The 57,534-nt window shown below is 69.9% G+C and carries 51 protein-coding genes (1 of these 51 only partly in view); 18 read left to right on the top strand and 33 right to left on the bottom strand.

Going from position 1 to position 57,534, the window contains the following annotated elements:
* The 4 genes from Amac_RS53970 to fxlM form a co-directional block, all read right to left on the bottom strand.
* The coding region (locus Amac_RS53970; protein ID WP_307729801.1) for a lanthionine synthetase LanC family protein at window positions 1–1,168 on the bottom strand (1,168 nt) is incomplete at its 3' end.
* Entirely contained in the window at window positions 1,063–3,936 is a 2,874-nt protein-coding gene (locus tag Amac_RS36880; RefSeq protein ID WP_170322840.1) for a lantibiotic dehydratase, read from the bottom strand. The genes Amac_RS53970 and Amac_RS36880, both read right to left, overlap by 106 nt.
* A gap of 99 nt (window positions 3,937–4,035) precedes the next feature.
* Window positions 4,036–4,170, bottom strand: a complete 135-nt coding sequence (gene fxlA, locus Amac_RS36885) for an FxLD family lanthipeptide (RefSeq protein ID WP_155359054.1) — start codon at window positions 4,168–4,170, stop codon at window positions 4,036–4,038.
* Between the two features lie 31 nt (window positions 4,171–4,201).
* Window positions 4,202–5,416 carry a methyltransferase, FxLD system gene (gene fxlM / locus Amac_RS36890; RefSeq protein ID WP_155359055.1) on the bottom strand — a complete coding sequence of 405 codons (1,215 nt, stop codon included), beginning with the start codon at window positions 5,414–5,416 and terminating at the stop codon, window positions 4,202–4,204.
* A 263-nt stretch (window positions 5,417–5,679) separates the two neighbouring features.
* On the opposite strand from fxlM, the gene Amac_RS36895 reads away from it, so the two are divergent.
* Complete coding sequence (locus tag Amac_RS36895; protein ID WP_218041512.1) at window positions 5,680–7,062, top strand: NsdA family TPR-like regulatory protein; 1,383 nt, start codon at window positions 5,680–5,682, stop codon at window positions 7,060–7,062.
* Here Amac_RS36895 and Amac_RS36900 read toward each other — a convergent pair whose 3' ends face one another.
* Complete coding sequence (locus tag Amac_RS36900) at window positions 7,063–7,467, bottom strand: nitroreductase/quinone reductase family protein (protein ID WP_155359056.1); 405 nt, start codon at window positions 7,465–7,467, stop codon at window positions 7,063–7,065.
* Window positions 7,464–8,207, bottom strand: a complete 744-nt coding sequence (locus Amac_RS36905; protein ID WP_155359057.1) for an SDR family oxidoreductase — start codon at window positions 8,205–8,207, stop codon at window positions 7,464–7,466. The genes Amac_RS36900 and Amac_RS36905 overlap by 4 nt, the downstream gene beginning before the upstream one ends.
* A 70-nt stretch (window positions 8,208–8,277) precedes the next feature.
* On the opposite strand from Amac_RS36905, the gene Amac_RS36910 reads away from it, so the two are divergent.
* Window positions 8,278–9,132: a LysR family transcriptional regulator gene (locus Amac_RS36910; RefSeq protein ID WP_155359058.1), complete on the top strand. Its 855-nt coding sequence runs from the start codon at window positions 8,278–8,280 to the stop codon at window positions 9,130–9,132.
* On the opposite strand, the gene Amac_RS36915 is transcribed toward Amac_RS36910, so the two are convergent.
* Window positions 9,114–13,268 carry an nSTAND1 domain-containing NTPase gene (locus tag Amac_RS36915; RefSeq protein ID WP_155359059.1) on the bottom strand — a complete coding sequence of 1,385 codons (4,155 nt, stop codon included), beginning with the start codon at window positions 13,266–13,268 and terminating at the stop codon, window positions 9,114–9,116. The genes Amac_RS36910 and Amac_RS36915 overlap by 19 nt on opposite strands.
* A 231-nt stretch (window positions 13,269–13,499) precedes the next feature.
* On the opposite strand from Amac_RS36915, the gene Amac_RS36920 reads away from it, so the two are divergent.
* Complete coding sequence (locus Amac_RS36920; protein WP_155359060.1) at window positions 13,500–15,095, top strand: arylsulfatase; 1,596 nt, start codon at window positions 13,500–13,502, stop codon at window positions 15,093–15,095.
* 202 nt (window positions 15,096–15,297) lie between these two features.
* On the top strand, window positions 15,298–17,484 hold the full coding sequence (locus Amac_RS56680) for a fibronectin type III domain-containing protein (RefSeq protein WP_246268962.1): 2,187 nt from the start codon (window positions 15,298–15,300) through the stop codon (window positions 17,482–17,484).
* A gap of 35 nt (window positions 17,485–17,519) precedes the next feature.
* On the opposite strand, the gene Amac_RS36935 is transcribed toward Amac_RS56680, so the two are convergent.
* From Amac_RS36935 to Amac_RS37035, 21 genes are all read right to left on the bottom strand, one after another.
* A complete protein-coding gene (locus Amac_RS36935) occupies window positions 17,520–18,401 on the bottom strand; it encodes an HpcH/HpaI aldolase/citrate lyase family protein (RefSeq protein WP_155359061.1) in 882 nt (293 codons plus the stop codon).
* Window positions 18,388–19,857 (bottom strand): dihydroorotase, encoded by a 1,470-nt coding sequence (locus tag Amac_RS36940; RefSeq protein ID WP_155359062.1) that lies wholly within the window; start codon window positions 19,855–19,857, stop codon window positions 18,388–18,390. Before Amac_RS36940 ends, Amac_RS36935 begins: the two co-directional genes overlap by 14 nt.
* Window positions 19,850–21,289, bottom strand: a complete 1,440-nt coding sequence (locus tag Amac_RS36945; protein WP_155359063.1) for an MmgE/PrpD family protein — start codon at window positions 21,287–21,289, stop codon at window positions 19,850–19,852. Before Amac_RS36945 ends, Amac_RS36940 begins: the two co-directional genes overlap by 8 nt.
* Window positions 21,289–22,116, bottom strand: a complete 828-nt coding sequence (locus Amac_RS36950) for a cyclase family protein (RefSeq protein WP_155359064.1) — start codon at window positions 22,114–22,116, stop codon at window positions 21,289–21,291. The genes Amac_RS36945 and Amac_RS36950 overlap by 1 nt, the downstream gene beginning before the upstream one ends.
* 47 nt (window positions 22,117–22,163) lie before the next feature.
* Window positions 22,164–23,366 (bottom strand): CaiB/BaiF CoA transferase family protein, encoded by a 1,203-nt coding sequence (locus Amac_RS36955; protein WP_155359065.1) that lies wholly within the window; start codon window positions 23,364–23,366, stop codon window positions 22,164–22,166.
* A gap of 31 nt (window positions 23,367–23,397) precedes the next feature.
* A complete protein-coding gene (locus Amac_RS36960) occupies window positions 23,398–24,240 on the bottom strand; it encodes an IclR family transcriptional regulator (RefSeq protein ID WP_218041513.1) in 843 nt (280 codons plus the stop codon).
* A gap of 26 nt (window positions 24,241–24,266) precedes the next feature.
* On the bottom strand, window positions 24,267–25,517 hold the full coding sequence (locus Amac_RS36965; protein WP_218041514.1) for an Ohr family peroxiredoxin: 1,251 nt from the start codon (window positions 25,515–25,517) through the stop codon (window positions 24,267–24,269).
* Window positions 25,514–26,875 (bottom strand): M20/M25/M40 family metallo-hydrolase, encoded by a 1,362-nt coding sequence (locus tag Amac_RS36970; protein WP_155359066.1) that lies wholly within the window; start codon window positions 26,873–26,875, stop codon window positions 25,514–25,516. The genes Amac_RS36965 and Amac_RS36970 overlap by 4 nt, the downstream gene beginning before the upstream one ends.
* Before the next feature lie 12 nt (window positions 26,876–26,887).
* Window positions 26,888–27,637: an SDR family NAD(P)-dependent oxidoreductase gene (locus Amac_RS36975; protein WP_155359067.1), complete on the bottom strand. Its 750-nt coding sequence runs from the start codon at window positions 27,635–27,637 to the stop codon at window positions 26,888–26,890.
* Window positions 27,634–28,458 (bottom strand): ABC transporter permease, encoded by an 825-nt coding sequence (locus tag Amac_RS36980; protein WP_155359068.1) that lies wholly within the window; start codon window positions 28,456–28,458, stop codon window positions 27,634–27,636. The genes Amac_RS36975 and Amac_RS36980 overlap by 4 nt, the downstream gene beginning before the upstream one ends.
* A gap of 13 nt (window positions 28,459–28,471) precedes the next feature.
* Window positions 28,472–29,296 carry an ABC transporter ATP-binding protein gene (locus Amac_RS36985; RefSeq protein ID WP_155359069.1) on the bottom strand — a complete coding sequence of 275 codons (825 nt, stop codon included), beginning with the start codon at window positions 29,294–29,296 and terminating at the stop codon, window positions 28,472–28,474.
* Between the two features lie 43 nt (window positions 29,297–29,339).
* Window positions 29,340–30,461, bottom strand: coding sequence for an ABC transporter substrate-binding protein (locus Amac_RS36990; RefSeq protein WP_155359070.1), 1,122 nt, complete (start codon window positions 30,459–30,461; stop codon window positions 29,340–29,342).
* A gap of 25 nt (window positions 30,462–30,486) precedes the next feature.
* Window positions 30,487–30,885, bottom strand: coding sequence for a nuclear transport factor 2 family protein (locus Amac_RS36995; protein WP_155359071.1), 399 nt, complete (start codon window positions 30,883–30,885; stop codon window positions 30,487–30,489).
* Window positions 30,885–31,196, bottom strand: a complete 312-nt coding sequence (locus Amac_RS37000) for a hypothetical protein (protein ID WP_155346338.1) — start codon at window positions 31,194–31,196, stop codon at window positions 30,885–30,887. Before Amac_RS37000 ends, Amac_RS36995 begins: the two co-directional genes overlap by 1 nt.
* A 7-nt stretch (window positions 31,197–31,203) precedes the next feature.
* Window positions 31,204–32,274 carry a class I SAM-dependent methyltransferase gene (locus tag Amac_RS37005; protein WP_155359072.1) on the bottom strand — a complete coding sequence of 357 codons (1,071 nt, stop codon included), beginning with the start codon at window positions 32,272–32,274 and terminating at the stop codon, window positions 31,204–31,206.
* Between the two features lie 17 nt (window positions 32,275–32,291).
* Window positions 32,292–34,304, bottom strand: a complete 2,013-nt coding sequence (locus Amac_RS37010; protein WP_155359073.1) for an oxidoreductase — start codon at window positions 34,302–34,304, stop codon at window positions 32,292–32,294.
* Window positions 34,305–34,706: 402 nt separating this feature from the next.
* On the bottom strand, window positions 34,707–35,444 hold the full coding sequence (locus Amac_RS37015) for an IclR family transcriptional regulator (RefSeq protein WP_170322842.1): 738 nt from the start codon (window positions 35,442–35,444) through the stop codon (window positions 34,707–34,709).
* Between the two features lie 87 nt (window positions 35,445–35,531).
* Window positions 35,532–36,584 (bottom strand): NADP-dependent oxidoreductase, encoded by a 1,053-nt coding sequence (locus Amac_RS37020; protein ID WP_155359075.1) that lies wholly within the window; start codon window positions 36,582–36,584, stop codon window positions 35,532–35,534.
* Window positions 36,581–38,110, bottom strand: coding sequence for a class I adenylate-forming enzyme family protein (locus tag Amac_RS37025; RefSeq protein ID WP_155359076.1), 1,530 nt, complete (start codon window positions 38,108–38,110; stop codon window positions 36,581–36,583). The genes Amac_RS37020 and Amac_RS37025 overlap by 4 nt, the downstream gene beginning before the upstream one ends.
* Before the next feature lie 2 nt (window positions 38,111–38,112).
* A complete protein-coding gene (locus Amac_RS37030; protein ID WP_155359077.1) occupies window positions 38,113–38,712 on the bottom strand; it encodes a nuclear transport factor 2 family protein in 600 nt (199 codons plus the stop codon).
* 15 nt (window positions 38,713–38,727) lie between these two features.
* Window positions 38,728–39,870, bottom strand: coding sequence for an alpha/beta hydrolase (locus Amac_RS37035; protein ID WP_218041515.1), 1,143 nt, complete (start codon window positions 39,868–39,870; stop codon window positions 38,728–38,730).
* A gap of 225 nt (window positions 39,871–40,095) precedes the next feature.
* On the opposite strand from Amac_RS37035, the gene Amac_RS37040 reads away from it, so the two are divergent.
* From Amac_RS37040 to Amac_RS37070, 7 genes are read left to right on the top strand one after another with little or no spacing between them, the layout of a single operon-like run.
* The gene (locus tag Amac_RS37040; protein WP_170322843.1) at window positions 40,096–40,953 is read left to right on the top strand and encodes an SDR family oxidoreductase; all 858 of its coding nucleotides are present in this window, start codon (window positions 40,096–40,098) and stop codon (window positions 40,951–40,953) included.
* Window positions 40,950–42,155 carry a homogentisate 1,2-dioxygenase gene (locus Amac_RS37045; protein WP_155359079.1) on the top strand — a complete coding sequence of 402 codons (1,206 nt, stop codon included), beginning with the start codon at window positions 40,950–40,952 and terminating at the stop codon, window positions 42,153–42,155. Before Amac_RS37040 ends, Amac_RS37045 begins: the two co-directional genes overlap by 4 nt.
* A gap of 34 nt (window positions 42,156–42,189) precedes the next feature.
* Window positions 42,190–43,098: an SDR family NAD(P)-dependent oxidoreductase gene (locus tag Amac_RS37050; protein WP_155359080.1), complete on the top strand. Its 909-nt coding sequence runs from the start codon at window positions 42,190–42,192 to the stop codon at window positions 43,096–43,098.
* Window positions 43,091–44,143 (top strand): FAS1-like dehydratase domain-containing protein, encoded by a 1,053-nt coding sequence (locus tag Amac_RS37055; RefSeq protein ID WP_155359081.1) that lies wholly within the window; start codon window positions 43,091–43,093, stop codon window positions 44,141–44,143. Before Amac_RS37050 ends, Amac_RS37055 begins: the two co-directional genes overlap by 8 nt.
* On the top strand, window positions 44,136–45,266 hold the full coding sequence (locus tag Amac_RS37060) for a thiolase family protein (RefSeq protein ID WP_155359082.1): 1,131 nt from the start codon (window positions 44,136–44,138) through the stop codon (window positions 45,264–45,266). Before Amac_RS37055 ends, Amac_RS37060 begins: the two co-directional genes overlap by 8 nt.
* A complete protein-coding gene (locus Amac_RS37065; RefSeq protein ID WP_155359083.1) occupies window positions 45,263–46,402 on the top strand; it encodes an acyl-CoA dehydrogenase family protein in 1,140 nt (379 codons plus the stop codon). The genes Amac_RS37060 and Amac_RS37065 overlap by 4 nt, the downstream gene beginning before the upstream one ends.
* 3 nt (window positions 46,403–46,405) lie before the next feature.
* Window positions 46,406–47,446, top strand: a complete 1,041-nt coding sequence (locus Amac_RS37070) for an acyl-CoA dehydrogenase family protein (RefSeq protein WP_155359084.1) — start codon at window positions 46,406–46,408, stop codon at window positions 47,444–47,446.
* Between the two features lie 19 nt (window positions 47,447–47,465).
* Here Amac_RS37070 and Amac_RS37075 read toward each other — a convergent pair whose 3' ends face one another.
* Complete coding sequence (locus tag Amac_RS37075) at window positions 47,466–48,068, bottom strand: nuclear transport factor 2 family protein (RefSeq protein WP_155359085.1); 603 nt, start codon at window positions 48,066–48,068, stop codon at window positions 47,466–47,468.
* Window positions 48,069–48,106: 38 nt separating this feature from the next.
* Here Amac_RS37075 and Amac_RS37080 point away from each other — a divergent pair, with 38 nt between their 5' ends.
* The gene (locus Amac_RS37080; protein WP_155359086.1) at window positions 48,107–48,562 is read left to right on the top strand and encodes a nuclear transport factor 2 family protein; all 456 of its coding nucleotides are present in this window, start codon (window positions 48,107–48,109) and stop codon (window positions 48,560–48,562) included.
* Here Amac_RS37080 and Amac_RS37085 read toward each other — a convergent pair.
* Window positions 48,530–49,315: an SDR family NAD(P)-dependent oxidoreductase gene (locus Amac_RS37085; protein ID WP_155359087.1), complete on the bottom strand. Its 786-nt coding sequence runs from the start codon at window positions 49,313–49,315 to the stop codon at window positions 48,530–48,532. The genes Amac_RS37080 and Amac_RS37085 overlap by 33 nt on opposite strands.
* A gap of 324 nt (window positions 49,316–49,639) precedes the next feature.
* On the opposite strand from Amac_RS37085, the gene Amac_RS37090 reads away from it, so the two are divergent.
* From Amac_RS37090 to Amac_RS37115, 6 genes are read left to right on the top strand one after another with little or no spacing between them, the layout of a single operon-like run.
* Window positions 49,640–50,854, top strand: coding sequence for an ABC transporter substrate-binding protein (locus Amac_RS37090; protein ID WP_155359088.1), 1,215 nt, complete (start codon window positions 49,640–49,642; stop codon window positions 50,852–50,854).
* The gene (locus Amac_RS37095) at window positions 50,851–51,636 is read left to right on the top strand and encodes an ABC transporter ATP-binding protein (RefSeq protein WP_155359089.1); all 786 of its coding nucleotides are present in this window, start codon (window positions 50,851–50,853) and stop codon (window positions 51,634–51,636) included. Before Amac_RS37090 ends, Amac_RS37095 begins: the two co-directional genes overlap by 4 nt.
* Window positions 51,633–52,388 (top strand): ABC transporter ATP-binding protein, encoded by a 756-nt coding sequence (locus Amac_RS37100; protein ID WP_246268963.1) that lies wholly within the window; start codon window positions 51,633–51,635, stop codon window positions 52,386–52,388. Before Amac_RS37095 ends, Amac_RS37100 begins: the two co-directional genes overlap by 4 nt.
* Window position 52,389: 1 nt before the next feature.
* On the top strand, window positions 52,390–53,277 hold the full coding sequence (locus Amac_RS37105; protein WP_155359090.1) for a branched-chain amino acid ABC transporter permease: 888 nt from the start codon (window positions 52,390–52,392) through the stop codon (window positions 53,275–53,277).
* A complete protein-coding gene (locus Amac_RS37110) occupies window positions 53,274–54,377 on the top strand; it encodes a branched-chain amino acid ABC transporter permease (protein WP_155359091.1) in 1,104 nt (367 codons plus the stop codon). Before Amac_RS37105 ends, Amac_RS37110 begins: the two co-directional genes overlap by 4 nt.
* A 15-nt stretch (window positions 54,378–54,392) precedes the next feature.
* Window positions 54,393–54,986: a VOC family protein gene (locus Amac_RS37115; protein WP_155359092.1), complete on the top strand. Its 594-nt coding sequence runs from the start codon at window positions 54,393–54,395 to the stop codon at window positions 54,984–54,986.
* A gap of 102 nt (window positions 54,987–55,088) precedes the next feature.
* Here Amac_RS37115 and Amac_RS37120 read toward each other — a convergent pair whose 3' ends face one another.
* The 3 genes from Amac_RS37120 to Amac_RS37130 all read right to left on the bottom strand — a co-directional run.
* A complete protein-coding gene (locus Amac_RS37120; RefSeq protein ID WP_155359093.1) occupies window positions 55,089–56,237 on the bottom strand; it encodes a 5'-methylthioadenosine/S-adenosylhomocysteine nucleosidase family protein in 1,149 nt (382 codons plus the stop codon).
* A gap of 4 nt (window positions 56,238–56,241) precedes the next feature.
* Window positions 56,242–56,967: an NUDIX hydrolase gene (locus tag Amac_RS37125; protein ID WP_155359094.1), complete on the bottom strand. Its 726-nt coding sequence runs from the start codon at window positions 56,965–56,967 to the stop codon at window positions 56,242–56,244.
* Between the two features lie 86 nt (window positions 56,968–57,053).
* Window positions 57,054–57,534 carry the 3' portion of a sugar kinase gene (locus Amac_RS37130; protein ID WP_218041516.1) on the bottom strand. Its footprint extends 464 nt past the window's final position, so the window shows 481 of its 945 coding nt (coding positions 465–945); the start codon falls outside the window, past its right edge; the stop codon is at window positions 57,054–57,056.

Here is a 57,534-nt window from a genome sequence, read left to right on the forward strand (position 1 = left end):
GCCACCACAGCAACAAGTCGTTGCCGTAGGCTCTCAGCGTCGAAACCGACTTTTCCTCCGCCTGGAGCCCGGCGAAGAAAACAGCCACCGGCTCCACCAGTACACCGTCAGCATCCAGCAGCTGGAACGGCTCCCATGCATTCCCGGTCTCGGCCAGCCGTCCCAAATCGAGTACGACCACCCTCGCCAGATCCAGCTGATCATTCCCACCGACCATGAGGCGGGACGCTAACAGAGACACCGCCAACATGCCCCTGAACTGCGAAAACTCATGATTTAGTTCAGTTAACTCGTAACACCAGGAGGGTCGTAGCGGCCCGGGTTGGGTGGTTCGCCCTTGCTGAACTTCGGTGAAGGAGACCATTTCTGGCCACCAAGGGGCGCCCCGGTGATCCTGCCGCCAGTCGTCCAGCCAAGCACAGATCCGGCCGATAGCCTCGACCTGACCTCGCACGACCAGGCCGCCACGGGCGGTGAGAGCCAGCAGAGCCAGCGGCCCGCAGATGCCGTGGGCCATCCCATTGTTGCCGTGCCCGCCAGGCGGGTCTTCAGCGGTACGGCTGGCCGACGACATCGTCCACCAGCCCGGGAGTCCGCCCACCGGTTCGGTGAGAGCGACGAGGTAGGCCAGCACCTCTTTGACCAGATCGCCGCCGGGGTCACGTCTCCACAGGTGAGCGCCGAGACCGGTGAGGCCGCTGATCAAGTCGAACTCGGCGAGGGCGGGCCGTTCGCCTTGCACGAGACGCCGGTGGGCGGAATTGAGCCGGTCCCGGGTGATGGCTGCGACGCCCTCATCCAGGACCGCCTGCGCGGGTTCGTACCCGGGCCGGCCAGCCAGGTGGAGCGCGAACGCGAGCGCGGGCGCCCCGTGGTAAAGGCAGGCGTCCGCACCGACAGTGAGTTCGTCGCGTGCCGCCGCGGCCAGCCAGGCATGCGCGTCCTGCCAGTCGGCGATGCCGGTGGCGGCCCGCTCGATATGCAGGAGCGCGATCCCGACGGCGCCACCGCTGAGTGACTGGACTGCTGACCCGACTGGGTGAGGTGTCCTGAGCTGCTGGGCTATACCGTCGGCCCGGCGGCGAGCCCGGTCGCGAAGGTCGATATGCCGCTCCCTCCTCCTCGTGCGATCAGGCCCTGGGCGACAGAACGGGCCATCCGCATGCAGATCCGCTCAGACTCCGCGTCGATTCCGATCATGCGGGCATGGTGCAGATGCAGCAGGTCGGCCATGACGACGTCGATGTGGTTGACGTCGAGCAGCTTCCGGTAGGTGGTGAGGGCCGTCCGCCGCCGCTCCAGCAAATTTGACGGAACGTTCACTGGCCGCCGGGCCTGCCGCAGCACGTGCCGATCGAGCGCCGGGTCCCCGCCGTGGGTGACGTGCTCCACGAGCCAACGCGGCCCGTCGGCGCCGAGGAAACCCGTCGCGAGGTCGACCAGGCTCGCCGCAGTCGCGGCTTGGGCATTCGCCGCAGTGCGCAACTGCGCGACCGCGACCGCGGAGTCCCTTGCGAACACGCCCTCCGCAGCGGCCAGGGCCGGGCCGGTGCCGAACCGGCCAGTCTCGGGCCGGTAGGTGTCCAGGACGACATCGCGGAGCAACCCGGCATGATGAACGGTGCGCGCCCATTGCCCCAACGAGCGCGCGGCGGCCCCATAGAGGTCCTGTTCGTACAGGTGCAGCCGGATCCGCAGGTGCGGTGCCGGGGTGTCATAGCGGATGAACCACCAGTCGTCGGGAACACCGTGGACCCAGTCGGCGAGCAGGTCTGGTAGGAAGACCGTGAGCAGCTCGGCCTGGCGTCCCGGGTGCCCGAACAGTTTCGCGTACAGCCACGATGAGGCTCCCGGCAGATGGCCCGGGTCGCGGTGAGTCCGTTCGGGCCGTAGAGGTCGGGTCAGCGGGCGAGGTGTCGCGGTGGAGGCGAGTGGAACGACGATTTCGTGGGGACGGCCATCGATCCAGCCGTAGTCGGTTCCGTACTCGGTTAGCGTCGCTTTGCCTGCCAGGTTCAGGTGGCGGCGCAGGAGCGCCAGGTGCGCATGCTCGGTCAGGTCCAGGCGGATCAGGACGTCATCCTCGCCGAGCCGTACAACGTCCGGAATGCGGTGTGAGTGCCGTTGCTCATGGAACTCCCGCACCCATTCCGCTGCGGTGGCGGTCGAGGCGGGCAAGGCTGCGGCGGTGAGGCTCCACCGGGCTGGGCTGAGTATCGTACGGCCGTAACGGACGCGCGGAAGGAACGCGAACCGGTTGGCGACTCGACCCCAGAAGAACGGAGTGCAGGGCGCGGTCGTCCCGGTGCTGACCTCGCACAGGAACCGGGCGAGGGGGTGGGTGCCGTGGCGCAAGTCGATCGCGTTCAACATCAACGGTTCGACCGCTCGCCCGCGTGAGATCGACATCAAGATCAGGCGATGGGCGTCGGCGGTGACCGCTAGGTCGTCGAGATCGACCGCCGAGTCCAGCGGCGGGCGATGCTCCCCGAGCGACAGCACTGGCAGGACGGCCGGGGTTCGGGCGAGGGCGTCGGTACGGGCCGACAGCGGAGGGCTGGACAGCTGCACGGCCATCGCACCGGCCGTGCTTGTCGGCAGGCCGCGGTAAGCCTCGGCGATGCGGTCCTGTTCGTCGGCGGTGAAAAGGTGCAGGAACCTGCCCACTGAGGTTCCGGCGTGCCGCGACGCGCAGGCCACCGTGAGGGTGAAGTCCCCGCCGTTCAACGCGGCCGGGGTGGAGGCGTTCAGGGTGACCCGTAACTCCGTGTGCGGGATCACCCCGGCGGTGCAGGCGGTCTCCAGCTCGGCCACCGTCTCCTCGTTGAGGACCAGTTCGGCGCAACCGTTCAGGGCGGCCGCCTGGGCGAGGGCCGCCAACATGATGTCCCTGCGCGCCAGCGGCGGTTCGTCGTCGAAGAGCGAGCCCCGGAACCCGGCGGGGTAGCCGAGTCCCCGGTCGGGATCCACGAGCTCCTTGACGCCGACCTGAGCGCCGGGACCATAACGGTCAACGAACGCGGCGTGGTAGGACCGCCAGGCGGGCCGTCCCGGTGCCAGCCGGACCAGGATCGCGGCAGCCGCCTCGACTTCATCGATCACAGCGGCGGGAAGGCCAATCGCGCAGTCCAGCCGCAGGTCCACCGACAGCCGCTGACCCGGGTCGAGGGTGGCCGGGGCACCCTCCAGCCCGTCGAGCTGGGCGGTGACATGGGCGAGCGGATCGGTGACGGTCATCGGCGGCCGCGCACTCGTGAGCAGGATCCGCTGGCGCACCAACTCAGTGAGCATCTCCTCGATGACCGCGACCGGTGACCGGGGAGACTCGGCGGCCAGTTTCGCGAGGAGATCATCGAAGACGATCGGGGTTCTGGCCTCGCGGAGGACCAGGCGGACCGCCCTGGTGTAGCGCACGGAGACGTCCGACAACGGTCCCCCCACGCAAGGCTGACAGGGCAGCACCCAATCTCCTCCGCGCGCGAACCCCACGTTGTTCGCCATGACCGGCAGTTGCCGGAGCAGCTCCGGCTGCTTCTCCAGAGCGTCGACCATCTCCGTGAGCCAACTGGAGTCAGGGCGACGCAGGGCGGTATGCCGTTCACCGAACACGACCGAAGCGGTGGGGGCTAAGTCGACGGGAGCGACTCCTGCGAAGAGGCCGAACGGTGTCGCCCGGCTGGTCCACCGCAGTAGATAGCGCATCAGCGCCTCGGCCGCGCGGCGGATCTGGCGGGGCCGGAACCGGTCCGGGTTCTCGCACAACGCCGTGAGCACGCGCGCCAGGTCGGGACTCGCCACACCGACGGCTTCGGCCACGCCCGCCAATGCCCAAACCTGACAGACCCAGTCCACCCATCCGGAAACATGGGCGTCCGGCCAGGGCGGGAGAACCAGGTCGTCAGGGTAGGCGGCGACGCGAATGACGACGGCGTCCATGGCTCGAAAACCTGGTCGATGCGCCATTGCTGATCCTCCGTTCAGGCGGGGGTGTTCCCGGCCCCGGCACTGCGGAGCCGGGAACACCCGGACGGGGGGCTAACAGTTGGCGATGCCGGCGCTGCCCGGGGTGTCACCGCAGTTGTCGCTGGTGCATTCCTCGGTGGCGACTCCAGAAACCGCCGGTCCGGTAGCCACGAGACGGACATCGAGGGTGAATTCGTTCGGCTCCATCACAAGATCCCTTTCGATGCGGAAGGGGGTACTACCTGGCCGTCGGCCAGGAGATCACGAGACGGGAATGCTTCTTCTCCAGCACGGCTCCGTCGGGCAGGTCGGCGTCCGGAGTGCCAGCCGGATGGACCGACAGGCGAGGGGCCGGTCGTCCGGCCCGGTCCCACGCGGCGATCTGCTCGGCCAGCAGCCGCGCGGAGCGCTTCGCGTGCGGGCCGTGCGCGAAAGCGCCGAACTCGAAGAGCTCACCGTCGGCGTCGACCGGACGGGGCTTCGTGCGGTAGGCGAGGTTCGGACCGTCCATGAACGCCGGCGTGCCGTACTGCCACGGCAGAGCCACGATGCCGTCGTCGATCGCCTCCTGCGACGCGGTGATCAAACAGAAACCGGGCAGGGTCGTGGCGAGCCACAGATCCTGATCGCTGAACCGCACTCCCGCGCCCACGGTGACACCGGTCCACACCTCGGCACGGGGCTGGTCCAGAACGCCGGACAGTGCCGCCGCCTCGGTGACCTCCCCTTCGTCCAGCCACAGGCCGACCGCGTCACCGTCCAGCAGCGGTATCCCGGTTCCCCGATGGGCTCCCGCCCCCTGCATCGGCACGAACCCGCACATCTGGTGACCCCGGCTCACCAAGACGTCGCCCTGGCGCTCCAGGACCCAGGAGCGGGTCATGCCCTTGGTGCGGAGCGGGACGACGAGCCGCCCGCCCTCGGCGAGCTGAGATGACCAGGCTGGCGGGATGTCCCACGACCCGACCGTGACGATGATCGCGTCGAACGTCCGGCCGGGGACAAGCTCGAACTCGGCGTCCGCACAGATCACCTCCACATCGGTGTAGCCCGCGTGAGCCAGGTACCGCTCGGCGCGGTCGGTGATCTCTGCGTCGATGTCGATTGTGGTCACCGAGCCGGAGGGCCCGACGACCTCGCGGATCAGTGCCGCGTTGTAGCCGCCGCTGCCGACCTCCAGAACTCGGTCGCCGGGCTTGAGTCCGGCCTGGCCCAGCATCATCGCCTGGAGCCAGGGAGCCGACACGGAGCTGGTAGATACGCCTCGCTCGTCGCGCTTGGTGACGACGGCGGTGTCCTCGTAGGCAGCCTCCAGGTTGACATCGCCCGTGAACAGGTGACGGGGGACCGTCCGCAGCGCGCTCTCGATCTCATCTGACAACACCAAGCCGAGCGCCCGATGCCGGGAAACGATCCGTTCGACCAGCGCCCCCCGAAGCTCATCGGCGCTCATCGTGTCCACCATGGTGCCCTCTCTCTAATAAGCCGCCGCGGTGCCGGAAACTCCGCCGCTCTGCCGTCACTGGCAGCCGGCGTTCACACGCGTCCGTTCCGGAATGCCTACAGGCTTCGCCACGCAGGCAGGGCAGGGAAGGCGCTGACTGTACCCAGCCGTACCCATCGCGGGTGAACCACCCTTGGCGCCTTGCCCCTGCCACGTGTGACCCTGCCATGATGGACCGACCAGGGCCTGTTGCTGGCACCCGGAGGTGTGTCGTGCACGACGTCGATACCCATCCGCTGCAATACCTGCTGCGTGCCGCCGGGTGGAGCGCTCTGGACTTCCTGGCGCGGCTGGACACGGTCCATCGGGACCTCGGGTATGGCCCGATCGCCCACGATCGAAAACGGGTCTCGCGCTGGATCCGCAGCGGTGTCGTCCCCGAGTCCAGCGCCCAGCAGGCCATGGCCGTCATGCACGGCATCCCCGCCGACTTGATCAACGCTCGGCCTTGGCCGCATTGGCTGACCCTGGCCTGTACCCGGCATCGTCTGCTGGACGACCCGTGGACGCCCGCGCTTGCTTTGGAGCATCTCGACCGTACCGCTGCCCAAGGAGACCCGATGGACCGCCGAGGCTTCTTGATCATTATGGGGGTCTCCCCTGTCCTCGCCCAAGCCGCCGACGCCGTCCCCGCCTACGCCAGCAGCGCCGGTCGGCGCGTTGGGGCTGGGACTCCAGGCCTGTTCGAGCAGTCACTCGCCGTGTTACGCCGCCAGGACGACCAGTTCGGGTCCAACCACGTGCACCACGCGGCCCGGGCACAGCTGCGCCTGATCGTGAGCACCTTGCAGGAAAGCTCCTACACCCTGGAGACCGGCCGCCGCCTGTACGCGGCGGGAGCCGAGGCAGCGCGCCAATGCGGATGGACCGCCTACGACTCCGGACGGCCCGCGCTGGCTGAGGAGTACTACCTGGCCGCGCTCCGCGCCGCTCGCACCGCCGACGACCCGGCCATCACCGCCAACGTCCTGTCATTCTGGGCGATCGCGCGCTACAGCACAGGCGACCCGAATGGTGCCGTCGACCTGGTCACCAAGGCCCTCGGCTACAGCGGCAGGATCGGGTCGCCGCGCATGGACGCCATGCTCCAAGCTCGCCTTGCGCGTGCGTACGCCCGCGCTGGTGACAGCCACGCCTCCGCGCACGCACAGAACGCGGCCACCGACGCCTACGATCGGGCACGCGACACCGACCCCTCGGCTGACCCGGACTACGTGTACTGGGTGAACTGGGGCGAGCTACTGATGTTGCACGGCAGCAGTGACCTGAACCTGGGCCAGCCGAAGGACGCGTTGCGTCGCTTCGAGACCGCCGAAGCCGACGCTCGTCCAATCGACACGTACCAGGAGGGCCAGTTTCCGCGAGGTGCCGCGATCTATCTGGCCCGGCAAGCCGAAGCTCAGATCGCACTCGGCGACCTGGACGGCGCGGTGGCAACCGCCGACCGAGCAGTGGGCCGAATGGGCGGTGTGGACTCGGTACGCGGCACCGGAGCCCTCACCGACCTGCGCAATCACTTCCTAGCGCAGCGCGACGTACCCCTTGTCGCGAGCTTCCTGGATCGAACCGCTTCGGCCACGGCATCACCTCTCTGATCACCCCCTGTTTTCGATCGGGTCAAGGCGGAAGGCCGGGTGGTCGGTTGAGTTGGGCATTTGGTCGAAGAAGCGTTGGACCTGCCATTGGGCCCGGTAGGCGGTGATTATGGGTGATTGCTGCTCCTCGGACAGTTCCACCGCCAGGTACGGCTGGCGCCTGCCCCGTCTTTGGATGGTGCAGTGGCCGGCGGCGCGGAGGTTGCGTACCCAATGGGTTTGGCCTCGCATGGAGACCAGATAGCGAACTCCGGCGAGTTCGAGCACGTTGACCGGGACGCGTTGGAGGGTGCCGGTCTGGCGTCGGGGGACCTCGAGGGTGCTGGCCATTCCGAGGCGTCGGATCAGAGGGTTGACCACGTTTGTGGTGAGCCAGCCTGGGCGGCAGTAGCTTGTCGTGGTCACCAGGGGACCTGGCCGGCGTCGTTGAAGAAGCCGCCGGTGGGGCCGTCGGGGCCGAGGGTCGCGAGGTGTACGGCGATGGCGGCGCCCTGGGCGGCGGTGCGGTGGACGGGGATGCCGGTTGGTCTGGTGAGGTCGGTGTCGCAGCCGCCGGGGTCGGCGGCGTTGACGAGGATGCCGGCCTTGCGGAGGTCTTTGGCGTATTGCATGGTCAGGGCGTTGAGTGCGGTTTTGGAGGGGGCGTACCCGGCTAATCCTGGGAGCCAGGCCATGGGGCCGCCGGGGGCGTGGGCGGTCAGCGAGCCGACGCTGCTGGAGATGTTGACGATCCGGGGGGCGGGGGAGCGGGTCAGGAGGGGGAGCATGGCGTTGGTCACCGTGATCACGCCGAAGACGTTGGTGTCGAATACCTCGCGTACCGCGTCGAGGCTGGCGGTGCTGGGTGACTGCTGGGTGAGGCTTCCGGAGATCCCGGCGTTGTTGATCAATATGTCGAGGTGGCCGAAGCGCTGTTCGATCTGTGTGGCGGCGGTTGTGGCCGTGGCGGGGCGGGTGACGTCGAGCGTGATCGGGTGGGCGTCGGCGCCGGTGGATCGCAGTGCCTCGGCCGCCTTGCCGCCGCGGTCCGGATCTCTGGCCGCGAGCAGGACTGTCATGCCCAGCGCGGCGAGTTGAGCGGCGATCTCGTACCCGATGCCCTTGTTCGCGCCGGTCACGAGGGCGACCTTGGTGTCGGCTGTCATGATCACACGACACCATGGAGTAGGCGCGGAGGGCCAAGACCGGCTCGGTCACGAGCGATACCCTGGGGGTATGGATGCTCGCGAGCTTGCCTATTTTGTCGCGGTTGCCGAGGAGCTGAACTTCAGCCGGGCGGCGGAGCGCCTCGGTATCGCGCAGCCGCCTCTCTCCAGGGCCATCAAGCAGCTCGAACGTCGTTTGGGTGTCGTGTTGCTGGAGCGGACCAGCCGGAGGGTCGTGCTCACGGCGGCGGGGCAGGTGCTGCTCGATGAGGGGAGGAGGGCCCTGGACGGGCTGGCGGCGGCAGCGCGTCGTGCTCAGCGGGCGGGGCGGCAGGATCCCCGGCTGGTTCTGGTGACGAAAGCCGTCGGCGATGGTGGCATGATGCCGGACATCCTGGCCGCCTACGAGCGCGAGCCAGACGCGATCCCGGTCGAGGTGCTGTTCTGCGGGTTCGGCGAGCACGTGGCCCTGCTGCGCGGCGGGTTCGCCGACGTCGGGCTGGTGCATGGTCAGCCTGACCTGACCGGGCTCGACTCGGAGGACTTGCTGGTCGAGGGCCAGGTTGTCGTCCTGCCGGTCCGGCATCGGCTGGCCGGCCATGAGGCGGTGACCTTGGCGGACCTGGAAGGTGAGGTCTTGCCGCGCTGGGTGGGCCTGTCCCAGGACGGCGGCCCCGAAGTGCGTGACGCCGGGCAGCTGATGCAGCTCATCGTGATGGGGCGGACCATCGCTGTCCTGCCGGAGTCCGCTCGTGCCTACCTGGGCGGCGACGTGGTGTGCGTGCCCGTCCTCGACGCGCCGCCGATCACCATGATGATCGCCTGGCCGGAGCAGAGCCGGTCGCCGGCCCTGGCCGCTTTCGTCCGCGCGGCGACCGACGTGGCCGCCCACCGGAAGCCGTCCTTTCAGCAGGTGGGCCGGTAGTCCTCGGTCGGGAGGTAGGTGGCCCACTCGTTCTGGGTGAGGTCGCGGCCGATCTCCCGGCAGAGCTTCCCGATCATCGAATCGGGCTGCAGCGACCAGTGGATGATCTTGCCGTCGTCCCCTCCGGAGATCAGGTCGTCGTCGCCGCTGAAGGCCAGGCCCTTGATCGCGCCCGTGTGGCCGGTGAGGGTGGCCGTCAGCGTGCTGGACGGGACGTCCCAGATGGTGATCGTGCGATCGTCGCCCGCGGCCGCGAGCGTGTGGCCGCCGGGGCTGAAGGCGAGGGCCTGGATCGGGGCGGTGTGCCCGGTGAGCGTGGCGTGCAGGCTTCCGGTCCGCGTGTCCCACAGTCTGACGGTCCGATCGGCCCCCGCCGTGGCGATCAGCTTGCCGTCCGGGCTGAAGGCGACGTCGAGCACCGACCCCTGCCTGGTCCTGAAGTCGTGGACCGCCCGATTCCGGGCCAGGTCCCAGACGATGAGATTTCCGGCGGGGTCGGTGCTGGCGAGCAGCGGTTCGCGCGGGCTGAACGCCAGCGCGGAAGCGATGTACGCGGGACCAGGAAACGGCACCTCGCGAACATCATGGGCATCGTGAACGTCCCACCGGATCCGCCCGAGCGCGGCCGCCGCGAGAAAGCGCCCCTGCGGATCGAAGTCGATGTCGGTGGAGGCGCCGAGCCCGTTGTACGACATCGAGGCGAGCTTCCGCCTCCCATCGATGTCCCAGACGATGACCGTGTGGCTGCGGGTGATGGCCGCGAGCCGGTGACCGTCCGGGCTGAACGCGACAGCCCGGACGTGATCGGGATGCTCGCCGAGCGTGGCGATCGGGTTCCCGTACAAGTCCCACAACCGGACGGTCCCGTCGCTGCTCGCCGATGCGACGATCCGGCCATCCGGGCTGACCCGGACGTCGTTCACGGCCCCGCTGTGCCCGCTGAACGGCGGCCGGGCCCGCTCGCGGACCACGATGGTCCGCCCGAAGCCGGCCGAGGCGAGCATCGAGCCGTCGGCGCTGAAGGCGAGGGACAACGTTTCGGTGATGCTTCTGTCCTGGTAGGTCTCGACGGTCTGGCGTCGCGCGATGTCCCAGACGGTGATCAGGCCGTTCTCGTCGGCGACGGCGATCCGGCCGGCGACTGGAGCGGACATGTCCCAGGCGTATGGCGACCGTTTGGGCAGCTCGGACAGCAGAGTCGCACCGTCGTGATCGATCTTCCAGAACCCTATCCCGTGAAAGGGCGAGGCCGTGGCGAGGGTGCCGGTCGTGGCATCGAAGGCCACCCGGTGGACATGCTCGGGGCCGAAAGCGGCGATCTTCGCCCTGGAGGCGAGATCCCACACGACGGCTTTCTCCAATCCGCCGGTGGCCGACACCAGAAATGCCTGGTCGGGACTGAACGCCAGCGCCGCGATCTCTTCCCGGTGCCCCTTCAGCGTGTACCGGTTCCCGCTGGGCAGGTCCCACACCTCGAACGCGCCCTCGCCCACGCCGAAGGCGATCTTCTTGCCGTCCGGGCTCAGCGTCAGCGCGTCGGTGAGCTTGTCTGCTGTCCGCCGGAACACCGGCCGGCCGGTGCCCAGATCCCACACGAACACCGAGCCCTTGGTCGCCTCGACACCCGGTTCCCTGGCGATGGAGGCCAGCAGCTTGCCGTCGCTGCTGAAGGCCACCTTCCTCGCGTACACGCCTGCCGTCCCGGCGAGTTCCGCGTGCTCGACGAAGCTCGCGACGCGCGTGCCGCGGCGTGGATCCCAGAGGGTGATCACCCCGTCGGTGCCCGCCGAGGCCAGCCGCGAGCCGTCCGGGCTGAACCCCACCCCGAAGATCACCGGCCCGTCGGCGTTGAGCTCGATCCGGCGGGGCGCCGCGGCCGACTGGCTCAGCAGGCCGCCTCGCGTCTCGGTCCCCGGATTGAGCCGGAACGCGGTGATCGCCAGCAGCCCGGCCAGATCGGGATCGGTGCCGAGGAGCGATTGGGCCTTCAACGCCAGCTGCCCGGACAGGGCGACCAGCTGCTGGTGCCTGGCCTCCTGCCCTTGCCGTACGGCTACCGCCCCGCCGAGCAGGGCCAGCAGGAAGAGCGCGGCCATCCCGGCCAGCAGGCGCTGCAAGAGCCGGGTACGGCGCCTGGTCGCGGTGCGCTCGCTCTCCTCCAGCGCGCCGCTGTCCCGCAGGAAGGCGCTCTCGACGTTGTTCAGCTCCTGCGGGTGATCCTCCGCCCAGGTCCTGGCGGCCAGCAGCTGGACGCCTCGATACAGCGCTCCGGAATCGCGCCCCAGCTCCTGCCACGTCTGCGCGGCGTCGGTGAGCCGCCGGTGCACGAACAGGTTCTCGCGGTCGTCGGTCAGCCAGCGGTGCAGCCGGGGCCAGGCTCGGATCAGCGCTTCGTGCGCCACATCCACCGTGCCCTCGCTGAGGACTATCAGCCGCGCGGCCGCGAGCCGGTCCAGCACGCCGGAGGTGAGCTCGTGGTCGGCCAGGCCGACGAGCTCGGTCCGGGAGATGGGCCGCCTGGTGTCCTCGGTGCCGTCCCCGAGCGCGGTCAGCCGCACGAAGATCCGGCGCGCGGCCTGCTGCTCCGGAGAGGCGAGCTCGTCGTAGACGCGTTCCGCGCTCTGCGCGATGGCTCCGCGTACTCCGCCCGCCGCCTGGTAGGCCGACAGCGTGAGACTCGGTCCTGTGCGGTTCCGCCAGGTCTCCAGTAGCGCGTGCGAGACCAGCGGCAGGCAGCCAGGTTCCTCGGCGGCGTCGGCCAGGACCGTGGCCAGCAGGCTGGGTTCCACGGTGAGGCCCGCCTGCGCGGCAGGCCGTACCACGATCTCCTGCAGGTCAGCGGGCGACATCGGTCCGACGAGCAGCTGGGCTTCGCCGCCCAGCGCCTCGACCAGGGCGGGATGCTGGGTCAGGTGGGCAAGGAAGTCGGCCCGTACGCCGAGGACGAGAACGGTGCCCGACAGGCTCAGCAGGGACTCGACGAACTGGCGCCGCTCCCCGTCGTCGGCGCACAGCGTGAAGATCTCCTCGAACTGGTCCACCACCAGCAGCGGGCGGCCGTTCAGGGCGGCGCTCAAGGCGGCGGGGTCGTCGCGGAGCTCTTTGGGATCGTCGCTGGACACCTTCGCCACCACGTCGGCCAGCGTGTCCATCGGGTGCTCGCCCGGCGTCATGATCAGCCCTTGGCCGTACGTGCCCAGCAGCCCGGCGCGCAGCAGCGAGGACTTTCCGCTGCCCGACGCCCCGAACACGCCGACCACCGGCAGGCGGCCGACCAGGTCGTGGAGCCGGTCGATCAGGTGGGAGCGGCCGAAGAACCACGCTTCGTCCTCCGGCTGGAACGCCATCAGACCCCGGTACGGGCAGTCGTCCGCCTCCTGTGGCGGCTGACCTAAGGCGGGAAGGAGTTCCGCGTCACCGCGGAGCATCGCCTCGTGCAGGCGCTGGAGCACCGGGCCGGGTTCGATGCCGAGCTGAGCGTGCAGCAGATCGCGGGTCTCCCGGAAGACCTCCAGCGCCTCGACCTGGCGGCCGGACCGGTACAGCGCGAGCATGAGGTGCCCGCGTAGGCTCTCCCGGTAGGGGTGCTCCCGGGTGAGATCGGCCAGCTCGGCGGCCACCTCGACGTGCCCGCCCAGACCGAGATCGGCCTCCGCCAGCCGCTCGTGCACGGTGAGCCGCGCCTCTTCCAGCCGCCGGGCCTCCTCCGTGATGAGCGCGCAGTCGCCGAACTCCGCGAACGCCGGCCCCCGCCACAGGTTCAGCGCCGCGCGCAGCCGGTCCCGGGCCGATTCGAGATCGCCGCGGTCCAGCGCCGCGTTCCCCTGCGCCGCCAGGCTGCGGAAACGCGTCGCGTCGAGCGCGTCGGTGATGATCGCGTACCCGCCCGGCCGACCGGCCAGGACGTCGGCGCCGAACGTCCGTCGCAGCTGGTGGGCGTAAAGGTGGATGTTGCGGCGCGCGGACGCGGGCGGCTGGTCACCCCAGACGGCGGTGATCAGCCAGTCGATCGACACCGGCTGGCCGGCCTTGGACAGCAGAGCGGCCAGGGTGAGCTGCAGTTTTGGTGCTCCACCGACCGGAGTCAGCTGACCGTCCCGGGAGACGCTCAGCGGTCCGAGAACGTGAAATTCCACTCAACTCCGCCCCCATCGGATACCGCATGAAGAATCCTGGACGCTGACCGGGTCTGTCAATCGGTTCGATCATGCGACGAGGGCTACTGGCGGAAGAAAGATCTGATCCGATACCGTCCAGCACGGTAGGCCGCTTCCGGTCGCCATGATGTTCCCGAGATAGCCGAACTCCTGGCGCGAGATGTGCCACCGTAACGCCGTACCAACGCTTCCACCAGAGGTCAAGGATTAATGCTGCCCACCACCAGACGTGGATTTCTCGCGGGCACCGGAGGCCTGGTCGCGGCCGGGCTCACCTCCGCGAGCGCGGCCGAGACAGCGGCGGCGAAAGGCCGCACCCCGCGCAACTTCGTCATCATCCTCGCTGACGACATGGGCTGGGGTGAGATCGGACCCTACGGGCAGCAGAAGATCGTGACTCCCCACCTCGACCGGCTGGCGGCCGAGGGCGTCCGGTTCACCAGCGCGTACGCCGGGTCTTCGCTGTGCGCGCCGTCCCGCTGCGCGCTGCTGACCGGCCTGCACGCCGGCCACGGAACCGTACGCGAGAATCCGGAGGGCGGGCCGCAGCGTTCCCTCGTCGCCGCCGACCTCACGTTCGCGGAGCTGGCCAGGATGGCCGGGTATCGGACGGCCTGCATAGGCAAGTGGGGGTTCGGCCCCGAGGCGCCGGGCCAGGTCTCTCATCCCAATGTCCGGGGATTCGACGAGTTCTTCGGCTATATCACCCACGCCCACGCCCATCAGTATTTTCCGTCCTACCTCTGGCACAACCGGGAGAAGGTCGCGCTCGACGGCAAGACGTACGCGCCGGATCTGTTACGCGACAAGGCCGTCGCCTTCATCAAGGAGGCCGACGACCGCCCTTTTCTGCTGCACTTCGCCACCATCCTTCCGCACTCGCCGAGCCAGGTGCCCGGCGACAGCGGCCGGTACGCGAATGAGCCGTGGACCCGTCCCAACCGCCGCCACGCCGCCCAGGTGACCTGGCTGGACTCGCACGTCGGCGACATCGTGCGCGCGCTCCACGAGGCCGGAGTGGCGGACGAGACGCTGGTGCTGTTCACTGCCGACAACGGGCCGCACCACGAGAAGGGCGTCGACCCGGCGATCTTCAACTCCAACGGGCCGTTCCGCGGGGTCAAGCGCCAGCTCTACGACGGCGGCATCCGGGTGCCCATGATCGCCTGGTCGCCGTCCCTCACCGCGAAGGTCGTCCACGAGCCCGTGGCGTTGTGGGACATCCTGCCGACGCTGGCCGATTTCGCGGGTGTCCCCGCTCCGGCCAACCTGGACGGGAAGTCGTTCCGCGGCTTGCTGACCGGCGGGCGATATTCCGGACATGCGTTCCTGGTGTGGAACCGGCCGCGCAAGATGCAGGCGATCAGGCGCGGTCACTGGAAGCTGATCCGCTTCGCGCCGAACATCGCCGGGGCCGGGCCGGAAGGCCGCATCGAGCTCTACGACCTGCGCGGTGACCGCGGTGAGCGGCACGACGTCTCCGCGCGCAATCCGCAGCTGGTCGCCGAGCTCGTCGATCTCCTGGATGGGTCGATCGGGGACGATCCGCGGGTGCCGTACGGGCTGGAGGTGCGGGAGGAGGGGAGCGAGGTGATGGTGACCCTGCACAACGGTTCGGCGTCGCCGTGGCGGAACGTGCGGCTGAGCCTGGACACCTTCGAGAGTGAGCGTACGGATGCGCTGGAACCCGGGGCGGCGCTTACGGTGACGTTCACCTTCGCCGGGGACGCCGGGAGAGGTCCCCGTCTCGCCCGCGCGAGATTCACCGCGAACGGCCGGAAGGTGACGTTCCAGGCGAAGGCATAGCCCTAGCGAAAGTTTCGGGGCACCGGGCTGCGCAGCGGGAACGTCCTTTGCATTCAGCTAGTTTCCGAAATGTTTCGGCTTTGCCATGGGCATATTTCCAGCTCAGGAGCGCGGCATGAAGAAACATTTCGACGCCTGCGTTGACGTGTTTCGAACGGATTCCCAGACTGATCGCGAACACCCACCCGGAAGGGAGAGCCTAGTGATCACCAGCTTAGGTCGCTCTAGGATCCGCTCGAAGGTCGTCGCGCTGACGGTGGCGGCGACGCTCTCGATCGCTGGAGCGGTAGCCCTGGTCTCCACCGAGGCCGCCGCGGCTGTTGGAGTGGAAAACGAAGGTGCCGACTGCACCGTGCCCGCCCTGCCCAGCGAAGGATCTTTGCCCACCAACTCCAGGCTCCCCGATCCCTTCAGGAAGCTGGACAATACCCGCATCTCCACTAAGTCCGACTGGCGCTGCCGACGCGAAGAGATCAAGAGGCTGGCGGAGCGCTTCGTTTACGGCGAGAAGCCCGGAAAGCCGACAAGCGTCACGGGAACGGTCTCGAACACCAGCATCACCGTGAACGTGAACCACAACGGCAGGAGTTCCAGCTTCTCGGCGAGCGTCTCACTGCCGAGCGGTACCGGACCTTTCCCGGCCGTCGTTGTCTATGGCGGATTTGGCGCGGACACGGCCGCCATCCGAGCGGCCGGCGCCGCCGTCATCAGCTACGACCCCTACGTGGTCGGACGCGAGGGCACCCCACGGAACAACAAGCAAGGCGCGTTCTACAGCATCTACGGCAACACCAGCAGCACCGGGCTGCTCGTCGCCTGGGGCTGGGGGGTGAGCCGGATCATCGACGTCATCGAGCAGTCGGGTGGCAACATTCTCAAAGCGGACGCGACCGGCGTCACGGGATGCTCGCGGTTCGGCAAGGGTGCTTTCGTGGCCGGTGCGTTCGATCAGCGCATCGCGTTGACCATGCCGATCGAGTCGGGTAGCGCCGGTGTTCCCATCTTCCGTGGGATCCCCGGGGAAGGTGCCCAGAGCCTGAGCAGCGCCTACGGCGAGCAGCCGTGGTTTGGCGACGCGTTCGGCTCCTTCACGGGCAGCCCGAACAGGCTTCCCGTGGACACGCATGAAACGGTGGCCATGATCGCGCCGCGAGGGTTGTTCATCATGGACAACCCGCACATCGCCAACCTGGGCCCCCGGTCCGCGAGTGTGGCGGCCCTGGGCGGCGCCGAGGTCTACAAGGCGCTCGGCGCGGGCGAGAACATCACCTACTGGTCCGACGTCGCGGACGGCACCCACTGCGCCAACAGGGCTGAATGGCGGACCCCGCTGCAGCAGAACATCCAGAAGTTCCTGCTGAAGACGGGCAACGCTCCTGGCGCGATCAGGATCTCGTCCAGGGCGCAGGGCAACCTGGCCGACTGGCGGGACTGGACGACGCCGACCCTCAGCGACTCCACCCCGAACCCGACCGACACCACCCCGCCGAGCACCCCGGGCACCCCGACCGCGTCCGGTGTGACCGCCACCAGCGCCACCCTGACCTGGGGCGCCTCCACCGACCAGGGCGGTTCCGGCCTGGCGGGTTACAACCTCTACCGCGAGCAGGGCACGACCGACCCGCAGATCGGCCAGTCCACCACCAACTCCACCATCCTGACCGGGCTGACCGCGAACACCCAGTATCAGGTGTACGTCCGGGCCCGGGACGGCGCGGGCAACCTGTCGGGCAACTCCGCCCTGGTCACCTTCACCACGGCCGCCACCGGAGGCGACACCTCGCCGCCGACGGCCCCGGCCGGGCTCGCGGCCTCGGGGACCACGTCCACCAGCACGAACCTCGCCTGGACGGCCTCGACCGACGACACCGGCGTGAGCGGTTACGACATCCTGCGCGCCCCCGGCGCCACCGGCGGCACGTTCACCCAGGTCGGCACCTCGGCCACGACCTCGTTCGGCGACACCGGCCTGACCGCCAGCACCACCTACCGTTACCAGGTCAGGGCGCGGGACGCCGCGGGCAACATCTCGCCGGTCTCCAACACCGCCCAGATCACCACCCTGCCCGGCACGTCCACCGGGACCTGTTCGGCTGTCGCGACCGTACAGACCCAGTGGAGCAACGGGTACGTGATCCAGCCGCTGACCATCACCAACACCAGCACCTCGACGATCACCGGCTGGACGGCCACGTTCACCCTGCCGGCCGGGCACACCCTGACCGGCTCGTGGAACGGCACCGTCACCGTCAGCGGGCAGACCGTGACCATCAGGAACGTCGGTCACAACGGCACTCTCGCTCCTGGAGCCAGCACGACCAGCGTCGGCTTCCAGGCGAGCCGCCCGAACGGCAACACCGCTCTCCCGTCCGGCTACACCTGCGCCTGATTCTCCTGACCCACCCACACCCCGGTGTGGGTGGGTCAGCTCATCGACAGGGTACGGCGGGCCTGGCGGATGACGGCTTCGTCGACCATGCGGCCATCGTCGTCCACCAGGACGCCATCAGGGGTGTTCTCGAAACGGGTGATCAGCGCTTGGGCGCGCGAGAGCTCGCCGGGGGTCGGCGTGAAAACCTCGTGCACGATGGGGATCTGCGCGGGATGGATACACGCGCGGCCGTGGAAGCCCAGGCGCCGGAGGGCGTGCGTGGAGCGGCGGAGCGCGTCCGGGTCGGTGATGGCGGTGCTGACCGGGGCCAGCGGCGGGGCGAGACCGGCGGCGGCCGAGGCGAGGACGACGTGCGAGCGCGCCCAGAGGAGCTCGCGTTCGTCGTCGCCGGGGTCGACGCCCAGGTCGGCGCGGAGGTCGGCCTCGCCCAGCTGGAGGCGGGCGACCCGGGGGGCCTTGGCCAGCCGGGGTGCGCTCAGGACGGCCGCGGCGCTCTCCAGGATCGGGCAGAGCACGAGGTGCGGGTAGTCGGCCAGCTTGCGATCCAGCTCGGCCAGCCAGTCCACGCTCTCGGTCTTGGCGACGCAGATGCCGGTCACGGCCGGGTGGGCGACCTCGGCGAGGTCGGCTAGGCCCGCCTCGCCGGGGTTGATCCTGATCCAGAGCTGCGTCTCCCGAGCCACGGCGGGGCCATCGGAGGCGAGCCAGCGGGCGACCGTCGCGCGGGCCTGCGGTTTCGCGGCGGCGGGGACCGCGTCCTCCAGGTCCACGATCAGCGAGTCGGCGCCGCGAGTGGCGGCGCCGGCCAGCTTGCCCGGCTGGTCCCCGGGGACATAAAGGGCAGACCTGACCAGGCCTGGCGTGGTCCGGGCAGACGTGGTCCGGCCGGGCGCGGTCCGCTCAGGCGTGGTCATAAGGACGTGCCAGGTAGCGGCCGGACGGGCTGCCGACGACCTTGCCCGCCTCCAGGATGCGGGTGCCGCGCAGGAAGGTGTCGGTGACCTCGGCGGTGAGCTCGAAGCCCTCGAAGGGCGTGTACTCCTGGGTGGACTCGGAATCCTCGGCGCGGACGGTCCAGGTGCGGGCGGGATCGACCAGGGCGATGTCGGCGTCCTTGCCCAGCGCGAGGGAGCCCTTGCCGCGCAAGCCGTACCGGACGGCGGGGTTGCGGGAGGTGAGAGCGGCGATGCGGCCGTAGGAGAGGCCGCGGCGGCGACCCTCGGTGATCATGCCGGGGAGCAGGTACTCGGCGCCGCCGAAGCCGGATTTGGCCAGGAAGATGTCGTCGCGCGGGTCGCCGAACTTCAGCTCGTCGCGGCAGCAGGCGTGGTCGCTGACCACCCAGTCGACGGTGCCGTCGGCGACGTACTCCCAGAGCGCCTCCACGTCTTCGCGGGGCCGCAGCGGCGGGTTGACCTTGCCGCCCAGGCCGTGCGCGGTGGTGATGTCGGCGAGCAGGTGGCCCACGGTGACCTCGCGGCGGAAGTCGATGTGCGGGAAGGCGCTGGCCATCCGCACCGCCGCGTCGACCGCCTTGCGGGAGGACAGGTGGAGCAGGTTGATCGTGGGCAGGCCGGTCTCGTGCGCCAGGTAGGCGGCGATGGAGACCGCCAGGCCCTCGGAGTGCGGGGGCCTGGAGGCGCTGTAGGCGGCCAGGCCGGTCAGCTCGCCGGCCTCCTCGACCATCCGGGTGTAGGCGGTCATGATCTCGGCGGTCTCGCAGTGCAGGGACAGCGAGATCTCCTCGGCCAGGTGCGGGAACCGTTCCCTGGCCGCGCGGACGCCGCGCATCACGAACTCGAAGTGCGCGTAGTCGTACCGCTCGCCCGGCGGGGTCATCAGGAACGCGCTCTGGTCGGCCGAGCGCCCGTGCAGCCCGTGGCCGCCGTAGAACATGAAGACCTTGAACGAGGTGACGCCGAACCGCTCCACCAGGTCGGGGATCTCCTCGATGTGCCGGCGGGACATCGGCGCGAGGTGGAAGGCGTAGTCCACGTGCGCGCCGCCCCGCGCCAGGTCCAGCACCTCGGGGAAGAAGTCGGCGTAGTCGCCGCCCTTGTTCAGGTAGTACTGGCCGGTCCGCATGTAGGTGAGGGCGGAGGTGACCCCGCCCTGGGCGCAGGCCCGGCTCTCGCTGGCGGTGTCCTCGGCCAGCGGGTTGTAGATGCCCCAGTGCTGGTGGGCGTCGACCACGCCGGGAAAGGCGAGCTTCCCGCCGCCGTCCACCACCTGGGGGACGCCGGTCACGTCGAGACCGGGGGCCACCGCGGCGATCTTCCCGTCCCGTACGGCGATGTCGCCCGCCACCGGCTCGTCCCGGTCGGGGTCCACGACCAGGACGTTCTTGATCACCAGGTCGAATTCACTCATCGCCGTCCCCCGTCTCGGGTTCCAGCTCCGCCAGCGGGCGGAGCAGCTCGCTCACGTGCGCCAGGCCGGTCAGCCCGCGCACCCGTTCTGCCACCTCGGCGGCCCGGCCGGCCAGCAGCCGCCCCTTGGTGTTGTCCAGGAACTTGCCGGTCAGCTCGGCCTCCGACAGCGGCCGGTCCGGGCCGCCCCGGTTGGTCAGCACCTCCTGCCGCCACTCCCGGCCGTCGGAGTCGACGGCGGTCAGGATGGCGGGGAACTGGGCCGGGAAGATCGCGGTGGCCCGGTCGTCGGCCACCACCTCGACCTTGGCCATCAGCGCCCGGCGGCGCGGATCGCGGGCCAGCTCGTCGGTGTAGTCGTCCAGGCTCGCGCCCAGACCTCCCCCGCCGAGCAGGCCGGTGACCACCGCGTACGGCCCGCTGAACTGGGCCTGATAGCCGGTCTCCGGCGCGCGCTTGACCTCGATCGGCTGCCCGATGGTGCGGACGACGGGCGCGGGCACCCCGAGCACCAGCCGGTCCACCCGGTCCGGGTCGAGGCCCTGCTCGCGCAGCGCGCGGGCGGCGTCCACGGCGGTGTGGGTGAAGTGGTTGGCCGGATACGGCTTGAAGAAGATCCCGGGAACCGCCCACTCGACCCCGAGGCCACCCGTGATCTGCGCGGCGTCGTAATTCCCGCCGAGGAACGCCTGGAAGAAGCCGAACCGGCCCTCCAGCACGGTCGGCGGCCCGGTGAAGCCGCGCCGGACCAGGTCGGCGGCGGTGACCGCGGCATGCGCGGCCCACCCGCAGTGCAGCCGCTTGACGGTGCCGCCGGTCCGGTTGGACTCGATCAGGCCGGACGCCATGGAGGCGGCCACGCCCAGGCAGTCGAGCAGCCCTTCGGCGTCCAGGCCGAGCAGCAACCCGGCGGCGACGGAGCCGCCGAGCGTGCCGCAGATGGAGGTGGCGTGCTGCCCGCGCTCGAAGAACGTGGAGTTGCCGGCCTGCGGGTCGTACCCGGCCATGCCGAGCCTGGCGCAGACCTCCAGGCCGACCGCGATGGCCCGGACCACCTCCTCGCCGCTCGCGCCGGACAGTTCGGCGGCGGCCAGCGCGGTCGGCACCACGGACGCGCTCGGGTGGAGCACCGACGGCAGGTGGGTGTCGTCGTAGTCGAGCGAGTGAGCCAGCACGCCGTTGGCCAGCGCGGCCAGCGGCGCGGGCGACCCGCCGGGGCCACCGCCGACGACGTGCGCCTGCGCCGCCCCACCCTGATCGCGTACGTACGACACGATGGCCGCACTGGTGGGCAGCCGGTGCGCCGCCACGCACAGGCCGAGCACGTCCAGGACGCGCTGCTGCACGCTGACCACGACATCGGCGGGGAGCGAGCGGAAGGAGGTGTCGGTGGCGAACCCGGCGAGGATCCGGCCCAGGGTCGGCTCGGCCATCACGCCCGCCCGACGACGGCGAGCGGGCGCACGGGGGAGCCGGTCGCGCCGTGCAGGGGCAGCGGGGCCAGCACGAAGGTGAACTCGTGCACGCCGGCGGCGGCAAGTTCCTCCAGCGCCATCGTCTCGATCAGGTAGATGCCGGCCTCGACCAGCAGCACCCGGTGCGCGGGCAGCGAGCTGTGCCCCCGGCCGGGGCTCAGCCGCTCGAACGCGATGGTGTCCGCGCCCGCGGCGTGCACACCCCGTTCGGCCAGCCAGTACGCCCCCGCCTCGCCGATGCCCGGCACGCCGGTGTCGTGCCCCAGATAGCGGGTGCGATCAGGGTCGTCGAAGTGACGCCCCCAGCCGCTGCGGATCAGCACCACGTCCCCCTGCCCGACCGGGGTGCTCTGGGCGCTTTCCGCCAGCTCCAGGTCGGCGGGAGTGATCTCGTACCCGCCTGCGCAGGGCCGCCCGAGGCGCGGAATGTCCAGCAGGACCCCACGCCGGAATATCGGCTCGATGGTGTGCACCCCATGGTCGGGGTAGCCGCCCTCGCGGCAGGCCAGGTGGGCGTCGGCGCCGCCATGCAGCAGCCCGTCGTGCGAGACGTGGGCCAGCGCGTCGATGTGGGTGCCGACATGGGTGCCCATGACCAGCATGTCGTTGGCGGCCGAGCCGCCGTCGCCGCGAACCCGGTCGCCGTGCCGCCGGGGCAGGGTACGCCAGTAGGCGGGATGGTTGGGCGACTGCGGCATGCCGACGAACAGCGGGCGGGCCAGGTCGTAGACGGTCAGCCCGCCGCGTACCGCCGCGAGCAGCGGGTCGATTCCGGTGATGGTCATGTCTTCTCGTTTCTTCTGCTGGGCGGCCTTCTTTCGCGGGAGTACGGCTATGCCACGATCTGCTCCTCCCGCAGCGCGGCCAGCTCCGCCGCGTCCAGGCCCAGCTCCCCGGACAGCACGTGGTCGGTGTCGGCGCCGAGCTCCCGGCCGGTGAACCTGATCCGCCCCGGGGTGGCCGACATCCGCCACATCACGTTGTGCATGAGCAGCGGGCCGAGGTCGGCGTCCTCGACCCGGGTGAGCATGCCGGTCTCCCGCACGTGCGGATCCCCGGCCAGGTCGCGGGAGTCGTAGACGGGGGCGACGGCGGCGCCCGCCTCGGCGAACGCGGCCAGCACCTGGTCGCGGGGCCGGGCCGCGATCCAGTCGCCGACCACCTTGTCCAGCAGTTCCACGTGCTCGGCCCGGCCGCGGCCGGTGGCGAACCACGGTTCGTCGATCAGCTCGGGGTCGCCGACCAGGCGCATCAGCCGTTCGGCGATCTGCTGGGCGCTGGTGGAGACGGCCACCCAGTAGCCGTCGCCGGTCCGGTAGGTGTTGCGCGGCGCGTTGTTGGTGGAGCGGTTGCCGTGCCGGGTCTCGACCACGCCGAGCTGGTCGTAGACGGTGGGGGAAGGGCCGACCGCGGTCATCAGCGGCTCCAGCAGGCTCATGTCGATGACCTGGCCGGGGTGTCCTGGGGTGCGTTCCCGGTGGAGGAGGGCCATCGTGGTGGCGGCGGCCGCGGCGATGCCGCACACGCTGTCGGCCAGGCCGAAGGCCGGGAGGGTGGGCGGTCCGTCCGGGTCGCCGGTGAGGTGGGCGAAGCCGCTCATCGCCTCGGCCAGGGTGCCGAAGCCGGCCCGGCCCGCGTACGGACCTTGCTGGCCGAAGCCGGTGATCCGGACGATGACCAGCCCGGGGTTGACCTCGTGCAGCAGGTCGGGGCCGAGACCCCAGCGTTCCAGGGTGCCGGGACGGAAGTTCTCCACCAGCACGTCCGAGCGCTCCGCCAGGCGCAGCAGCAGGGCGGCGCCCTTCGGGTCGCTGAGTTTCAGGCCGAGTGTCCGCTTGTTGCGGGAGATCTCCTTCCACCACAGCGCATGGCCGTCCTTGGACGCGCCGTGCCCGCGCATGCCGTCCCCGGCCACCGGGTGCTCGATCTTCAGCACCTCGGCGCCGAAGTCGCCGAGCAGCTGGGCGCAGAGCGGCCCGGCCAGAATGGTCGAGACGTCCAGGACCCGCAGCCCGTGCAGCGGTCCGTCCGGCATTGCTACCCCCAAGTCGTGAAAAATCGTGAATTTAGGCCACGTCGCCCGGCGCGCCTGCGGCGGGGCGGTACCCGAGCTCGCTGGATATGACGGCCGCCGCCGCCACAATCTGCGCGGCCAGCGCGTCCCGGCGGCTGCGGGTGAACATGTCCTGGTGGCCGCAGAGCGAGACCGAGCCGACCACCTGGCCGGTCGCCCCGTACACCGCGGCGGCGACGCTGGCCGCCCCCGACTGGCGCTCGCCGGAGCTGGCCGCGTAGCCGAGGCGGCGGATCCGGTCGATCTCCTCGCGGAGCGTGTCGGCCGAGGTGATGGTCGCGTCGGTGACGCTGTCCAGCCGGTGGTGGGCGACGTAGTCGGCCACCTCGCCGTCCGGCAGCGCCGCCAGGATGGCCTTGGAGGACGACCCGGCGTGCAGCGGGTGGCTGGTGCCGAGCGCCACCGACATGCGGATCTCGTGGGTGGACAGCACCTGGTCCACGTACACCCGGGACCAGCCCTGCCGCAGCGACAGCGTGGAGGTCTCGCCGGTGCGCTCGGTCAGCGCCACCAGGTGCCGGTGCGCGACCGCCGCCACGTCGAACTCGCGCATCGCCGCCAGGCCGATCTTCAGCGCCAGCGGCCCCAGCTGGTAGACCTTCGTGTCCTCGTCGAACCGCAGGAACCCGCCGACCACCAGCTCGCGCAGGATGCGGTGGGCCACCGCCTTGGACAGGCCGGTCTCCCTGGCGAGCATGGAGACGCCGGGCGGCCGGGGTGACCGGGCCACGGCGTCCATCACCGACAGGGCGCGGGCGATGCCCGAACGGGACGGTCCCTGCTCTTCTGCCAGGTCGTTGGGGTCCATCGGAGCCTTTTCTGTGGAAATGGTCATGGGGGAAGTCCAGTGGCAGGCGCCGCTCAGCCGCCACCGATCACTTCGATCGTGACCTTGGTGTTGCCGCGGATCGCGTTGGAGTACGGGCAGACCAGGTCGGCCTGCCGTACCAGGCGTTCCAGGTCATGCTGCGGGCAGTCGGGGGCCTGGATGCGGAGCGCGGCCTCGATCCGGTAGGTCCCGCCGGGGGCGGTGCCGAGCGTGACGGCGGCGGTCACCTCGACCGGTCCGGTGGAGACCCGCTCGCGCCGGGCGACGACCGCCAGCGCGCTGTCGAAGCAGGCCGCGTACCCGGCGGCGAACAGCTCCTCGGGGTCGGTGCCGGAGGCCGTCCGGTCGCTCGGCCGGATGAGGGTTGCGGTGAAGTCGCCGGTGAGCGACTTGGCGGTACCGCCACGTCCGCCGGTGACCGCCACCCGGGCGGTGTAGACAGGGGTGAAAGATGCCTGGCTGCGCGAGGCGTGTGCGAGTACGTGCGCGGCGGCCTCCTTGGCGAAGGCCTGCGGCTGCTCCTCGGCCACGAAGTCGGTGCCGCCGGGGATGGTGACCAGCGGCGCGTCCGGGAAGGCGGCGGTGACCACGTCGTTCATCCGGTTGAGCACGTCCTGGTCGCCGTGCAGGAGCAGCGTGGGGATCCCGGCCAGCGCCGGCACGTCCAGCTCGTGGTCGAACACGGCGCGGTAGGCGACCGCGTAGTCGGGGCCGACGCTCAGGTACTCGGCGACCTGGCGGCTGGCCGACTCGCCGGAGATGGTCGGGTAGAGCCAGCGGATGCGGTCCCAGATGACGGTCAGGTGGGCGCCGTCCCCGGTGACCGTGTAGCCGGGGGCGTACCCGGCCTTCTTCTCCGCGCGTTCGGCGGGGCTGTACAGGGGGATGCCCTGGAAGATCAGGCCGGTCACCCTGTCCCGCTGCTGGAGGGCGGCTTCGGCGGCGACGATCGCGCCGGTGTGCTGGCCGAGCAGGTGGACGCGGCCGAGGCCGAGGGCGTCGATGATCTGCCAAATCGCTCGCGCGTACTCGGGGATGGTCCATTGCGCGGGGGCGGCGTCCGACAGGCCGAAGCCAGGGGTGTCGACGGCGATGGCGTGCACGCCGTGCCCGGCCAGTTCGGCCAGCGCGGGCTCGTAGGTGGCCGAGGAGAGCGGGGACTGGTGGAGCAGCACCAGCGGCGGCGCGGCGGGGTCGCCTGCCTCCCGGTAGTGCACCTGCCCCCAGGGGAGGGTCAGGTACGCGCGCGGCGAGCCGCCCCGCAGATGCGTCACGAAGCTCACGCCGTCACCGCCATCGCGCCCATGACCTCGATCACGTGCTTGATCCCGTTGCGGTAGTCGTCCAGCCGGATGTTCTCGTTGGGACCGTCCACGCCGGAGTCGAACCTGGACACCCCTACCCCGACGATCGGCAGCCCGGCCAGCACGCCCTGATTGCCCACCCACTGGGTGTAGGGCTCCACCACCGGCTCGGCCCCGTACGCCCGGCGGGCCGCGTCGGCGACCAGGGTGACGAATGGGTCGCGGTGGTCGGTGAGGTTCGGGCGGCTGGTCGCCATGGTCTCCACTGCCAGGTCGCCGAAGCCCTGGTCGGCCAGGTGCTTGACGACGGCCTCCCGGACCCTGGCCGGGTCCTGCCCGGCGATCAGGCGGATCTCCAGCTTGGCGGAGGCGGTGGACGGGATGCCCAGGGTGACATCGTCCCGGTTGTCGCCGCCGGTGAAGCCGGTGACGGTCAGCGTCGGGCGGGTCCTGATCTCGACGGCGGCCTGCTCGTCGGTGAGGTCCCCGAGGAAACGGTCCACTCCGGCCCGGTTGCGCAGTAACTCCCCGTCGAAGTGGAGCGCCCGCAGCAGGTCCAGCTCGGTGCCGGTGGGCACCCGGGCGCCGTCGGCGAAGCCAGGCACCAGCACCGTGCCGTCCGGCCGCTGCAGGGTGGCCAGCGCCGCCGCGAGCCGGGCCGTCGCGGCCGGGAGCAGAGCGGTGTTCTGGCTGGTCAGCTCGCGGCTCAGGGTGGTCGCGGTGAGCCGCAGGTAGAGGATGCCCTTCTCGGACAGCTTCAGCAGCGGCCGGTCGGCCGCGTCCACCCAGGAGTTCTCCCAGAGCGCCGCGTCGGAGGCCAGCCGGTCGGCGTGCGCCGCGACGAAGGAGGCCAGGCCGGGGCTGTGCAGCTGCCGCTTGCCCTCGATCAGGAACCGGCTGGTGACCGGCGCGTCCAGTCCCGCCAGTCGGAACGCGGCCGCCGCGTGCACCCGCGACATCAGGGCGCCCTTGTCGTCGGCGACGCCGCGCGCGTACAGACGGTCGTCCCTGACCTCGGCCGCGTACGGCGGGCTGGTCCACGCGTCGTCGTCCCCGGTCGGCTCCACCTCGACGTCATAGTGATTGAAGTGCAACAACGCGGGAGAACCCCCGCCGAACTCACCGATCACGTACGGATAGGAGTGCTCCCACGGCACGATTTCGGCGCTCCCGCCCCACCGGCGCAGCGACCCGGCCACGAAATCGGCGGTGACCGCCATCTGATCCGGCTCCTGGCGGCGGCTGCGGATCCGGCACAACTCCTGAAGCTCGGCGACGAAGGTGTCGAAATGCTCGTCGACCGCGGCCAGCGCGGCCGAGACGTCGTACTGAGGCATGGGGGGTTCCTTTCAGTGAATGGTGACGCCGCCGTCAACGAAGATCGTCTGGCCGGTGGTCATCGCGGCGGCCGGGCTGAGCAGGAAGGCCACCGCGTTCGCCACATCGACGGGCCCGGCCATCCGGCCGAGCGGGATGCTCGCCAGCTTGTCCCGCAGGTACGCCGCGTCGGCTCGCACGTCGGCGGTCATCGCGGTGGGCACGATGGTCGGCCCGACCGCGTTGACCCGGATGCCGTCCCCGGCCCACTCCAGCGCGAGCACCCGGGCCATGTGCATGACGCCCGCCTTGCTGACGCAGTAGCCGAGCGAGTCGCGGACCGCGACCTGCCCGTTGGTGGAGCCCAGGTTGACCACGCTGGCGTGACCGGACCCGCGCAGGGCCGGGTGGGCGGCCTGCGACATCCGGAACGTACCGGTCAGGTTGACGTCCAGCACGTCGGTGAAGTCACGCTCGGACATGGTGGCCGCCGGGCCGCGCCGCACGATCCCGGCGTTGTTCACCAGATGGTCCAGCCGCCCGTGCGCGTCGAGCACGGCGGCCACCAGCGCCCGGCAGGACTCGCCCGACCGCACGTCCACCTGGTGCCGGGTGTGCCCGGCACCGGGCAGCTCCGGCAGCTCCCAGTCCGCCTCCGGCAGGTCGGCCAGCGCCAGCGTGGCCCCGCGCTCGGCGAGCACCACCGCGACGGCCGCCCCGATACCACGCGCCGCGCCGGTGACCAGGGCCACCCGCCCGTCGAACCGGTTCACCGCGCTCATGCGCCGATCACCCGGCTGTCCTCGGCCCAGAAGGCGATCCGCCGCTGCAGGAAGCGGATCAGGAAGTGCGCGACCAGCCCGAGCACCGAGAGCACCACCAGCACCGCGAACATGCCGGAGATGTCGAAGTTGTAGTTGGTCTGCAGGAGCAGGTACCCCAACCCCTCCTTGGCCCCGATGAACTCGCCGACCACCGCGCCGAGGATGGCGAACACGATGCCGATGTCCAGCCCGGCGAAGATGAACGGCAGCGCCGTCGGCAGCCGGACCAGCCGGAACACCTGCGCCTTGCTCGCGCCGAACACGGTCAGCATCTGGATCCGGTCGGCGTCCGCCGCGCGCAACCCCTCGACCACGTTCACCAGCATCGGGAAGAACGAGATCACCGCGGCCATCACGATCTTGCTGGTCATGCCGAACCCGAACCAGACCACGAACAGCGGCGCGAGCGCCACCTTCGGCACGGTCTGGAACGCCACGATGTACGGCATCAGCGTCCGCTCCACCAGCCGGATCTGCGAGATCAGGGTGCCGAGCACGAGCGCCGCCGCGACACCGATCAGGTAACCGGCCAGCGACTCCTGCAGGGTCACCCACAGGTGCCTCCAGAACAGCTCGTCGCCGAGCTGGCCGCCGAGCGAGGCCGCGATCTGCGACGGCCGGGGCAGCACGTACGCCTCCACCCCGAGCGGTTCGAGCAGGAACTCCCAACCGGCCACCACGACCACGAAGACGGCGGGGACGAGCACGATCTCCGGACGTTCCCTGAGGTCGATCCGCGGCTTGCGGGAGGTCGCGGGTGGTTTCACGGTCATGGTCATGGATCGTCCCTCGTCAGTCGATGGCGCCGGCGCCGTTGAAGTGCTCGCGGATCCGCTTCACGTACACGCCCGCCGCGTCGGAGGACACCAGCGAGATGTCGCGCGGCCGGCCGAGGTCGATCGGCACGATCTCGGCGATCCGCCCGGGACGGGGGCTGAGCACCACCACCCGGTCGGACAGGAACACCGCCTCGGAGATGGAGTGCGTGACGAACACGATGGTCTGGCCGCTCTCCCGCCAGATCCGCAGCAGCTCCACGTTCATGTGCTCGCGGGTCATCGCGTCCAGCGCGCCGAACGGCTCGTCCATCAGCAGCACCGCGGGGTCGTGCACCAGCGCCCGGCAGATCCCGGCGCGCTGCTGCATGCCGCCGCTCAGCTCATGCGGGTACTTGTCCTCGAACCCGTCCAGACCGACCATGCTCAGCAGCTCGCGGGCCCGCTTGCGGTGGGTCGCGATATTCAGGCCCTGCACCTCGGCCGGGATCATGACGTTCTGCAGGATGGTCCGCCACGGCAGCAGCGTCGCCGACTGGAACACCATGCCGACCTCGGGAATGGGCTTGCGCACATCCCGCCCGGAGATCCGCACGACGCCCTCGCTCTTCGGGATCAGCCCGGCGAGGATCTTCAGCAGCGTGGTCTTGCCGCAGCCGGAGGGCCCGACGACCGAGACGAACTCGCCCCGCCGGACCGTGAAGCCGATGTCGGACAGCGCGTGCGTCGGTTCCGACCGGCGCGGCCGGTAGAACTTCTGCAACCCGCCGACCTCGATCCAGGACTCCTCGGCCGTGCCGGTCGCGGCGGTCGCGGACGCCCGGTGCGTTCTGATGGCCATCGGGCCCTCCTCTCGTGATGCTCTTGTCGCTAACGCTCGCCGTTTATCCGGCCGTGTACGCCTTCGCCTTGGTCACCACGGCGGCCGAGTCGAAGTCATTGGCGCCGGTCAGCAGGCTCGCGTCCCACACCTCGGCCAGCGGTACTTCCTTGGTGATCTGGCCGGCGCCCAGCGTGTACGCCTGGGTCTTGGCCCACTCGGCGTCGCTGATCGCGCCCCAGTTCGCGAACGTCTCCGGCGCGCCGGTGAGCGGGGTGGCGGTCTTGATCCAGGCGTTCAGCACCGTGGTGTCGCCCGCCAGCTGCGCCTTGGCGTCCTTGCCGGCCAGGATCGCGGGGAAGACCTTGTAGCCCACGCTCATCGCGGCCTCCGGATTGACCGCGGAGAAGAGCATGCCCTTGTACGCGGCCCGCAGGTAGCGGGTGATCGCGTCCTTCTGCTCGGTCAGCGCCTCCTCGCGGACGGCAAAGGTGATCGACCGGATGCCCTGGAACATGTCCGGGTTGGGGAGGTAGTCGAAGGTGGTGCCGGAGTTGGCGATCACCTGGTAGGCCTGGTCGTAGAGGGCCAGCGCGTCCACCTCGCCGCCGTTGATCGCGGCCGCCGCCTGGGCGCCGACGCCGACCGGGACCAGTTCGACGTCCTTCTCCGGGTCCAGGCCCGCCTGCCGTACGAAACCGCGGGCGAACGGGGCCGAGCCGGAGGCGAGGCTGATCACGCCGATCCGCTTGCCCTTGAAGTCGGCGCCCGCGGCGATCCCGGAGCCCGGCTTGACGGCGATCTTCCAGGGCCAGTTCTGGACCAGACCGCCGATGGCCTTGATCTTCAGGCCCTTCTCCCTGGCGGCCAGGATCGACCCGGCGTCGGCGGCGGTGATGTCGGCGCTGCCGGAGGCGACCGCCTGGAGCGCGGCGACCGAGCCGTCGGTGTTGATCGTGCTCACCTCCAGCTTCTCCTCCGCCAGGAAGCCCTGGTCCTTGGCGACGCCGAAGGTGGCCACCTCCTCCTTGGGCCCGATCACCGCGGAGGCGATGGCGAACACCAGCGGGGTGACGGCGTCTCCCGTGGATTGCGCGGCCGGTTCGGGGTCGGAGCCGCAGGAGGACAGGGCGAGTGCGGTGGTGAGGGTGAGCGCGAGAGCAGTGATGCGGTGGGGGATTTTCATGGTTTCGGCACCTCGTTCGAGCCGGCTATCGGGGGGTGGGGACGGGGACGATCCCGGCCTCGGGGAGATCGTTGAAAACGTTCTGCTCGACGATCAGTCCGTCGCGCAGCACGAACACGTCGGCGTAGCGCACGCCGGAGAACGGCTCGCCCGCGAGATCCTCGCCGTAGAGCGTGCCGAGCGAGATGACGACCTGGTCGGCGCCGTCACCCGCCGCCTCGAAGTAGCGGTCGCGCCGCTTGCGCACCCACCGGTAGGCGCCGCTCGCCGCCGCGGCCATCGCGGCCAGCGACGGGTGGGTGCGCCCGCCGGGGAAGTTCAGCCGCGCGCCCGGCGCCAGGAAGGCGGACGCGGCGGCCAGATCGCGGTCCTCGCAGAGCTGGAGGTAACGATCGACCAGGGCGGCGGGGGACGGGCTCGTCATCAGCCGGCCTTCGCGGCGAGCGCCGCTTCCCACTGGTCGCGCAGCGGGTGCTCGGCGGGGCCGCTCTCGGTGATGATCCGCATCAGCCGGCCGATCAGGGCGTCCCGCTGGGCGTCCAGGATCTGGCGCTCTTCGGGGGTGGGCACCAGCGCGTCCAGCTCGCCGGCGGCCAGCACGCCCTTGCGGACCAGCAGCGCCTCCAGCGCGTGCAGCCGGTTGTTGGTCACGTGCAGGTCGGTGCCGAGCTGCAGGATGAGATCGAACAGCTTGCCCACGGCGCGGTCGTGGAAGTAGTCGAATTCGTCGGCCATCTTTACGTCACTCCGGCTTGGTCGCGGACAGGACGGCCCACGGGAAGTGCCACTCGCGGCGCTCCCCCCAGCCGTCGGGGCTGATACCGTCCCGGCGCTCGTCGAACGGGGTCCAGCGGGGATCGACGAGCCCGGCGTCCCGGCACATCTGGAGCAGGTCGGAGCCGAACAGGTCGTGGAAGAACGGCTCGTTGTTCCGCTCTGCGTGCTCGAAGATGGTGGCGTCCCGGAACGGGTCGCCAGTCGGCTGGAACTCCAGGAAGCGGAGCGCGCCGCCCGGCTTGAGCAGGCGGGCCGCCTCCCGCAGGGTCTCGCCGACCGCCGCGGCGGGCATCTCGTGCAGCACCATCGTGCCGGTGACCACGTCGCAGGAGCCGCCCTCAAGGCCGGTGGCCCGGCCGTCGCCCTGCCGGTAGGAGATCCGCGCCCCCGCCGCCTCGGCCTCGGCGTGCGCCAGACGCAGCCCGGGCGCGGCCAGGTCGATGCCGATGATCTCGGCGTCCGGGTAGCGGAGCGCCAGCGGGCGGGTGCTCTTGCCGAACCCGCAGCCGATGTCCACCACCCGGGAGACGCCGTCCTCCGCGGGCAGCGCCGTCTCGGTGAACAGGCGGTGGAACTTGTAGCCGTCGTTGTCGCGGAGCATGACGATCCGGGCGCCGAACTCGTAGACATAGGCGGACATGTCATCGGAGTAGAAGCTGCCCGGCTGGATGTGGATGTCGTAGTCGGTGTACCAGGACGGGAGTTCCAGGTCTGGGTCCAGGGTCAGGCTGCCGAGCGGGGCGGACCCCTGGTCGTACTGGGCGAGCAGGTCGGCCCGGCGGCGCAGCACCGCGTCCCCGGCGATCTTCCACAGCATCTTCTGCTGCACCCGCTCCAGGTGGCTGTACCACGGGTAGAGGTCCAGCTCCCGGAGCCGCCGTCCGGCCTCCGCGACGTCTCCCGAGGGCGGCCCGCTCTGGCTGTACTGCTCCGCCATCGTCGGGTAGACGGTGTCCGACCAGCGTTTCCGCATGGCCAGCACGAAGTCGACGGCGGAACGCTCGTCGAGCTCCAGACGGTCCTCGATGTCGATCACGTGACTTCTCCTCATGGTCAGCCCGCCTGCGCGAGCGCCGTGGCGCCGCTGGCGGGGTCGGTAAGGAAGACACCGGCGAGCCGGCCCTCGTACACCGCTTCGAGCGCGGTACGCGGAGCGTTGGCATCGCCGACGACGTGCACCCTCGGCGCGCCGTCCTGCCCGTCCAGCGCGCGATAGATTTCATCGGCGGCCTCCGGGCGACCGGCGTCCACGACGGCGGAGACGCCGGTCAGCTCTTCGGTCTCCCCGGTCAGGGAGTCCTGGAGGGTGACCCGGTCGCCGTCGGCGCCGGTCACGCTTCTGAGCAGGTGGGCCTTGACGCCGAGGTCGCCAAGGCGGCGGGTGAGGGCGAGCTTGGAGTAGGTGGTGACCCGGGCCGCCAGCGACGCGGTGGGGACGACCAGGTGCACCTTCGTGCCCAGCCGGGCCAGGTGCTCGGCGACCGAGGCCGCCGCCCAGGTCCCCTCGTCGTCGCGTACGACCACGGTGCCGCGCAGGTCGGCGAGTGCCCGCACTGCCTGCCACAGATCGAAGACCGGCGGTCCGCCGGGCAGTTCGCGACGCGAGGGCCGGGACCCGGTCGCCACGATCACGTCGTCGAACCCGGCCAGCCGCCCGCCTGGCAACAGGTCATCGGCCGTCACGCGCAGGCCGAGCCGTACTGATACGCCGGTCGCGGCCAACTGGGCGGCGGGCTCGGCGGCGAGCAACCCGAGCCGTTCCCGTCCCGCCACCTGAGCGGCCAGCACGATCTGGCCGCCCAGCCGGTCAGCAGCCTCGGCGAGCGTCACCTCGTGGCCCGCCCGGTGCGCGGCCAGCGCCGCCTCCGTCCCCGCCGGTCCACCGCCGACCACCAGCACCCGCCGGGTCTCTTTATGCGGTCCGGACCACACGGCCGCCCAGGCCCGCTCGGCCCCCACCTCCGGGTTGACCACGCAGGAGATCGGCAGACTCGCCTCCAGCCTGCCCACACACCCCTGGTTGCAGGCCAGGCAGGAGCGGGCGGGCTCGCCCGCCATCGCGTGGCGGACCAGGTGCGGGTCGGCGATGTGCGGCCGGGCCAGGCCGACCAGGTCGGCGTCACCGGACCGCACCAGATCGGCGGCCTCGGCCAGCGTGTCCAGGCGGCAGACGGCCAGCACCGGCAAATCGGGGAACTCGCGCTTGAAGAGCGCGGCGTGGTGCCGGAACGGGGCGTGACCGAAGCTCATATCGGCCATCTGGGTGGCCAGCGAGTAACTGCCGTGGTAGGCGGAGTGGCTGACGTGCACGTACGCCAAGGGAAACTCGCCCCGCAGAGTCGCGACGATCTCCACCACATCGGCCGGGGTGAGACCGCCGGGCAGGAACTCGTCGGCGCTGACCCGGATGCCGACCGGCAGCCCCGGCGCCTGGGCCAGCACCTCGGTCAGCACCTCCCGGGTGAGGCGGAGCCTGCGGTCGGCGTCGCCCCCGTAGGCGTCGTCGCGCGTGTTGGAGAACGGCGAGAGAAACTGCTGGAGCAGATGGCCGTGGCCCAGGTGCACCTCGACGCCGTCGTATCCGGCCGCCCGCATCCGCCTGGCCGCCGCACCGAAGGCCGCGACCACGGTGGCGATGTCACCCCGCCCCATGGCGTGCGGAATATGCGCCCCCGCTGCCCACGGCACCCCGGTTGGGGCCCAGGCGGCGGTGCGGGTGGCGTCACCACTGGCCTGCCGCCCGGCATGCATGATCTGCGCGAAGATCGCCGCCCCACCCGCTCGCACGGCCTCAGCCACCGCCGCGTACGCCGGGATCGAGCCGTCATCGAAGCTGCCAAGGCTGATATGCCGCCCCGCGCTGGTGGGGTGCACCCGAATCGCCTCGGTGATGATCATCCCGACACCACCGTTGGCACGTTCCGCGTGATAGTCCACATGGCGGACGGTGGGCCGGTTGTCATGCCCGAAGTTGGTGGTGTGACCGGGAACGAACACACGATTACGCAGGTAAACGCCACCCAAGAGGAAGGGGTCCAGCAGCGGCCGGATTTCGCTTGATGTCATGCTCTGGTACCCATCCCTTCACCTGTGTTCCGGTCATTGGTACATCGTTCGCTTGACCGGGACGATATGGGTCGGGGTTCCAGGCAGTCAATGGTCTGCCTAAAAAGAAACATTCCGGACATACAACGCCATCGGGGTTCGGTCGTCGCCGTGGCATGGCGGGCGAGGTCGCCGGATCAGTGATGTCTTTCCCGGGCGGGCTTCGGCCTTCGCTCGGAGTGGCTCAGGCCGGACGTGTTCCGCGCGCAAAGGTGTGAGCGCGCGGCTCACATCACGCGGAGACTCATGTGGCTATGCCGTTCGGCCGCAGGCCGCCGGGCTTCCGCGCCATCGTCGGCACGCTCGAATCAGCGTTGCGGCAGTCGGAGATCGGTGTCCGACTATCGGAGTCCAGTGGGGTGCCTACTCCTCCGCGGCACCGCTGAGGTTGGACATCCGCTGGCTGATCTGATTGGCCGCCGCCAACAGCGCCGCGGTTCCCGACGTGATCGCTTCCGAGCGGACGAGGGGGGTGACGATCGCCAGACTGGCGACGACGCCGCCGTCGGCATGGACCGGAACCGCCAGTCCAGCCAGGCCGTTGTGGTACTCGTTGCTGCTCAACGCGAAGCCCTGGTGTCGCACCTGGGTGAGCTGTTCCACGAGCAGCGCCCGGTCCTCCGGGCTGGTCGTCGAGCTCCTGATGACCTGCTCACGCTCGTCGTCGGGCAGGAACGCGAGGATCGCCCGCCCCGACGCGGTCCTGGTCAGCGGATACCGGTACCCAGGCGGGAAGTTGACTTGCAGCAGATGCCGGCGCCCAGGGATGACGTCCGCCGACAGCGCGTCCGATCCATCGCGAACGACGAGCACGATGGTTTCGTTGATGGACTCGGCCAATGCGCTCATGGGCACGCGCGCCACATTGCGCAGCTCTTCCTCCATCTGCCGAGCCAGCGCGAACAGGCGGGGCCCGATGCTGTAGATGAGCTGTGCACGCCGGACGAATCCGTGGACCTCCAGGGTAGTCAGGAGCCGGTAGACAACCGTTCGCGAAAGCTGGTGATGGCGGCTCAGGTCATTGATCGACATGGGCCCGTTGTTCGAGAGCGTTTCCACCAACTTCAGAGCCTGGTCGACGGTCTTGGAGATCTCGGGCACTCCCACCTCCGCTCGGACGCCCACTCATCCGAGCTGATGATATCCGAATAACGGACTCCTCGGCGCGGCGGATGTCCGCCTACGACGCTAGGCGGACGCCGCACCACGGTCGGGCGGGGGCGTCGGGTCTTCGGAGAGGCGGACCAGCATTTTTCCGATATTGCGGCCGGCCAGCAGGTCTCGGAACGCGTCGACCGCCGACTCCAGACCCGAGACGACCGTGTCGGTGCTCCTCAGCTGACCGTCCAGGAGCCAGGTGGTCGCCCGCGCGACGAAGGCCGGGTACTCGGCCATGTGCTCGCGGATGGTGAAGCCTTCCATGCGCAGCCGCTTGGTGAGCACATAGATGAGGTTGCTCGGACCCGGCTGCCCCCGGAGTGCGTTGTACTCACCGATGGCCCCACAGACCACGATGCGCCCGTGCTGGTTCATCGAGTCGAGGGCGGCCTGGAGATGACCGCCGCCGACGTTGTCGAAGTAGACGTCGATCCCGTCCGGGATGTTCGTGGCCACGCATTCGCTCAAGGACTCGACGTGGTAGTCGAAGGCGCCATCGAAGCCGAGACCGTCCACCAGGTACGCCACCTTGGCCGGCGTTCCGGCGCTGCCGACGACGCGGCCGGCACCGAGGATTCGGGCGATCTGCCCGACGGCGCTGCCGACCGCGCCGGCCGCGCCCGAGACGTACAGCGACTCGCCCGGCGTGAGGGCTCCGATCTGGGTGAGCCCGACGTACGCCGTGAATCCGGCCATGCCGAGCACGCCCAGGTGGGCGGTCAGCGGGATCCCGTCGATGTGCCGCACGGTGCTCGCGTGGCCGGCGTCGAGGACCGCGTGCTCTCGCCAGCCGAGGCGGTGGCTGACCACGGTGCCCACCGGCAGGTCCGGGTGCTCGGACCGCTCCACCACGCCGATCGCGCTGCCGTCCATGACCTGGTCGAGCTCCCAGTGGGGGTATGAGGGGAGCTTGGCCATGCGCACCCTCATGTACGGATCGACGGACATCAGGACGTTGCGCACGAGAACCTGGCCAGGACCGGGCGGTTCGAGCGACGTGGTGATCATGCGGAAGTCGTCGGTGACCGGCATCCCGTCGGGGCGGCGCGCCAGGTGGACCTCTCTGGTTTCGTACCGGGTCATGACACGTGCTCGGAGAGTTCAGCCCGGACCTCCGCCTTGGCCACCTTGCCGGACATCGTCCGGGGGAGCGGCTCGGGTCGTACGTACACGTACTTGGGCACCTTGTAGTCGGCCAGTTCGAGTCGGCAGACGTCGAGCACCATCGCGGCCGTCAGGTCGGCCGAGTCGCTCACTACGACGGCGGCCGGCACCTCGCCCCACCGCTCATCGGGCACGGCGACGACGGCGGCCTCGGACACCCGCGGATCGAGCATGATGATCCGTTCGATCTCGCCGGGGTAGACGTTCAGGCCGCCGGACAGGACCATGTCCTTCTCCCGACCCATGATGGTGAGGTATCCCTCGTGGTCGAGCCGGCCGAGGTCACCCGTGCGAAGCCAGCCATCGCGGAGGGTCTCGGCCGTGGCTTCGGGGTTGCGCCAGTAGCCCAGCATGACGGCGGCTCCCCGCAGGCAGATCTCACCGACCTCGTCGTCCGGCAGCGGCGTTCCCTCCGCGTCCATGATGGCGAGCTCGATGCCGTAGTTCGTGACGCCGGTGGATCCGGCCTTACGCTCGAAGTCTTCCTGTGGCAGCGAGGCGCCCACACCGGTGCTCTCGGTCATCCCGTAACCCTGGCCGATCGGCATGCCGCGCCGCAGATAGCGAGCGAGCGTGGCGGCCGAGGGTGGAGCCCCACCGGCCTTCGCGACCCGCAGGGTGCTCAGGTCGGCGGTGTCGAACCGTGGCAGGGCGGCCAGCTGATCGAAGACCACCGGGACGGCCGGAAAGACGGTGATGTTCCCGTGCTCCAGCTCGGTCAGGGTGCGGGCCGCGTCGAATCGGGGGTGCATGACGAATCTCGCGCCGGTGTAGTACGTCGGCGCCCAGGTGGCCATGAGACTGCCGGTGAAGGCCAACGGCAGCACCAGCAGGCAACTGTCGTGTCTGGTCATGGACTCCGTGGTGGCGAACGAGATCGCCGCGGCCAGGAAGTTGCCGTGCGTCAGGATCGCACCCTTGGGGCGGCCGGTCGTGCCTGAGGTGTAGGAGATGAACGCCGGAAGGTCCGGGTCCCCGACGGCCCGCTTCAAACGGCCCGTCGGCGCTCCGGCCGGCGTGGCGACCAGCGGGCGGGCCCACGGCGGGCAGCCGGGTCCTTCCCAGTACAGCCGGAGCTCGCGGCCCTCGCGCAGCTCGAGGGCCTGGCGGGTGTACGTCTCGTCCACCAGCAGGGCGTCCAGCCCGGCGTCCTCCACGATCCAGCTCAGCTCGGGGATGGTGAGGCGGATGTTGAGCGGGACGACGATGGCGTCGAGCGCCACCGCGGCCAGGATGGTCTGGATGACCCCGACGCTGTTCTGGCACAGGTATCCGATCCGGTCGCCGGCGCGCAGGCCGTCCGCCGCGAGGTGTTCCGCGAGGGACTCGACGCTGTCGGCCAGCTCGCGCCAGGTCAGCGTCGCCCCGTCGCACTCGACCGCCACGGCGTTCGGGGTGCGGGTGCTCCAGTACGTGAGACTGGCCGTGATGCGGGGACTCGGCATGGTCACTCCGGGGTCGAGGTCTGGTGCTGGGCGGCGCGGTACCGGAGGATGACGGGCGTGGACTGATCGGAGTCGTCGTACGCGCCGCGTGCTTCTGGCGGGTATGTGGACAGGATGCCGTCCGCCGCCGGCTGCTGATGGCGCCACTCGGAGTGGACCCGGCGCCGGGCCAGCTTCCAATCACCGTCGCGCAGTTCCCAGCGGTCGAGATAGCGGCCGCCGGCGAGCAGGTCGTAGGCGCAGCCGGTGCCACCGAACATGCCGCCGAGCGGGGCATCCGCCCGGACCCGGTGGTAGGCGGTGCAGAGCGTCTCGCTCACCGCCACCTCCCCGTCCAGGCTGATCAGAACGTTGCCCACCTGGTGGTGGGTGGCGTCGAGGGCCGCCGCGAACAGCGTGCGGCTGCTCTCCATCGCCTCCCGCCAACCCTTTTCCGAACCGATCGAGGAGACCCACCAGGTGGCGTCGTCGTGGAAGACCTGGTCCAGCAGCTCCCAGCGCCGCCGATCCACACAGTGGGCGTAGAGGTGGATGCGGTCGGTGATCTCGGCCCGCGCGGCGAGCGCTTCCGGGCTGTAGTTCGCGGCTGCGGTGGGCGACATGAGCTGTCCCTTCAATCAACCCCGATGGGCGTCTATCCATGTGGACACGGCATCGATCATGGTTGCCAGCTGCTCGGGTTGCCCGTGCAGGTAGTGGCGCCCCCCGCCGATAGCGGTGAGGGCGCGGTCATCGTGCGGGATGCTGTCGTAGAGCTCGCGGGCGTGCGAGGGAAAGCAGCTCTGGTCGGCCGTGCCGTAGACGACGTGGACCGGCGTGGTGACCGAGGGCAGCAGATCGGGGGCGTGGCCCCTGCTCCGGCTGCGCGACCACTGTGACAACCAGGCTCTGACGGTCGTGAAATGGCCGAGGGTCGCCGGCTGGAAGTTGGCGTTCCAGGGGTCACCCCACAGCGTCCCCGGTTCCCGGTCGTTCGGGTCGAGGGACAGGTCGACGTAGCGCGGGTCCGCGCCCACGCCGTGGACGACGAACGGAAGGTCGGCGATTCCGCGCTCGGCCAGCTGGCCGAGCATCCCCTCCGCCCACGCCGTGATGGCGTCGTTGCGGGCCCGCTGGGCGATTCGATAGGCCCGCAGCCAGCTGGCGTCGTAGGGAATGCCGTTCGAGGCGTCGTACATGTCCAGCCCGGGGTCGCGTGCGAACGGCGCCGCCTCGTCGGCGATCGAGGGGTCCAGCGTCTCGGTGAGCAACTGCGAGCGGCCCGGATGGGCCATGGCGAGGATGAGGAGGTCGGCCGGCGGGAGGTCGGCTCTGGTCAGATCGGGCCCGCCGCCGCCGGGGGAGGAGGTGATGCTCGGCCGTTCCGCCTGGTTCTGGTAGAGCGCGGCGAGCGCCCCGCCGCCGGAGTTGCCGAACAGGACGACCTGTTCGTATCCCTCCGTCCGCAGGTACCGGATGACGCTGCCCACGTCGACCACGCAGTTCTCCAGCAGGAGCGCGGAGTCGTTGCCGAGGTAGCGCGTGGTCATGCCGATGGCGTCGTACCCCGCGCCGGCGATCGCGGTCAACGCGTAGTGGCCCATGAAGTTCGAGGAGGGGTGCACGGCGACGACGGCCGTCTCCGCCCGCCGGTCCGGGTGGGCCCGGTGCCGGGTGCACCACAGGGTGCCACTGATGCGGGCGACTCCCGAGTAGATCTCGTTCGCCGAAGGCACGTCCGCCATCGGCACGGCCAGCAGGTCCGTGCGGGTGGGGCTCACGACCTATCTCCGTTCGCTTATCGGACGTATATCTCCGATTCTGTCGCCACTCTGTCATCGGGGGTCGAGGCCTGTCAATGCGGTGTCCACCGGTCAGGTGCTCGGGAAATGGGGCAGGTTCTTGACAGTCTGCGGGTCTGACCAGGAAGGTGTAATCACCGATAATCGGACTCATATCTCCGACTCTTGTCGGATCTGGCGCTTAAGTGGAGGTGGCACCACACCGTGACGCGAGAGACCGTCCTCATCACCGGCGGGGCACGCGGCCAGGGCCGTAGTCACGCGCTCGGCTTCGCGGCACGCGGTGCCGACGTGGCCGTGCTCGACATCGGCGTACCGATCGACGGCCTCCCCTACGAACTGGCCACCTCGGACGACCTGCGGGAGACCGCCGACCTGATCGCCAAGACGGGCGCCCGTGGCCTGGCGGTCGCCTGCGACGTCCGCGACTCGGCTCAAGTCCAGGCGGCGGCCGACACCGTGCTGGCGGAGTTCGGCCATATCGACACGCTCGTCCTCAACCACGGCATCTGGAGCACGGGGCGGTTCTGGGAGGTGTCGGAGGAAGCCTGGACGTCCACGTTCGACGTCAACGTCAACGGAAGCTGGCGGATGGCCAAGGCGGTCGCGCCCTCCATGATCCAACGACGCGAAGGCAACATCATCATCATCGGGTCGACGTCGGCCACCATACCGACGCAGAACTACGCGCACTACGCGGCCTCCAAGGCGGCGCTCGTGCAGCTCACCAAGATCTTCGCCGCCGAACTCGGGGAGTTCGGCGTGCGGGTCAACTCGGTCAGTCCCGGGCTGGTCGACACGCCGATGGTCAACTTCCAGGCGGTCTACGACCGCGTCCGCCCAGGCGCCTCCCGCGAGGAGTTCCTCGCGGGAGGGTATGCCATGACGCTGCTCGCCGGACGCCGCCAACTCGATCCCAGCTCGGTCACGGCGGCCGTGCTCTGGCTGGCCTCGGCGCAGGCGGCCGACATCACCGGTCTCGACCTCGTCATCGACGCGGGTAACCGCCTGCTGCCGCGCCACAACCCACGGCCGTGGACCCCCGAAGGGAATGCGTCATGACGTACTACCGGGCCGTCGGCTCGATCTCCCGCAAGCGCCACACGGCCCATCGTCCGGACGGGTCGACGCTGGTCTACGAGGAGATGATCGGCGAAGAGGGGTTCTCGTCGACGTCGTCCCTGCTCTACCACCGCAACCTGCCGTCCGCGATCGCCCGCGCCTCGACGTGGCAGCCGGGCGACATGGGTCTGCACGAGAACGAGCCGATGAATCCGCGGCATTTCACGCTGCACCGGCTCTTCCCGGCGGGCGGCGGCGGCAAGGACCTGGTCCGGGACCGGCGGCTCATCCTGGGCAACGACGACGTCCGCATCGCCTACGTGGTGGCCGGGGAACGCTCGCCCTTCTACCGCAACGCGGTGGGCGACGAGTGCGTCTTCATCGAGCGGGGCAGCGCTCGCCTGGAGTCGGTCTTCGGCACGCTCGAGGTGACCAGCGGCGACTACGTCGTCGTACCCCGGGGGACCACGCACCGATGGGTCCCCGACACCGGTTCCGGTCCGCTGGGGGCGTACTGCGTGGAGGCGAACTCACACATCCAGGCTCCGAGCCGGTATCTGTCCCGGCAGGGTCAGTTCCTGGAACAGTCGCCGTACTGCGAGCGTGATCTGCGCGGGCCCACGGAACCTCTGCTGGCCGAGGACCTGGGCGAGGACCCGCGCGACGAGACCGATGTGTACATCAAACACCGGGTCCGCGGCGGCATCGGGGGCACGATCCACACGATCCCGTTTCACCCGTTCGACGCGGTCGGCTGGGACGGGTGCCTGTATCCGTACGCTTTCAGCGTGCACGACTTCGAACCGCTCACGGGCCGCGTCTTGCAACCCCCACCCGTTCACCAGGTGTTCGAGGGCCGCAACTTCGTGATGTGCAACTTCGTGCCACGCATGGTCGACTACCACCCCGACGCCGTGACGGCGCCCTACTACCACGCGAACGTCGACAGCGACGAGGTCATGTTCTACGTCGCCGGCAACTACGAGGCCCGTTCCGGATCGGGTGTCGCACCCGGTTCGGTGACCCTGCACACCGGCGGCCATTCGCATGGCCCGCAACCGGGCGCCTACGCGGCGTCCATCGGCGCGAAGGCGGTGGACGAGCTCGCCGTGATGGTGGACACGTTCCAGCCACTGCTGCTGGGCGAGGGCGCTCTCGCCAGCGACGACGGTGTCTATCTGCGTTCCTGGCTAGAGGGCTGAGTCCAGCCGGCGGATTTCGCGAGTGAGGAAAGAGATGAGCAGACTGCGGGACAGAGTGGCGATCGTCACCGGGGCGGGCCGGGGGCTTGGCCGCTCGTACGCCCTCCACCTCGCCAGGGAAGGGGCCAAGGTCGTTGTCAACGATCTCGGCGGCGGCCTGCACGGCGAACCCGGTCAGGACACTCCGGCTGAGGACGTGGCCCGCGAGATCCGCGAAGCGGGCGGCGAGGCCATCGCCAATGGTGACGACATCGCCGACTGGGAGGGCGCCCACCGGCTCGTCCAGGCCGCCCTCGACGCCTTCGGAGACGTCGACGTGCTCGTCAACAACGCCGGGATCCTGCGCGACCGGATGCTGGTGAACATGACCGCGCGGGAGTGGGACGATGTGATCCGGGTCCATCTGCGCGGTCATTTCTGCCCGACCAGGGCAGTGGCCGCCCACTGGCGAGGCCGGGCCAAGGAGCACCCCGACCGCCCTCCCCGCGACGCGGCGCTGATCCACACCACGAGCATCTCCGGTCTGTTCGGCAGCCCTGGCCAGGCCAACTACGCGACCGCCAAGTCGGGAATCGCCACGTTCGCCTACGAGTGCCACCTCGAGCTCAACGAGCGGCTCGGCGTGCGCTCCTACGCGATCGCGCCGAGCGCCAGGACCCGGCTGACCGAGAGCTCGCCGGCGGCGGTCGACGCCGTGGCGAAGCCGGACGCCGGGTTCGACTTCTTCGACCCGGACAACGTCAGCCCGTTCGTGGTGTGGCTCGCGTCGGCCGGGTGCGGCGCCCCCTCCGGGACGGTCTACACCGTGGAAGGCGACGAGGTGACCGTCGTCCAGCCCTGGACCCGGGGCCGCCGGATCAAGGCCGGTGACCATCGGTGGACGCTCGACCAGCTCGACAAGGCGTGGCCGGAGCTGTTCGCGGAGGCGGACGGGCATGCCTGACCGGCTTGGCAGCGTCCAGCTCACCGATGTCGTCCGCTACGCCGGAGCCAGCGGCGACCTGAATCCCCTCCACTACGATCCGTCGTTCGCCCGGGCGGCCGGACACGAGGGGCTCTTCGCCATGGGCGCGCTCCACGGCGGGTGGCTGGTCTCCCACGTGGTGTCCCAGGGGGCGTCGCCGCCGGAGGGCGCACCGTGGTTCCTCCGGCTCAGATACCACGGGATCGTGCCACTCGGGCTCGACCTGGAGGCCGAGTCGTCGATCGGGCCCGACCGGACCACCGCCGACCTGACCGGCGGTGGCGAGCGCAAGGTCAGCCTCGAACTGGCCGGCCTCGACGCGCCGCCCGCGGCCGGCGGGGGCCGCGACGAGCAACGGTGCACGTTCCCCGTCGAGCTGGGCACGTCGAAGCGGTTCGGGGAAGCGGTGCGCTGGCCAGAACCGCTGGCTCCGGGCCGCCCGGTCCCGCCGACCTACCTGTCCGTCCTGAGCTTCTGGCTGCCCAACCCCGATCCCATCGACCGAGTCGGATTCGACCGCTCCCGGACGCTGCTCGGTGAGACCTCGATCGAGCTGGCCCGAGGTCCGGTGCGCGTCGGCGAGGTCTTCGAGGTCCGGGAGTACATCGGCGCGGAGCGCACGCGTGCGGGTCGGGCCGGTGAGATGCGCCTGGTGGATCTGGTCGCGGAACTCTCCGACGCCACCGGACTCCGCGTGGTCTACCGGAACACGTTCATCCTGATGCCGGCGCGGGCCGAGGCCGCGCCGCTGAACGGAAGCAGGGATCCCGAGACAGGGCAGGTCTTCTACCCGGCGAGGGCCCTGAGCGTCGACGGCCGGATGCGCCCACTGGTCGAGTCCGCCCTCGCGACCGAGGGGGTGCTCTACTCGTGGACCACGTATGAGGGCACGGCGTACGGGCAGATCGATCTCGACGACGGGGTCCGGCTGCAGGTACGGCTGGCGCCGGGTGAGCATCAGATCGGAGCGCGGTACCGGATGGCCGGCTCACCCGATGGGGACAGGTGGTTCGCGCATGCGTGACGTGATGGTCCTCGGCACCGGCATGGTGCCGTTCGGACGGTATGCGCCGGGCTCGGCGCGCCGACTGGCCGCGGAAGCGTCGGTGGCGGCGCTGTCGGACGCTGGCTGCGCCTTCGCCGATCTCGACGCCTTCGTCTGTGGTTCCGCGCATCCGCTGACCCCGCGCGGGGTCTACCTCGCCAAGGAGCTGGGGGTCACCGGCCTGGCGGTGCTGCACGCCGAGCATGCCTCCGCCTCGGGCCTGGCCGCCATGCACCTGGCCTGGCTGGGGGTGGGCTCCGGCGCCTACGACGCCGTGCTGGTCCTGGGCGTCGACTGCCCGGAGAGCGAACAGTCCGCTCTGGAGATCATCGAGAGCGAGGGCAATCTGCCCGCTCCCGCGCTGTTCGCCATGTGGGCCCACCGCCGGATGCACGACCGTGGCACCACCCCACGCCACTTGGCGGCGGTGGCCGCGAAGAACTGGAACTACGCGCGCGACAACCCCTACGCGGCCCGGCGGGCGGCCGAGCCGATCACCGTCGAGAAGGTCCTCGCCAGCCGCATGATCGCGCCGCCGCTGACGAGCATGATGTGCACCCCCTGGGGCGAGGGCGCGGCCGCCGCCGTCGTCTGCTCGGCGGAGTTCGCCGGGCGGTACGGCGCCGACCGCGCGGTCCGGATGCTGCATTCACACGTCGAGAGCGAGACGTACAGCCCGGGGCACGTCTTCCAGGGGGCGATCGTCGGGCCGCCCGCCATGTCCAGGCGGGCGGCCGGCGCGCTCTACGAGGCCACCGGGCGGGGCCCGGCCGACGTCGACGTCGTGCAGGTGCACGACGCCTTCGCGATCGAGGAGCTGTACTACTACGAGCTTCTCGGGTTCGCCGCCGACGGCGATGCCGAGCGCCTGGTCGAGAAGGGCGCCTTCGGCCCGGGCTCGCGGGAGCGCTTCGGCCTGCCGGAGTTCTCCACGCACGGCGGCCTCGTCGCCGGCGGCCACCCCGGCGGCCCGACCGGGCTCGCTCAGGTCCACGAGACCGTCCGCCAGCTGCGCGGGGGCCGATCGGTCGGCCTGTGCCACATGCTGGGAGCCGGCTCGGTCGCCATCACGCAGATGTACGAGCGAGCGCGACCCTCATGACCGGGGAGCCTGCGGCGCTCCGGGCGGAGGCAGCCGCCTGGCTACGTGAGCACGCGCCGCGGTTCGCCGCCGACGGTCCCGCACCGCTCTCCCCGTTCGAGGTCGTCGACGAGGCCCGGGAGCGGGAGCTCGTCGAGCTTGCCCGCCGATGGCAGCGGCACAAGTTCGAGGCCGGATGGGGCGCCCTCTCGCTGCCGACCACGCTCGGTGGACGCGGGTTGTCCCGGGCCGACGACGTCATGTTCACCGACGAGGAGTCGCGCTACCACGTTCCGACCCACGTCCTGGAAGTCACGACACGGATGGTCCTGCCGACGCTGGTGCACTGGTCGCCCGAGAAACGAACCTCGATCGAGGGGATCATCAGCGGTCGTGAGGTGTGGTGCCAGCTGTTCTCCGAGCCGGACGCGGGTTCGGACCTCGCCGCGCTGCGCACCCGCGCCACCCGCCAGCGGGACGGCACGTGGACGGTCACCGGTCAGAAGGTGTGGACGTCATGGGCGCACCTGGCCCAGCGTGGTTACCTGCTGGCCCGTACCGGTGCCGACGGCCACGGCGGCCTGACCGCGTTCGAACTAGACATGGCGGCACCTGGTGTGTCGATCCGCCGGATCCGGCAGATGACCGGGGCGTCGACGTTCAACGAAGTCTTTCTCGACCAGGTCTCGTTACCGGTCGATGCGCCCATCGGCCCCGTGGGCCAGGGCTGGGCCGTGGCCATGACCACGCTCATGAACGAGCGCCTTGCCGTGGGCGCCGACCAGATCCCGTACGACGAGCTGCGAGCCGAGGCGGCGCGGCGCGGCCGGCTGCATCAGCCCGACGTGGCCGCGGGCCTGGGCGCCATCCGGGCCCGGCGGATCGTGCTCGAACAACTGCGGCAGCAGATGGTCCAGTCGGTACGGCGCGGCGGCGATCCAGGTCCCGAGGGCTCGGCGGCCAAGCTCTTCCTGGCCGAGAGCGTGTTGGAGGCGGCCAGGTTCGCCCGGTGGCTCATCGGCCCCGACATCGTCGTGGATGACCGGTGGAGCCAGTTCGCGCTCGCGTGGCCCGGCATCAAGAACGCCGGCGGGACCGACGAGGTCCAGAAGACCATCATCGCCAACCGGATCCTCGGCCTGCCGAAGGAAGGGTGAACCATGCACGCCGACGACGACGTCGAGCACCAGATCAGGGCAGAGCTGTCCCGGGTCGTGGAGTCAGCGCGGAGCCGGCGGAGTCTCCGTGAGCGCACCGAGGGCGGCGACGACGACGCGACCCGGCGTCAGCTGAGCGAGCTCGGGATCCTCGACGCGATGCTGCCGGACGGGCCCGGACTCGCCGGTGGCGGGCTCCGGCACGTTCTCGCGGCCGTTGAGGAGGCGGCCGTGGGCCTGGTCGCCCCGGATCTGCTGGTGTCGACACTCGCGTTGTGGACAGGTCTCGCGGCCCAGCCGCGGCCCGGGGAGCTCCGGCAGATCCTGCTCGGTCCGACGGCGGTGGCGTGGCCCGGAGTCCTGGCCGGCGCGGAGTCGGTTCGCCAGGCGGACCGGTCGGTCACGGGCCGCCTGGGCTACGTACCGGCCGGGTTGTCGGCCCAGCACCTGGTTCTGGTGCTGCCGGACGCCTCCGGGGCCGTGGTCTGCCTGGTCACGCTCGACAACGCCCGTCGTGAGGCGTTACCCGTGCTCGACCTGAGCCGTCCCGCCGCAGTGCTGGAGCTCCGTTCGGCGCATACCCGGGAGCTGGGATGTCTCTCCCCCGCAGAGCTCACCCGGTTGCGGGCGGCCTGGCTGGTGGCCATCGCGGCCGACTGTCTCGGCGGCATGCGGGCCGCGCACGACGCGGCGGTCGGCTACGCCCGGCAGCGGATCGCCTTCGGCCGGAGCATCGGCAGCTTCCAGGCGGTACGGCACCGGTGCGCGGACATGTTCGTCGATGTCGAGACCACCCGCGCGGTCGTCCGGGGGGCCATTGACGCCGTGGACGAGGGCGGCGAGGACGTGGACGCGCTGGCGCTGGCCGCCGCCAGCCATGCCATGGAGGTGTTCAGCCGCGTCGCCGAGTCCTCGATCCTGGTGCACGGCGCGCTGGGGTTCACCTACGAATGCGACGCCCACTTCTATCTGCGACGGTCCTACAGCAACGCCGCCGCGACGGGCGGGGTGGACCGCCTGCGCGCCGAACTCGCCATCGGCTGAGTTCGGCGCGGCCCGACGCTCAGGTGCCCTGGAAATGGGCGTACGAGGGATCCGTGCCGGGTCCGCCCGGTCGAAGCCCTTGTTTGATGGTCGTCCAGACCGGGTTGCCCGGCAGGTCGTCTCGCGACCAGTCGATGAGCATGACGCGGCGGGCGATGCGCCACTCCCCATCGCGCCGCTCGAAGCGGTCGAGGGCACGACCGCCCATGATGCGCAGGTGTGTCCCGCTGTCCTCGGGCCGGAGCACGAGGCTGGTCTGCGGGCCGACGGGATGCATCACCAGGTTGTAGGTCTCGACGTTCGCGACACCCGCCTCGAGGTCGAGGTCGATGATCACGTTCGTGATGTGGTGCTGGCTGAACTCCGGCAGGTCGCCGAACCCGTCGACGAGCCGCTGCGCGAACTCCGCCGGTGTCGCGTCCGGCGCGTCGTAGGCCCGGATGTCGACCGCGTCCGGGAAGTAGACCGACTTCAGCAGTTCCGGGTCACGCCGATCGCAGCCGCGACAGTACCGCTGGAGTACGTCGCGTATCTCCAGATGAGCGCTGATCTCTTCAAGGGTGTACAGGGTCGTCCACCTTCCGCTAGCCGTTATTCGGAGACTATCGTCCGGATAGTGGATGGGGAATAGGTCCGCATCCGAGGTTGAGAGGAGGCCTCATGGCCGAGAACCACGCCCGGGGTCGGCAGGCGCTGGCTCGCTTCTACGCGGAGGAAGAGGCTTACCTTGCTCGGGCAGGGGCTGATCAGGCCCGACTGCTGGCCTGCTTCGCCGAGGATGTGGTGATCCGGGAGGCGCCGAGCCTGCCCTACGGCGGCGACTGGTACGGCCACGCCGGCGTGCTGGCCCTGATGAACCGGCTTTCGGAGGTGTATGAGCGCGCCACGTTCGAGGATCGGACGATATTCGCCGACGGTGACGACGTTTTCGTCCTCCTTCGCAGCACTGTCCGGTTCCGCGCGTCCGGGCGGGAGCTCCAGAACACCGTGCTCCAGCACATCGTCTTCCGGGACGGACTGATCGCCGCGATGAGCCCGTTCCACTGGGACACGCAGGCGGTCGTCGCCTTGGCGGCGCGGACGTCACAGGACGCCCGTGGCGCGGGCGATCTGTAGCGCGGTGCCCCCGGAGCTGTAGCCTCCGTCGACCGGGATGTCGGCTCCGGTCAGGTAGGCGGCCCCGTCACTCAACAGGAAGATCACCACCTGCGCGATGTCGGCCGCCACCGCCGGCCGTCCGGCCGGTGTCACGGCGGTGACCGCGTCCCGCTGCCGCGGATTGGCCGCCACCATCGGGGTGTCGACGATGCCCGGATGCACCGCGTTGACCCGGATGCCCGCGGCGGCGAACTCGAGCGCGGCCGCCTTGGTCAGTCCCCGCACCGCCCACTTGCTCACGCCGTACGCGACGGCGTGATAGCCGGCGAGCGCCACCGCGCTGCCGATGTTCACGATGGCCCCGCCGCCCTGCTCGATCATGACCGGTGCCACCGCCCGGATGCCGAGAAAGCTGCCTCGGGCGTTGACGTCCATGACCTCGTCCCACAGGGACGGTGCCGTCTCCAGGATCGTCCCCGGCCGAGCGATTCCGGCGTTGTTGACCAGACCGTCGAGTCGCCCGTACCGGGCCAGCGTGTCGGCGACGATGCTCCGCCATGACTCCTCGGAGCCGACGTCAAGGCCGACGAAGTGGGCGGAGCCGGCGCCGTGGCGGGCGTTGAGCGCATCGGCGAGGTCGATTCCTTCCGCCTCGAGCAGGTCTCCGATCACGACCCGAGCCCCCATGGCCGCGGCCAGTTCCGCCTCGGCAGCCCCCTGGCCGCGGGCCCCGCCTGTGATCAACACGACCTTCCCCTCGAGCGCGACCATGACTGACCCTCCGGTTGCTCCGATTATCGGATGTAATACACCACTTCCAGTTCGTGCGGGGGAGCCTAGCAGCGGACACGAGTGCGGTGGAATGGTGCTGATCCAGGCAGTTCGCTCAATTTCTGTGCTTGACGTCACATGACGGGCATGTTTCAATGAGCAACATTCGGATGGCTAACTCCGAAAATCGGATACCTACAAACCCACGCCATAGGCGACCACACCGCGCGGCGGGTAGGACGCGACCGGCGTGCCGCTCCGGGCCCCGGCTCGGGGGAGGGCATTCAACCTGGCTCCGACGGAGCCACTGGCGCAAGGCAGGCCATGAGAAGGAACAGCATCGCGACGTCAGGGCTACTCGCCCTCACTCTTTTAGCGCTGGTCTCGTGCAGCGTCGACGAAGGTACGGGGACCACCGCCACCGAGACGGTCACGGTCGGCATCATCGGGTCGTACACGGGGCCCATCTCGAACTTCGGGCCCGCGTGGGAGGACGGCTTCCGAGCCGGACTCGACGTGGCCACCAAGGGCACCAACCAGGTAGGCGACGTCAAGGTCGAGATCCAGGTGCGCAACGACAACAGCGACCCGACAACCGGTCTGAGCGTCGCCAAGGAGCTGCTGGGCGCCGGAGTCCGGATTCTCGCCGGGCCGGCGAGCTCCGCCGTCGTCGTGCCCGTCGCGCAGCTGGCCATCGACAACGACGCCATCCTCATCGCCGGCCCCACCGGGAGCTCCGACATCGACGGCATGGGGGCGGGCATCTACCGCACGTCGCCGACCACGCCTCAGCTCAACACGGCCGTCATGCAGGCGGCCGCCGCCCGCGGCGCCAAGACCCTCATGTACATCGGCCAGGACTACGCGTACGGCAAAGCCGCCGTGGCGTCGCTCGAGCAGATCGGCCCGGACAAGGGGATCAAGGTCGACAACGTCCTCCTGCCCGTCGGTACGAAGGACTTCACCGCCGGAATCGCGACCGCGCTCGCGGCCAACCCGGATGCGATCTTCGTCGGCTGGGCCGGTGAGGGACTGCCGCAGCTCTTCAAGGCCCTCGCCGACCAGGGCGGGTTTGACAAGTCCCACATCATCACGATCGGCCCCGGCCGGCCCCAGTTCGAGTCGTACGCCGCCGCCCTCGGCGACAGCCTCGACAAAGCCGAGCTGATCACCTACTACGCCCAGGACACCATGGGCAATGAGGGCGAGAAGGCGATGAACGAGGCGCTGAAGCGTCTCGGCCTCAAGGCTCCCATCGACCACCAGCAGGTCGAGGGTTACCTTGGCGCGCTCATGGTGGTGAAGGCCATCGAACAGGCCGGGCCGAGCCTGAAGGTCGACGCCGTGCACAAGGCATTGGCGGGCGCGAAGTTCGAGACCCCGGTCGGGTCGGTGACGATCCGGCCCGAGGACCACATCTGCGTCCAGCCCATCTTCGGCTACGCGATGGAGAAGGTCGACGGGGAGCATCGACTGAAGGTCATCAAGACCTACGCCGCCGCGGATGTCCTGTCGCCGGTGGCCCGGACCATCCCATGACGGCAGCTCCGGCCAATGAGGTCCTGCCCGGGAGCGTCGCGCTCTCGGGCAGGGCCGTCAACCTGGTGATCGACGGTCACCACATCCTCGTCGACGTCTCCGTCGACGTCGCCGCGGGCGAGTTCCTCGCCATCATCGGGCCGAACGGGGCCGGCAAGACCAGCCTCATCAACGTGCTGAGCGTGGCCACCCCGCCGACATCGGGCAAAGTGCACCTGCATGGCCGGGACGTGACCGGCCTGCCGCCACACCGAGTCGCCCGCAGCGGGCTGGGGCGCACGTTCCAGACGTCCAACCTCTTCCTCGGCCGGAGCCTGCTGGAGAACGCCCGGCTGGCCGCCAACGGCCGGGACTCGCGGCTGCGCACCGGGTTCCGCCGGGTGCTGAAGGACGACCCCGTCACCGAACGGGCCCGGGAGGCCCTCGATCTCGTGGGTCTCGGGCGGCGGCCGGACCGGTTGGCGTCGGAGCTCTCCCACGGGGAACGGCGCAAGTTGGAGCTGGCCATGGTGCTGGCCCAGGGCGCCAACGTCATCCTGCTCGACGAGCCGATGGCCGGCGTCAGCGTCGACGACGTGCCGGAGCTCGTGGAGCTGATCCGCCGGGTCCACCGCGAGCAGGGCAAGACCACCGTCATGGTCGAACACCACATGCATGTCGTCCTCGACCTGGCCGAGCGCATCGGCGTGATGCACCACGGCGCCATGATCGCGATCGGGCCACCGGACGAGATCATCGCGAACGACGTGGTCCAGACCGCGTACATGGGTGAACCGCTGTGACGGCCGAACGTGTGTACGGCGACGCCGGGCCAGGGCTGGGCGGGTCCATTCTGTCCGTCCGCGACCTTCATGCGTACGTGGGGCAGTCGCACATCCTGCAGGGGGTCTCGTTCGCGACCCGGCCCGCCCAGGTGACCGCCATACTCGGCCGCAACGGGGTCGGCAAGACATCCACCCTCAGATCCGTCCTCGGGCTCATGAACCACACCGGCGTGATCGAGTTCGACGGCCGCCAGATCAGCAGCCTGGAAACGCACGAGATCATCCGGCTTGGTCTCGCCTACGTCCCCGAGGACCGGGACGTCTTCCACGGACTGACCGTGGCCGAGAACCTTCGCCTGGCAGAGCGGCGCGGCCTGGCACCGGACTATGACCGCGTCTTCGAACTCTTTCCTGAGCTGCGTAATCGCCGCGGTCAACGGGCGGGCACGATGTCGGGCGGCCAGCAGCAGATGTTGTCGCTGGCGCGGGCGCTCCTGCACGACAACCGCCTGATGCTCGTCGACGAGCCGACGAAAGGTCTCGCACCTCGACTGGTGAGCGAGTTCGTCGCGACGTTGGAGCAGATCACCGCGCATACCAGCGTGTTGCTGGTGGAGCAGAACCTCGCCGTCGCGCGCCGGCTCGCCGACCACGTCATCGTGCTGTCGGAAGGCCGGGTCGTGCTCGACGGGGCGGCCGAGGACGTGCTCGCCGACGACTCGTCCATCCGCCGGCTCCTCGGAGTCGCGGCCGACCACGAGGAGGGCTGACGTGTCGACGTTTCTGTTGATCATCATCTCCGGTCTCGGCTTGGGCTCGCTGTACTTCCTGCTGGCCGCCGGCCTCTCTGTGATCTTCGGGCTCATGCGGGTGCTGAGCTTCGCCCACGGCGCGTTCCTGTCCGCCAGCGGGTTCGCCTCCTGGATGGTGCTGCGGTCATTCGAGACCCCGTCGACGCCGCAGCTGCTGCTCGCGCTTGTGGTCTCCGTCCTGACCGGCGGCGCCGTTGCGTACCTCGCCGAGGTGCTGCTCGTCCGTCCCTTGAAGGGCAAAGAACTCGAGCAGTTGTTGGTGACCGTGGGGCTCGGCATGGTGCTGGTGGCCCTGATGGCCGGCATCTGGGGACCGGACGAGCACCTGATCCCCCGTCCCGTCTGGCTCACCGACACGACCTCGATCGCCGGGGCGCCCATCTCCAACAGCCGCCTGCTGCTCATCGGCTTGGCCGGCGTGGTGGTGGTCGGCATCCACCTGATCCTGTCCCGGACCCGCTACGGCCTCATCATCCGCGCGGGTGTCGAGAACAGCGCCATGGTGTCCGCGCTCGGCATCAACGTGAAGCGCGCGTTCACGCTGGTCTTCGTCGCCGGCGGCATGCTCGCCGGTCTCGGGGGCGGCCTGGCCGGGACGTACTACGGGGGGATCTCGCCGTTCCTCGGCGACGGCATGCTCATCTTCTCGTTCATCGTGCTGATCATCGGCGGCTTGGGCTCGATCAACGGTGCCCTCATCGCTTCGGTGGTGCTGGGCGTGAGCCAGTCGGTGGCCAACTACTACGTCCTCAACGGCATCGGCGACGTGCTCGTGGTCGTGCTCCTGGTCGCCACGCTGCTCGTCCGCCCGCAAGGTCTCCTCGGCCAAAAGGAGCGACTGATATGACCAGGTCAGGTGCGCTCCGCTACGGAGCCGCGGGTCTCCTGGTGGTGGTCCTCGCCGTGCTGCCCTTCGTGCACCGCAGCGTGGGCGGGTTGCTGCCCGGCCCGATCAACAGCCCGGGAAGCCTGCAGGTCCTCGCCCTCATGCTGGTGGCGGCCGCCGCCGCGATCACCCTGGACCTGATGTTCGGCTACACCGGGCTGATGTCATTCGGCCACTCGCTCTACGTGGGGTTCGGGTGCTACGCGACGGTCATCCTGAGCAACAATCCGAAGCTGGGCTTCGCGCTGGGGGTTCCGCTGGCGATGGTGCTCAGCGTCGTCGTCGCCCTCGTCGGCAACGCCGCGGCGCTGCGGCTGACCGGCATCGGCTTCATCATGGCCACCCTGGCCATGGCGCAGGGGTTCGCGATCGCGGTCGAGCGGGGATTCCTGGGCAGCGGCGGCGAGGTGGGCGTGACCTTCGCGCGAGGCGTCCTGCCCGATCCGCTGCGCGGCGTGCTGAACACCCGCAACGTCTACTGGCTGGCGCTGGCCCTCGTCGTCGTGGTGTACGTCATCTGCGCCCTGCTCGTACGCACCCACGTCGGTCACGTGTGGCAGGGCATCCGGGAGAATCCACTCCGGACGAAGGTCATCGGTTACAACGTCTACGCCTATCAGATGGCGGCCGCGACCATCTCCTGCACGCTGGCGGCGATGTGCGGAGTCGTCTTCGCGATCGTCATGGGGGGAGCCAACCCGGGCATCGCGGGCCTCCACTACTCGCTGGCCGTCGTACTGATGGTCGTCCTGGGCGGGCGAGGAGTGCTGTGGGGGGCGGCACTCGGCGCGGTCCTCTACCAGTTCCTGAACCTGCGCCTACCGTCCCTCTCCAGCTCCGACATCGTCACCGGGCTGCCCGAGATCCTCCAGATCCCGTTGTCGCAACCGAACTTCCTGCTCGGCGTGGCCTTCATCCTGATCATTCTCTTCATGCCGGGCGGACTCGCGTCGATCTTCACCCGGCTCACCCGCCGCGCGACGTCGAAGCGCGCCGGGGAACCCAGGGATGACGACGGCGGCGTGCCCGCGACCACCCGTGAACCCAACCTGGTCTCCTGAGCTGGGAGGTAAATGATGAGTACCGAGACAACCACGGGCGAACGGGTCCGCATCGGTGTATCCGAGGTGGTGCTGAGGACGTCCTGGTACGACCGTCTGTGCGGGTGGTACGAGGAGGTGCTGCGGCAGCCGCCGACGCTCGACCTGACACCGGAGGCGAACCGTGGCACCGACGATCCCGACCTCCCCACCCGCATGGCATTCTTCGACCTGCCCAGCGAGTTCCCCTATACGCAACGTATCGCTATCTTCGAATGCCTCGATGTCGGGTCGACGGAACGCAGCAGCGTCGGACTCCATCACATCCAGCTGAGATTCCCCCAGCACGAGTCCCTCTTCGATGCCTACCGGAGACTCAAGCCGCTCGGCATCGTTCCAGCCGAGACGGACAATCACGGCATCGCGACCAGCTTCTATTACCGCGATCCGGACTACAACCGGGTGGAGCTGTCCGCGCTGAACTTCGCCACGATCGCCGATGTGCGCGGGTACACAACGACCGATCGGTTCCGCCGCAAACCGGAGGGCGAGCCCATCGACGTCGAAGAACTGATCAGGCGTCACGAGGCGGGGGAACATTACGCGGACATGCTGACGCCCTCGTGGTGAACGGTGATATGGGTTCATGCTGCTCGCTGACAGCTCGCACGGCCCGGTCAGGGCCCGAGGCGATACTGCGGAGATTCTTCATCCCTGTGTCACCCGGCGGCGTCATGACAGGGACTGGGCCAGGGCGATGACAGTCGCCAGCGCTGCGGCCAGGTCGGCGACATCGCTGATCAGCCCGCGTAGCTTCTTGAGAGCCAGCGTCAGCTTGCCCTTGCTCTGCTGCGTATTCGCCTGCAAAGCCTCGTTCGCCACGGTGAGTTCCGCCTCCGCCGCCGCGTACGTGTCCTCGTCCAGGCGGCCAGTGGCCCGCGCTCGCTGGAGTTGGGCACGGAATCCGGCGAGCGCCCCGGCCAGGTCCGTCGGCTGATTCGGGTCGAAGCCGAGCCGGATGCCGCCGTGCACGTTGCCGGCCTGGATTCCCACCCGCGAATTGTCACGTGCGATGTTGTACGTCACCTGTTGTCCCCGCACCGCTGATCCCCTCGTCGTCAGCCAGCCACCGTCCTTGTTCTCGGCGGCGATCTCTTCAGCCAGTGCCGTGGCGAATGCCGCGGCGTTGGCCACGGCCCGCCGCTGCCATTGAGCGCGGTCGGTGACCTCCTTCGTCCCATCGGCCCGATCGCTGATGCCCCGTATGACGACCACGGGCATCGCCCCGTTCAGGTGCCCGGCCTGCGCGACACCAGCACCTTCCATCTCGATCGCGCACGCGTCGTTGTAGTTCTGCCGGATCCACCGGGCGTGCCCGGACACTTTGGAGTTCAGGACCACCTCACCTGCGGCGATCGGGCCGAAATGCACCTCTGGGGCCGGGCTGGGGAGGCCGCGCGCCCACGCGTCGGTACGGCCGATGTGCCGGGCGAGCTGATCGGCGGCGTGCGAGGTCTCCCAACTGCGGGGGCGGCTCTTGAGCCCGTCGTCCTCGCTCGTGCCTCCTTGGTACGCGTAGACGCGCGTCGCCACCACGACATCCCCGAGGGCGATGTGGGAGTGCAGGGCGCCCGCCACGCCCACGAAGAGCAGCCCTGCCGGGGTGAACTCGGCGATAGCGCGCTCGGTCAGTACGGCCGCTGACTGGTTGCCCGTGCCGACATGGGCCAGAGCCACCCGGCAGCGGCCCCTCGCGAGGCGGCCGACCTCGAACCGGGTGCCGTGGTGATGACGGTGCAGCTCCAGGTCGACCAGCCTCTTCTGGATCGCCTGATACTCCAGATCCAAAGCGGTGAGGATCACGATCGGGTGATTGCTCACTCTCCTACTCCTTTGCGCTCGGCCCTTCGGCGGGCCGTACCATCGGCGGATAAAGGGCCGTGCATGGACCGGCTCGGAACAGTCGGGCCGGTCGCCCGGTGGCCGCTTTGCGGCTCGTTCCCGCCGGGACGATGAACCCTTCGGTCTTCTGGACCTTGCGATAGAAGTTCCGGGGGTCGAGCGTGATCCCCCAGACGGCCTCGTAAACGCCCTGCAGATCCGTGATCGTGAACGTCGGTCTGCAGAACGCCGTCCCGAGGGCGGAGTGCTCAAGCTTGGTGCGGGCGCGTTCCACTCCGTCCGCGATGATGCGCTGGTGGTCGAAGGCGAGATCCAGGTCGCCGGAGAGCACCCGGTCGGTGGGTTGCCATCCGGCGTCGGCCGCGTCCGTGCCAGCGGTCGGCTCGGGCAGGCGGGGTGCGATGGCCAGGTACGCCACGGATACCACCCGGCCACGCGGGTCGCGACCCGGGTCGCCGTACACGCCCAGTTGTTCCAGGCGGAGGGTCTCGACGTCGAGGTCGGCTTCCTCCGACAATTCCCGGTGAGCCGCCGCGGTGATGTCCTCCTCAGCGTGCCGCAGGAATCCACCAGGCAACGCGAGGTTGCCCTTGTAGGGGTCGATGCCACGCTCGATGAGCAGCACGTGCAGGCGCGACTCCCGCAACGTCAAGATCACCAGATCAACGGCTAGTAGCACGACAGGCGGCACCCATGGGTCGTCGGTCATGCGGCAGAGGCTAGCTTCTTGTCAATCTGACAGAAATAGCTCCGAGGTAAGACGTACCAGTCCCGAGATGGCCCGGAACGACGGTGTCATCGCAGCGTCTCCCCGTCACGCAAGGCCAGAGCGGTGAGTTCGGCTCGGGTGGGTAGCCCTTCCCAGTCCCCGGCGCAGGCCACGCAGGCGGCGCCCAGCAGGGTCGCCCGTTCGAGCCGGCCGTACGCGTCGAGCCCGTCGAGCCGCCCGGACAGGTATCCGGCGGTGAACGCGTCGCCGGCGCCGACGACGTCCACCACGGGCACCGGGAGAGCGGGGACGTCGAACGAGCCGCGCGCGCCGTGGTAGCTCGCGCCCGCGGCGCCGCGCTTGACGATGACCTCCTCGACACCGGCGTCGCGGAGGCCGGCCACCCGATCCCGTTCGCCGTCGCCTTCGGCCACGATGGCCAGCTCGTCGTCGGAGGCGATCAGGACCGTGACGTACGGCAGCAGCGGGCGCAGGGTCCGTGCGGCCGCGTCCCGGGTCCAGAGCAGGGAGCGGTGGTTGACATCGAGGCTCACCCAGGCGCCGGTC

It is taken from the genome of Acrocarpospora macrocephala, from assembly GCF_009687865.1.
GTDB lineage: Bacteria > Actinomycetota > Actinomycetes > Streptosporangiales > Streptosporangiaceae > Acrocarpospora > Acrocarpospora macrocephala.

Bases quoted from the DNA above. Each gene is read 5' to 3' on its own strand.
- Amac_RS36880 (WP_170322840.1), bottom strand. From the start codon at position 3,936: ATGGACGCCGTCGTCATTCGCGTCGCCGCCTACCCTGACGACCTGGTT.
- fxlA (WP_155359054.1), bottom strand. From the start codon at position 4,170: ATGGAGCCGAACGAATTCACCCTCGATGTCCGTCTCGTGGCTACCGGA.
- fxlM (WP_155359055.1), bottom strand. From the start codon at position 5,416: ATGAGCGCCGATGAGCTTCGGGGGGCGCTGGTCGAACGGATCGTTTCC.
- Amac_RS36905 (WP_155359057.1), bottom strand. From the start codon at position 8,207: ATGACAGCCGACACCAAGGTCGCCCTCGTGACCGGCGCGAACAAGGGC.
- Amac_RS36910 (WP_155359058.1), top strand. From the start codon at position 8,278: ATGGATGCTCGCGAGCTTGCCTATTTTGTCGCGGTTGCCGAGGAGCTG.
- Amac_RS36920 (WP_155359060.1), top strand. From the start codon at position 13,500: ATGCTGCCCACCACCAGACGTGGATTTCTCGCGGGCACCGGAGGCCTG.
- Amac_RS36935 (WP_155359061.1), bottom strand. From the start codon at position 18,401: ATGACCACGCCTGAGCGGACCGCGCCCGGCCGGACCACGTCTGCCCGG.
- Amac_RS36940 (WP_155359062.1), bottom strand. From the start codon at position 19,857: ATGAGTGAATTCGACCTGGTGATCAAGAACGTCCTGGTCGTGGACCCC.
- Amac_RS36945 (WP_155359063.1), bottom strand. From the start codon at position 21,289: ATGGCCGAGCCGACCCTGGGCCGGATCCTCGCCGGGTTCGCCACCGAC.
- Amac_RS36950 (WP_155359064.1), bottom strand. From the start codon at position 22,116: ATGACCATCACCGGAATCGACCCGCTGCTCGCGGCGGTACGCGGCGGG.
- Amac_RS36955 (WP_155359065.1), bottom strand. From the start codon at position 23,366: ATGCCGGACGGACCGCTGCACGGGCTGCGGGTCCTGGACGTCTCGACC.
- Amac_RS36960 (WP_218041513.1), bottom strand. From the start codon at position 24,240: ATGACCATTTCCACAGAAAAGGCTCCGATGGACCCCAACGACCTGGCA.
- Amac_RS36970 (WP_155359066.1), bottom strand. From the start codon at position 26,875: ATGCCTCAGTACGACGTCTCGGCCGCGCTGGCCGCGGTCGACGAGCAT.
- Amac_RS36975 (WP_155359067.1), bottom strand. From the start codon at position 27,637: ATGAGCGCGGTGAACCGGTTCGACGGGCGGGTGGCCCTGGTCACCGGC.
- Amac_RS36980 (WP_155359068.1), bottom strand. From the start codon at position 28,458: ATGACCATGACCGTGAAACCACCCGCGACCTCCCGCAAGCCGCGGATC.
- Amac_RS36985 (WP_155359069.1), bottom strand. From the start codon at position 29,296: ATGGCCATCAGAACGCACCGGGCGTCCGCGACCGCCGCGACCGGCACG.
- Amac_RS36990 (WP_155359070.1), bottom strand. From the start codon at position 30,461: ATGAAAATCCCCCACCGCATCACTGCTCTCGCGCTCACCCTCACCACC.
- Amac_RS36995 (WP_155359071.1), bottom strand. From the start codon at position 30,885: ATGACGAGCCCGTCCCCCGCCGCCCTGGTCGATCGTTACCTCCAGCTC.
- Amac_RS37000 (WP_155346338.1), bottom strand. From the start codon at position 31,196: ATGGCCGACGAATTCGACTACTTCCACGACCGCGCCGTGGGCAAGCTG.
- Amac_RS37010 (WP_155359073.1), bottom strand. From the start codon at position 34,304: ATGACATCAAGCGAAATCCGGCCGCTGCTGGACCCCTTCCTCTTGGGT.
- Amac_RS37020 (WP_155359075.1), bottom strand. From the start codon at position 36,584: ATGACCCGGTACGAAACCAGAGAGGTCCACCTGGCGCGCCGCCCCGAC.
- Amac_RS37025 (WP_155359076.1), bottom strand. From the start codon at position 38,110: ATGCCGAGTCCCCGCATCACGGCCAGTCTCACGTACTGGAGCACCCGC.
- Amac_RS37030 (WP_155359077.1), bottom strand. From the start codon at position 38,712: ATGTCGCCCACCGCAGCCGCGAACTACAGCCCGGAAGCGCTCGCCGCG.
- Amac_RS37045 (WP_155359079.1), top strand. From the start codon at position 40,950: ATGACGTACTACCGGGCCGTCGGCTCGATCTCCCGCAAGCGCCACACG.
- Amac_RS37050 (WP_155359080.1), top strand. From the start codon at position 42,190: ATGAGCAGACTGCGGGACAGAGTGGCGATCGTCACCGGGGCGGGCCGG.
- Amac_RS37055 (WP_155359081.1), top strand. From the start codon at position 43,091: ATGCCTGACCGGCTTGGCAGCGTCCAGCTCACCGATGTCGTCCGCTAC.
- Amac_RS37060 (WP_155359082.1), top strand. From the start codon at position 44,136: ATGCGTGACGTGATGGTCCTCGGCACCGGCATGGTGCCGTTCGGACGG.
- Amac_RS37065 (WP_155359083.1), top strand. From the start codon at position 45,263: ATGACCGGGGAGCCTGCGGCGCTCCGGGCGGAGGCAGCCGCCTGGCTA.
- Amac_RS37070 (WP_155359084.1), top strand. From the start codon at position 46,406: ATGCACGCCGACGACGACGTCGAGCACCAGATCAGGGCAGAGCTGTCC.
- Amac_RS37080 (WP_155359086.1), top strand. From the start codon at position 48,107: ATGGCCGAGAACCACGCCCGGGGTCGGCAGGCGCTGGCTCGCTTCTAC.
- Amac_RS37085 (WP_155359087.1), bottom strand. From the start codon at position 49,315: ATGGTCGCGCTCGAGGGGAAGGTCGTGTTGATCACAGGCGGGGCCCGC.
- Amac_RS37090 (WP_155359088.1), top strand. From the start codon at position 49,640: ATGAGAAGGAACAGCATCGCGACGTCAGGGCTACTCGCCCTCACTCTT.
- Amac_RS37095 (WP_155359089.1), top strand. From the start codon at position 50,851: ATGACGGCAGCTCCGGCCAATGAGGTCCTGCCCGGGAGCGTCGCGCTC.
- Amac_RS37110 (WP_155359091.1), top strand. From the start codon at position 53,274: ATGACCAGGTCAGGTGCGCTCCGCTACGGAGCCGCGGGTCTCCTGGTG.
- Amac_RS37115 (WP_155359092.1), top strand. From the start codon at position 54,393: ATGAGTACCGAGACAACCACGGGCGAACGGGTCCGCATCGGTGTATCC.
- Amac_RS37125 (WP_155359094.1), bottom strand. From the start codon at position 56,967: ATGACCGACGACCCATGGGTGCCGCCTGTCGTGCTACTAGCCGTTGAT.